The sequence below is a fragment of the Pseudomonas gingeri genome (assembly GCF_013385635.1).
GTDB classification, from domain to species: domain Bacteria; phylum Pseudomonadota; class Gammaproteobacteria; order Pseudomonadales; family Pseudomonadaceae; genus Aquipseudomonas; species Aquipseudomonas gingeri_A.
On the sequence record NZ_JACAPR010000001.1, the window covers coordinates 110639 to 165639 of the forward strand.

Genomic DNA, 55001 nt, shown 5'->3' on the forward strand with positions numbered 1-55001 from the left:
ACCTGGGCCTTGGCGGCCAGTACGGCGGCGTTGCTGGTGTCGTAGCGTGCCTGCTGCTGGTCGAGCAGTTGGCCGCTGGCGAACCCGCGCTGGGACAGTTCGCGAAAGCGCTTGAGCTCCTGGCCGGCCAGCAGCAGTTCGCTCTGGCGCAGTTGCACGTTGGCCTGGGCCGCGGCGAAGGTTTCCCGGGCCCGCAGCACTTCGGCCTCGGCCTGGACCCGCTGGGCTTCGAGGGTTCGGGTGTCGATGCGCGCCAGCAGTTGGCCCTTGGCAACCTTGTCGCCCTCGTTGACCAGAACTTCGGCCAGCCGACCGGGGATCTTGCTGGCAATCTGTACTTCGGTCGCTTCGAGGCGACCGTTGCCCATGCTCAGGCCTTCGGGCAGGCGGTCATGGACGGATTTCCAGTAGCCGAAGCCGCCGGCGGCCAACAGCACCACCAGCAGGGAACCGGCGAAAAGGCGGGAGCGACGGTGATTCATCGACATTGCTGCATCCTGCATCAGTAGCGTCCTAGTCTGACCGGATCCGCGCGGTGGCGGCTTGATGTCGGTCAAATGAACGGCAAGCCTAACCTGATTGACGGGGCACTGGCAGAGAGAATGCCGTGACCGGGCAGTTCCGCTCGTTTCAGCGCAAGGCCAGGACGGCGGCCCACTGCTCCGGCGTGACCGGCATCACCGACAGCCGGCTGCCTTTCTGTACCAGCGGCATCTGTTCGAGCGCCGCCTGCTGTTTCAGATAGCCGAGACCGAGGACCTTGGCGAAGGTTTCCACGTGGCCGACCTGCAGCGCGCTCCAGGGATTCTTTTCAGCGCTGGCTTTCGGGTCGTGGTAATGGCTCTGCGAATCCAGCGCCGTCGGGTCCGGGTAGGCCGCCGCGACGATCTTGCCGATGCCGGCGATCCCCGGTTCCGGGCAACTGGAGTGATAGAAGAAGAACTGGTCGCCGACCGCCATCGACCGCAGGAAATTGCGTGCCTGATAGTTGCGTACGCCGTCCCAGCGGGTCTCGCCGAGTTTCGCCAGACCTTCGATCGAGAGTTCGTCCGGCTCGGACTTCATCAGCCAGTAGGCCATGGTTTTGCTCCTTGGGCAGTTTGTCGGGCAATTTCTTGCACAAACCGACAGTCGGTTGACGTCAGCGTTTGCGTAGCGGTTCACGTTATCGCAAAATGCCGGGATTTTAAGCTTGACGCTGCTGCACGGCCTATAAGAGAAACCGCTGCTGTCATCGTATGTGATTTGCCTAGGGGGGCAATCGATGAAACGCAAACCGGATTTACTATGGATTTTGGTTATTTTGTTCGGTTTGGGTGTGGTAACCACGGGTTACGCCCAGGGCCTGTGGTCCGGCAAGAAAGACGTTCCGGTCGAGATCGTCCAGCACCAGCAGCCTCAGCAGTCGACCCTGTTCAAGCGCTGATCCCGCCAAAAAGGCGTCGCCATCTTTGGTGATTCCCTAGCGTATCCAGCTTATTGCGCGATATACCAGGCACGGTCGCTGACCGTTCCCTGCAGCGGCACGTCCCAACTGGCCTGGTCCAGCCTCCCGACTTTCTGACATTCATGGGCCAGTCCCAGCAGGATCGGTTTGCGCCAGCTCTGGCGGCGGGACTGATAGGCCAGGCTGCGATCGTAGAAACCGCCGCCCATGCCCAATCGCCCGCCCAGCGCATCGAAACCGACCAGCGGCAACAGCACCAGGTCGAGTGCCCAGACCTTGCGCTGTGCGGACGGATTGATCCGTGGTTCGAGGATGCGGAAGCGGTTGGGGTGGAGCTTTTCACCCGGGCGAATGCGCTGGAACACCATCTTGGTCCGTGGCCAGGCACTCAATACCGGCAGGTAGGTGTGCTTGCCGCGTCGCTGGGCTTCACGCAGCAGCAGGCGCGGATCGATTTCACCGTCGGTGGGCAGGTACAGGGAGACATGGCGAGCGCGACGGAACAGCGGGTGTTGCGCCAGTTGCCGATACAGGCCGCGTGCGGCCTGGCGTTGTTCGTCGGGCGTCAGGGCGCGACGGGCCTTGCGCAGCAGTCGTCGAAGTTGCGGGCGGGAAAGCGGCGCAGGTTCGGTCATGGGATCGGGCTGTGGGCAATGGAGTGGCCGGGGCGGCTGCCCGTGAAAGCCAATGTCGGCATTGACCGACATTGGCCCGGAACTCAGGCTCCCCGAATGAACCGCTGTCGACTTAGCCCTTGAACCCGAAAGTTCAAGGTGGAAGGTGCAGTAGGCGTTAAGGCTTTCCGTCTAGCGGACATGCACACCGGCCCAACGTGCAAATTCCAGGGTAGTGCAAATCGGCTCAGGGACATCGTCAACTGGCAAGCACCCCAGGGAGTGATGCCAGTATACCTGAAAGCGTCCGTGGGAATCAGCCTTTGGTGGTGTCCGAATCAGACGACAGCACCAGATCCACCCGATCCAGCAGGTCGCGCACCTGTTCGCGCGTCGAGCCGCTGGCCTGCACGTCAGGGCGTTCCTGCTTGTGCAGCAGGTCATGGGTAATGTTCAGCGCGGCCATCACGGCGATGCGGTCGGCACCGATGACTTTGCCGCTGCTGCGGATTTCGCGCATCTTGCCGTCCAGGTAACGGGCGGCGCTGACCAGGTTGCTGCGTTCTTCCTGGGGGCAGATGATCGAATACTCTTTGTCGAGGATCTGCACGGTAACGTTATTGCTTGAACTCATGAGTCTTGCTCCAGGGCCTTGAGGCGCGAAATCATCGATTCGACCTTACGCCGGGCGATTTCGTTCTTTTCAATAAGGTGTGCGCGCTCCTCGCGCCAGGTCTTTTCCTGAGCTAATAGGAGTCCGTTTTGGCTTTTAAGTTGCTCGACCCGGGTAATCAGCAGTTCGAGTCTGGCCATCAGCGCGTGCAGGTCGGTGTCTTCCATTCGTTATCTACTTTGGTGTCCACTGAATATGACGAGCGGTATGCAGGTCGTCGCTGGAGCGCTTGGCAAACGAGTTGTCCGCCTTGATGGTCTTGGCGTGTTCCCGAATGCTAGGATACAAGGCCTTCATTCTAGACATTGCGCCGTTCGGCGCCTAGCCGCCCATGCCTATTCAGAATTCCCCGTACAACGCCTTTGCCACCCTGCTGAGCACCAGCGGTCATCCGGTCTCTCCCGCCGAACTGCACGGGCTGTTGCTCGGCCGCAGTTGTGCCGGTGCCGGCTTCGAAGCCGACAGCTGGCTGGTGGATGCCGCCGAACTGCTCGAAGGCGAACCGCAGGACAACGTGCGCAACGCCCTGGTCGGCTTGCAGGAGATGGTCAAGGGCGAGCTTACCAGCGACGACATGACCGTTGTCCTGCTGTTGCCGAGCGACGATGCGCCGCTCACCGAGCGGGCGATTGCCCTGGGCCAGTGGTGCCAGGGTTTCCTCGCCGGTTTCGGCCTGACCTACCGCGCCAACGCCCTGAGCATCGAGGCCACCGAGGTGCTGCAGGACCTCGCGGCCATCGCTCAGGTCCAGGACGCGCTGGAAGAGTCCGACGACGGCGAGAACGACTACATGGAAGTCATGGAGTACCTGCGCGTCGCACCGCTGCTGCTGTTCACCGAGGTCAACAAAGCGGTTGAGCCGGCTGCCAAGCCTTCGTTGCACTGAGCCAGGACAGGGAGCTCCATCTGCCCATGATTCATATCCCCAAAGCGGAATACGCCCGGCGCCGCAAGGCGTTGATGGCGCAGATGGAACCCAACAGCATCGCGATCCTGCCGGCCGCCGCCGTGGCGATCCGCAATCGCGATGTCGAGTATGTCTACCGCCAGGACAGCGATTTCCAGTACCTCAGCGGTTTCCCCGAGCCCCAGGCGGTGATCGTGCTGATCCCCGGCCGGGCCCACGGCGAATACGTGCTGTTCTGCCGCGAGCGCAATGTCGAGCGTGAACTCTGGGACGGCCTGCGCGCCGGCCAGGAGGGCGCGATCCGCGATTTCGGCGCGGACGACGCGTTCCCCATCAATGATATCGACGACATCCTGCCGGGCCTGATCGAAGGGCGCGACCGGGTCTATTCGGCGATGGGCAGCAACCCGGAGTTTGACCGCCACCTGATGGACTGGATCAATGTGATCCGCTCCAAGGCGCACCTCGGCGCGCAGCCGCCGAACGAATTCGTTGCCCTGGATCATCTGCTGCACGACATGCGCCTGTATAAATCGGCGGCGGAAGTGAAGGTGATGCGCGAGGCCGCGGCGATTTCCGCCCGCGCCCATGTGCGCGCCATGCAGGCCAGCCGTGCCGGCCTGCACGAGTTCAGCCTGGAAGCCGAGCTGGACTACGAGTTCCGCAAGGGCGGGGCGAAGATGCCGGCCTACGGCTCCATCGTCGCCGCCGGACGCAACAGCTGCATCCTGCACTACCAGCAGAATGACGCATTGCTCAAGGATGGCGACCTGGTGCTGATCGACGCCGGTTGCGAGATCGACTGCTATGCCAGCGACATCACCCGTACCTGGCCGGTCAGCGGCAAGTTCTCGCCCGAACAGAAGGCGATCTATGAGCTGGTGCTGGCTGCCCAGGAAGCGGCGTTCGCCGAGATCGCGCCGAACAAGCACTGGAACCAGGCGCACGAGGCCACGGTGCGGGTGATTACCAGCGGGCTGGTGGCGCTGGGACTGTTGCACGGCGATGTCGACGAGCTGATCGACGGCGAGGCCTACAAGGCCTTCTACATGCACCGCGCCGGCCACTGGCTGGGGATGGATGTGCATGATGTCGGCGAGTACAAGGTCGGCGGCGAATGGCGCGTGCTGGAAGTTGGCATGGCGCTGACGGTGGAGCCGGGGATCTACATTTCCCCGGACAACCAGGACGTGGCGAAGAAATGGCGCGGCATTGGCGTGCGCATCGAGGACGACGTGGTGGTGACCAAGCAAGGTTGTGAAATCCTGACCGGCGGCGTGCCCAAGACCGTTGCCGAGATCGAGGCCCTGATGGCTGCGGCCCGGACCGAAGCGGCATGAGCCGGGTCAATCTGGCGATCATCGGCGGCGGCCTGGTCGGTGCCAGCCTGGCGCTGGCGTTGCAGGCCGGGGCCAGGGCACGGGGCTGGAAGATCGTGCTGATCGAGCCCTTCGCCCCCGGCGACAGTTACCAGCCGAGCTACGACGCCCGCTCCTCGGCGCTGTCCTTCGGCGCTCGGCAGATCTACGAACGCCTTGGCCTGTGGCAAGCGATTGCCCGGCGGGCCGAGCCGATCAAGCAGATTCACGTGTCCGATCGCGGACGTTTCTCCACGGCGCGGCTGTCGGCCATCGAAGAAGGGGTTCCGGCCCTGGGCTACGTGGTCGAGAACGCCTGGCTCGGCCAGTGCCTGTGGCAGGGGCTGGACCAGGACGTGGTCAGTTGGCGTTGCCCGGCCGAGGTCACTCGCCTGCAACCGCTGGAAGACGGTTACCGCCTGACCCTCAACGATGAAACCCTGCTCGATTGCGATCTGGCGGTGCTGGCCGATGGCGGTCGCTCCGGCCTGCGCGAGCAACTGGGTATCGGTGTGCGCAAGCGGCCATACAACCAGAGCGCGCTGATCGCCAATATTTCGCCGAGCGAGGCCCATCATGGCATGGCCTTCGAGCGGTTTACCGATGAAGGGCCGATGGCATTGCTGCCATTGCCGGACAATCGCTGTGCGCTGGTCTGGACCCGGCTCGGGATGGACGCCCAACGGCTGGCGGAACTGGATGAACGCAGCTTCCTCAGTGAACTGCAGGGCGTGTTCGGTTATCGCCTCGGCACCTTGAAGCAGGTCGGCGCACGGCACCTGTATCCGCTGACGCTGGTGGAGGCCGAGGAACAGGTACGCCCGCACCTGGCGGTACTGGGCAACGCGGCCCACAGCCTGCACCCGATTGCCGGGCAGGGCTTCAACCTGTCCCTGCGCGATGCCCAGGCGCTGGCGGATGCCCTGCTGGCCAGTGAGACGGCGCCGGGTGATTTCGCCACCTTGCGCGGCTACCAGGAGCGCCAGCGGCTGGACCAGACGCTGACCGTCGGCTTCTCCGACCAGGTCACCCGGCTGTTCGGTACGGCCCGGCCGCTGGTGGCCCTGGGGCGTAACCTCGGCCTGCTCGGCCTCGACCTGCTGCCGCCGGCCAAGCGCTGGTTTGCCCGCCAGGCCATGGGCCTGGGTACCCGTTCCGATGTCTAGAACCCCGAGCCCTGTAGGAGCCGGCTTGCCGGCGATGAACGATAACGCGTTGCAACAGATGCACCGCGCCGTCTGCCATCGCCGGCAAGCCGGCTCCTACAAGGTTTGCCTAACGTTGACTAAGGCTTAAAGCATGGAAATGCGCGCAGATGTGCTGATTGTCGGGGCCGGGATGGTCGGCAGTGCCCTGGCCCTGGCCCTGAAAGACAGCGGGCTGGAGGTGCTGTTGCTCGACGGCAGCCCGATGAGCGTCAAGCCGTTCGACCCGCGGGCCGCGTTCGAGCCCCGGGTGAGCGCCTTGTCGGCCGCCAGCCAGCGCATCCTCGAACGCCTTGGCGTGTGGTCGGGCATTGCCGGCCGGCGCGCCAGCCCCTACCGCGACATGCAGGTCTGGGACGGCAGCGGCACCGGACAGATCCACTTCTCGGCGGCCAGCGTGCATGCCGATGTGCTCGGGCATATCGTCGAGAACCGGGTGGTCCAGGACGCCTTGCTCGACCGCTTGCACGATTGCGACATGGGCCTGCTGGCCAATGCGCGGCTGGAGCAGATGCGCCGCTCCGGTGATGACTGGCTGCTGACCCTGGCCGGCGGGCGCAAGCTGCGCTCGCCGCTGGTGATCGCCGCCGACGGCGCGAACTCGGCGGTGCGCCGCCTGACCGGCTGCGCGACCCGCGAGTGGGATTACCTGCACCACGCCATCGTCACCAGCGTGCGCAGCTCGAAGCCGCACCAGATGACCGCCTGGCAGCGCTTTACCGATGACGGCCCGCTGGCCTTCCTGCCGCTGGAACGCGATGGCGGCCAGGACTGGTGTTCGATTGTCTGGTCGACCACGCCGGGTGAAGCCGAGCGCCTGATGGCACTGGACGAGGCGACTTTCTGCCGCGAGCTGGAGCGGGCCTTCGAAGGTCGACTCGGCACGGTACTGTCCGTCGACCCACGCCTGTGCGTGCCGCTGCGCCAGCGCCATGCCAAGCGTTATGTCGCCGAAGGGCTGGCGCTGATCGGCGACGCGGCCCATACCATTCACCCATTGGCCGGGCAGGGCGTGAACCTGGGGTTCCTCGATGCGGCGGTACTGGCCGAGGTGCTGTTGCACGCGGTCGAGCGTGGCGAGCGGCTGGCGGATGTACAGGTGCTCAGTCGCTTCGAGCGTCGGCGCATGCCCCACAACCTTGGCCTGATGGCGGCGATGGAGGGTTTCGAACGACTGTTCCAGGCCGATCGCCTGCCGCTGCGCTGGCTGCGCAACACCGGCCTGAAGATGGTCAACCAGATGCCGGAGGCCAAGTCCCTGTTTGTCCGCCAGGCGCTAGGCCTGAGTGGCGACCTGCCGGAGCTGGCCAGGGCCTGACAGTGCGCGGCAACATCTGGTAACGCCTCCGCGCCGACTTCGGTTGAGGTGCCAAATGTGAGTCACTATCATTTCGCGTTCATTTCGAATTCGAGAGATCGCTCCCATGTCGGCACCGAAGCGTCTACTGACGGCCCTGGCCCTAACCTTCGTGGCGGGCGCGGCCCATGCCGCCGACGAAGTGGTAGTGTACTCCTCGCGTATCGATGAGCTGATCAAGCCGGTGTTCGATGCCTACACCCAGAAGACCGGGGTGAAGGTGAAGTTCATCACCGACAAGGAAGCGCCGCTGATGCAGCGGATCAAGGCCGAGGGCGAGAACGCCACCGCCGACCTGCTGCTGACCGTCGATGCCGGCAACCTCTGGCAGGCCGAGCAGATGGGCATCCTGCAGCCGTTCACCTCCAAGGTGATCGACGCCAATATCCCGCTGCAATATCGCTCGTCGGCCCACCAATGGACCGGCCTGAGCCTGCGGGCACGGACCCTGGCCTATTCCACCGAGCGGGTGCAACCCGCCGACCTGACCACCTACGAGGCCCTGGCCGACAAGCAGTGGGAAGGTCGCCTGTGCCTGCGCACGGCGAAGAAGGTCTACAACCAGTCGCTGACCGCCACCCTGATCGAAACCCATGGTGCCGCCAGGACCGAGCAGATCCTCAAGGGCTGGGTGAACAACCTGTCCACCGACGTCTTCTCGGATGACATCGCGGTGCTCGAGGCGATCAACGCCGGGCAGTGCGACGTCGGCATCGTCAATACCTACTACTACGGTCGCCTGCACAAGCAGAACCCGAACCTGGCGGTGAAACTGTTCTGGCCGAACCAGGGCGACCGAGGCGTGCATGTGAACCTGTCGGGGATCGGCCTGACCCGGCATGCACCGCACCCGGAAGCGGCCAAGGCGCTGGTGGAATGGATGACCACACCTGAAGCCCAGCGGATCTTTGCCGACGTGAACCAGGAGTTCCCGGCCAACCCGGCGGTGCCGCCGTCGGCGGAAGTGGCGAGCTGGGGCAAGTTCGTGCCCGATGCCCTGCCGGTGGAAATCGCCGGCAAGCGCCAGGCCGAGGCAATCCGCCTGATGGACCGCGTCGGCTGGAACTGACAGGGGCGCCACACAAAGCCCGGTCGCGACACAAAACCCTGTGGGAGCCGGCTTGCCGGCGATAGTATCGATGCGTTCTCCTGCCCGACCCTGTCGCCTGGATCGCCAGCAAGCCGGCCCCCACAGGGGGCCGGCGTGTAAACACCTGTTCTGAGAGCTCCCTTGGCCCATCCCGCCCAACGCCGCTGGTATCCCCTGGTTCTCGCCGTCGCCGCCCTGGTGCTGTTGCCGCTGAGCGTGCTGTTGCTGTCCTGGCAGTCGATCGACCTGCAGATCTGGTCCCACCTCTGGGAAACCCAGATGCCCCGCCTGCTGGGCAATACCCTGACCCTGGTGGTCGGCGTCGGCGTCGGCGTCACCCTGCTTGGCGTCAGTCTCGCCTGGCTCACCAGCCTCTGCGAGTTTCCCGGCCGTCGCTGGCTCGATTGGGCGTTGATGCTGCCCTTTGCCATTCCGGCCTATGTCCTGGCGTTTGTCTTCGTCGGCCTGCTGGACTTCGCCGGCCCGGTGCAAAGCCTGTTGCGCGAAGTCTTCGGCAGCGGCTTGCGGCTGCCACGGGTACGTTCCACCGGCGGCGTGATCCTGGTGCTGGTGCTGGTCTTCTATCCCTATGTCTACCTGCTGGCGCGCAACGCGTTCCTGGCCCAGGGCAAGGGCTTGATGGAGGCGGCCCGGGTCCTCGGCCAATCGCCCTGGCAGGCGTTCTGGCGCGTGGCCCTGCCCATGGCGCGTCCGGCCATCGGTGCCGGCGTGGCGTTGGCACTGATGGAAACCCTGGCGGATTTCGGCGCGGTCTCGGTGTTCAACTTCGACACCTTCACCACCGCGATCTACAAGACCTGGTACGGCTTCTTCAGCCTCTCCAGCGCGGCCCAGTTGGCCAGCCTGTTGTTGCTCGCGGTGATGCTGGTGCTCTACGGCGAGCGGCGGGCCCGGGGCGCCAGTCGTGCCGGCAACGAACGGCCACGGGGCAAGGCGTTGTATCACCTGCACGGGGTCAAGGCCTGGGCCGCCAGCGGCTGGTGCCTGCTGGTGTTCGCCTGCGCCTTTGTCATCCCATTGCTGCAACTGCTGGTGTGGTTCTGGCAACGCGGTCGCTTCGACCTCGATGAGCGCTACACCGGGCTGATCCTGCACACGCTGTACCTGGGCGGCATGGCCGCGCTGATCACCGTCGCCGTGGCGCTGGTGCTGGCGTTCGCGCGGCGCCTGGCTCCGACCCGGGCCATCCGCGCCGGAGTCAGCCTGGCGAACCTCGGCTATGCGCTGCCCGGCTCGGTGCTGGCGGTGTCGATCATGCTCGCCTTCAGCTACCTGGACCGGGAACTGGTGATCCCGCTGTCGAGCTGGCTCGGCGGTGCCGGCAAGCCGTTGCTGCTGGGCAGCCTGTCTGCCTTGTTGCTGGCGTACCTGGTGCGTTTTATCGCAGTGGCCTATGGGCCGCTGGAAAACAGCCTGGCACGGATTCGCCCGTCGTTGCCGGAAGCTGCTCGCAGCCTGGGTGTCAGTGGGCCACGACTGTTTTTCAAAGTGTATCTGCCGTTGCTGCTGCCGGGCACCTTGAGCGCGGCCTTGCTGGTGTTTGTCGACGTGCTCAAGGAAATGCCCGCGACCCTGCTGATGCGCCCGTTCGGCTGGGACACGCTGGCGGTGCGGATCTTCGAGATGACCAGTGAAGGCGAGTGGGCGCGGGCATCACTGCCGGCGCTGACCCTGGTGCTGGTCGGCCTGTTGCCGGTGATTGGCCTGATCCGTCGCTCGGCTCGGCAAATCGGTTAGGTGCCAGGTCGGTCCCTTGCGGCTACAATGCGCGGCATTCGGTGCGGTCCGTCTGACAGACCGGGTGCTGGAACATGGCTCAAGGCCCCATCCATAAAGGGCTCAAGCCAATCCGACGCCTGTCCGCACCTTCGCCACGCCCGGAAGGAGAAACCCATGGGACAGCGTACGCCTCTGTATGACCTGCACCTCGCCCTTGGCGCGAAGATGGTCGATTTTGGCGGTTGGGATATGCCTCTGCATTATGGCTCGCAAGTCGAGGAGCACCATCAGGTGCGGCGCGATTGCGGGGTCTTCGATGTTTCGCACATGACCGTGATCGATATCGCCGGCAGCCAGGCCAAGTCCTGGCTGCAGTATCTGCTGGCCAATGATGTCGAGCGTCTCGACAGCCCCGGCCGCGCCTTGTACAGCGCCATGCTCGACGAGCAGGGCGGGGTGATCGACGATATGATCGTCTATCGCACCGACGACGGTTATCGCCTGGTGGTCAACGCGGCCACCCGCGACCAGGACCTGGCGTGGATGAACGCCCGGATCGGCCAGTTCGACGTGCAATTGCTGGAGCGCCCAGAACTGGCGATGCTGGCGATCCAGGGGCCGCAGGCCCGGCACAAGATCAGCGAACTGGTGACCCAGTCCCGCGGCCAGTTGATCCAGCAACTCAAACCCTTCGAAGGCCGCAGTGACGGCGACTGGTTCATCGCCCGCACCGGCTATACCGGTGAAGATGGCCTGGAAATCGTGTTGCCGGCGCAGCAGGCGCCCGGTTTCTTCAACGACCTGGTCGGCGCCGGCATTTCCCCTATCGGCCTCGGTGCCCGCGATACCTTGCGGCTCGAAGCCGGGATGAACCTCTACGGTCAGGATATCCACCTGGATGTCTCGCCCCTGGCTGCCAATATGGCCTGGACCATTGCCTGGGAACCGGCGTCCCGTGACTTCATCGGGCGCGCCGCCCTCGAAGCGGAAAAGGCGAGTGGGCCGAAGCTCAAGCTGGTCGGCCTGGTGCTGGAAGAACGGGGTGTCTTGCGTGCCCACCAGGTGGTTCGTATCGCTGATATTGGCGAAGGAGAGATCACCAGTGGTAGTTTCTCTCCTACGCTAAGCAAGTCGATTGCGCTGGCGCGTGTTCCCTCGGCGACAGCTGATCGCGCCGAAGTGGAAATTCGCGGCAAATGGTACCCGGTTCGCGTGGTTAGGCCGACGTTCGTGCGTCATGGCAAAACCCTGGTCTGATTTTATCTGGCGAGCCCGCGTGGCGGGCCGCCGACACTTTTTTCGAGGACACTGAATATGAGCCAAATCCCTGCCGATCTGCGTTTTGCCGAAAGCCACGAATGGGCCCGCCTGGAAGCCGACGGTACGGTGACCGTGGGCATCAGCGACCACGCTCAGGAAGCCTTGGGCGATGTGGTGTTCGTTGAGCTGACGGAAGTCGGCAATGAGTTCAAGGCCGGTGATCAGGCGGGTGTGGTGGAGTCGGTGAAGGCCGCCTCCGATATCTACGCGCCGGTTTCCGGTGAAGTGATCGCGGTCAACGACGCCCTGTCCGGGGAGCCGGAGCTGTTGAACAGCGACCCTTACGGGGCGTGGATCTTCAAGCTCAAGCCGAACGACGAGGCTGACCTGGGCAAGCTGCTGGATGCGGCGGGCTACAAGGCCGCCATCGGCGAGTAATAGGTACACTGAATTGTGGGAGCCGGCTTGCCGGCGATGAGGTCCTCAAGCCTTGTACTGTCCTCAGGGACGCCATCGCCGGCAAGCCGGCTCCTACAGTTTTTCATGCGGTATCAGCGTTTCAATGCTGTCTTGACCGCCGCCACCGAGCGCTCGACATCGGCCCGGGTGATCATGTTGAACATCGGCAGCGAGACGATCAGGCGTCCGACGCGTTCGGCGACCGGGAACATGCCTTCCTTGAAACCGCGTTCGCGGTACAGGCTCAGCAAGTGGATCGCCGGATAGTGGTAGCCGATGCCGACGCCCTGCTGCTTCATGTCTTCCATGAAGGTCGCCCGTGCCGGCTGGCCATCGCTACGCTCCGGCAGGACCAGTTGGAACATGTGCCAGTTGCTGTGGGTGAAATCCTTCACCGGTAGCTGCGCACCGTACTGTTCCTCGAAATCGCTGCCGAACAGTTCGAAATAGTACTGGGCCATCTCCCGCCGATGAGCGGTGATGGCATCGATATGGGCGAACTGGCCCAGGCCGATGGCCGCGGCGACGTCGGTCATGTTGAACTTGCCGCCGAGCACATCCACGTCCAGACCATCGTGGCCGGTGCGGGTCACGCCCTGCAGGCGATACTTCTCCGCCAGGCGCGCTTCCTCGGCGTTGTTCAACACCAGGCAACCGCCTTCCGACGAGGTGATGTTCTTGTTCGCCTGGAAGCTGAACGAGACGAAGTCACCGAGGGCGCCGATCTTCTGCCCGCGCCACTCGGACCCGAGGGCCTGGGCGGCGTCTTCGACGATACGCAGGTTGTGTTTCTTGGCGATGGCGTAGAGGCGGTCCATGTCCACCGGCAGGCCGGACAGGTACACCGGGATGATCGCGCGGGTGCGTGGAGTGATCGCGGCCTCGACCTGGTCCAGGTCGATATTGCGGGTCACCGGGTCGATATCGGCGAACACCGGGGTGGCGCCGACTTCGATGATCACGTTGGCGGTGGCGACCCAGGAAATCGGCGTGGTGATGACTTCGTCACCCGGGCCGATGCCGGCGATGCGCAGGGCGATCTCCATGGTGCAGGTGCCGGAGTTGAACGTCCGCACCGGACGCCCGCCGAAGTATTCCGATAACTGGGCTTCAAAGGCCGCCACCTTGGGACCGCTGGTGATCCAGCCGGACCGCAGGACTTCGGCGACCGACGAAATGGTCGCTTCGTCGATGGTGGGTTTGGAGAAAGGCAGGAAAGGCAGTTGGCTCATGGGGTCGTGACGTCCGATGTGAAGGCCGGGAAATGGTCCGCAGGCGCTAAAGGATAGACAGCTATGCCGCGATGCTGTCGATGATACTGATTTGATGTGAAATTTCGGTTCTTTTTACTGTCCTGATGCTGAACGGACGCTTCGCGGCGGCTCGGGAAGCGGGCTGCTATGCTGCTTGCACAGTGGCCGAAACGACTTCTGCGCCAGTCGTCGTCTCGGTGATTCCCGTGTTGCCTCGACGCCGTGCGCCGCCAGGAGAGAGCCCGTCATGTCCTCATCGCCGTCCTTGAGCCAGTTGCGAGATCCCCAGGCGTTCCTGCGTCGTCACCTCGGGCCGGATGCCGCCGAACAGCAGGCGATGCTCGATGTCCTCGGGCTCAAGAGTCGCGTCGAACTGATCGAGCAGACGGTGCCGCCGGGCATTCGCCTGAACCGCGAGCTAGAGCTGCCCGCGGCACTGGACGAACAGGCGGCCCTGGACAAGCTGCGCGGTTACGCCGAGCAGAACCAGCTCTGGACCAGCCTGATCGGCATGGGCTACCACGGCACGCTGATACCGACGGTGATCCTGCGTAATGTCCTGGAGAACCCCGGTTGGTACACCGCCTATACCCCTTATCAACCGGAAATCGCCCAGGGTCGCCTGGAAGCCCTGCTCAATTTCCAGCAACTGACCATCGACCTGACTGGCCTGGAACTGGCCAATGCCTCGTTGCTCGACGAAGCCACCGCGGCGGCGGAAGCCATGGCCCTGGCCAAGCGGGTGGCGAAGTCGAAAAGCAACCTGTTCTTTGTCGATGAGCAGTGTCATCCGCAGACGATCTCCGTGGTGCGCACCCGTGCCGAAGGTTTCGGTTTCGAGTTGCTGGTCGGCCCTGTGGATAACCTGAGCCGGCACTCGGTATTCGGGGCCTTGCTGCAGTACCCCGACAGCCATGGCGAGATCCGCGACCTGCGACCGCTGATCGAGCAACTGCACGCCCAGCAGGCGTTGGCCTGCGTGGCGGCCGACCTGTTGAGCCTGCTGCTGCTGACCCCGCCCGGCGAGTTGGGCGCGGACGTGGTGTTCGGTTCATCCCAGCGTTTTGGTGTGCCGATGGGCTACGGTGGGCCGCACGCGGCGTATTTCGCTACCCGCGATGAGTACAAGCGGGCGATTCCCGGGCGGATCATCGGTGTGTCCCGGGATGCCCGGGGCAATATGGCGCTGCGCATGGCCCTGCAGACCCGCGAGCAACATATCCGTCGGGAAAAGGCCAACTCGAATATCTGCACGGCCCAGGTGCTGCTGGCCAATATCGCCGGTTTCTATGCGGTCTACCATGGGCCCGAGGGGCTCAGACGCATCGCCCAGCGGGTGCATCGACTGACCTGCATCCTCGCCAGCGGCCTTGAGCGCAAGGGCATCGCGCGGCTCAACCGACACTTTTTCGACACCCTGACCCTGGAGGTCGGCGGCAGCCAGACAGCCATCCTCGACAGTGCCCGGGCGGCCCGGATCAACCTGCGGATTCTCGGGCGCGGCCAACTGGGCCTGAGCCTGGACGAGACCTGCGACGAAACCACGGTGCTGCGTTTGCTGGATATCTTCCTCGGTGCCGATCATGGACTGGTGGTTGCCGAACTGGATGCGCAAGCCCTGGACAGCGGTATTCCGGATGAGCTGCAACGCCGCTCCGCCTACCTGACCCATCCGGTGTTCAATGCCCACCACAGCGAAACCGAGATGTTGCGTTACCTCAAGCAACTGGAGAACAAGGACCTGGCCCTCAACCAGTCGATGATCCCACTGGGCTCTTGCACGATGAAGCTCAATGCCAGCAGCGAGATGATCCCCATCACCTGGCCGGGTTTTGCCAACCTGCACCCGTTCGCCCCGCGCGAACAGGTCGAGGGCTACACGGCGATGATCGACGAGCTGGAACACTGGCTGTGCGCGATTACCGGTTTCGACGCCATCTGCATGCAGCCCAACTCCGGTGCCCAGGGTGAATATGCCGGGCTGCTGGCGATCCGCAAATATCACGAAAGCCGTCAGCAGGGCGGACGCCATATCTGCCTGATCCCGTCATCGGCCCACGGCACCAACCCGGCCTCGGCGCAGATGGCCGGCATGCAGGTGGTGATCGTCGAGTGCGACGAGGACGGTAATGTCGAACTCGAAGACCTCAAGGCCAAGGCCCTGGCCGCCGGCGACCAGCTGTCCTGCCTGATGGCGACCTATCCTTCGACCCACGGTGTGTATGAAGAAGGCATCAGCGAGATCTGTGAAGTTATCCACAGCCATGGCGGCCAGGTGTACATGGACGGGGCCAACCTCAATGCCCAGGTCGGCCTGGCGCGGCCGGCGGATATCGGTGCCGATGTTTCCCACATGAACCTGCACAAGACCTTCTGCATTCCCCATGGCGGCGGCGGGCCGGGCATGGGGCCGATCGGCGTGCGCGCGCACCTGGCGCCTTTTGTCGCCAACCATCCGGTGGTGCCCATCGACGGCCCGTTGCCGCAGAACGGCGCGGTCAGTGCCGCGCCCTGGGGCAGCGCGAGCATCCTGCCCATCAGTTGGATGTACATCGCGATGATGGGGCCGCAACTGGCCGACGCCAGCGAGGTGGCGATTCTCGCCGCGAACTACCTGGCACAGCAGCTCGGGGGTGCTTTTCCGGTGCTCTACAGCGGACGCAATGGCCGTGTCGCCCATGAATGCATTCTCGACCTGCGCCCGCTCAAGGCCCAGACCGGGATCAGCGAAGAGGATGTTGCCAAGCGGCTGATGGACTACGGTTTCCATGCCCCGACCATGTCATTCCCGGTGCCGGGGACGTTGATGGTCGAGCCCACCGAAAGCGAATCGAAGGCGGAGCTGGATCGTTTCGTCGAGGCCATGCTGCGCATCCGCGCGGAGATTGCCGAGGTGCAGAACGGCAACTGGTCCGCCGAAGACAACCCGCTCAAGCGCGCCCCGCATACGCTGGCGGATATCACCGGGGTCTGGGAGCGCCCCTACAGCATCGAACAGGCGGTGACCCCGACGGCGCACACCCGGGTACACAAATACTGGCCGACGGTGAACCGCGTGGACAATGTCTACGGCGACCGCAACCTGTTCTGCGCCTGCGTGCCGGTGGACGACTATCGCTGAGCGCCGTGTCGTTGGTGCAGAGCCGCAGCCCGCGCCGACAGGTCGCTATCGACCAGGCGTTTGCCGAGCGGGTACAGGTGCAGCAGTTCTTCTTCGACGATGCGATTGCTCATGCCCAGTTCCAGCTCCGGACAATCGAGGTCGAGCCAGTCGCCGTGTTGCAGGGGGGGCGGGTTGTCCCGGCGCTCCAGGCCATGAAACACGTAGTGCACCATACCGGGCTGGAGGAACTGCTCATGCTGTTCGAGAAAGGCCTGGGTGTATCGGCGCAGCGCCTGCCACTCCTTCAACTCGATCACGTATTCACGCGAGGAAATCTGCGCGTCCTGGCGCTCGATACGGGCGTTGATGGACAGCCGGCACTGCATTTCCCCGAGAATCATGGCCGGGGCAATCGCGCATTCGCGCAAGCTGGCCTGCTGGGCATCCGGTGAGTCGAGGTTGCCGAGAAGAGGGTCCTGTACTTCGTTGCCGAGGGTGAAGCCGACGAAACGCAGTTTGCCAAAAGGGTCGACCATATAGACACAGACGATCCCCGGTTCGCTGGCGATGCTCAGGGCATGATAGGGGATGTTCAGTGCTTCGCCATCGGTCTTGAGCAGGCTGCCATTGCCTTTGTAGAACCAGGCCTGGTTGCGCTTCGGGGTCGCCAGGCTGACCGCGCTGACCTGGGCCAGCAGGTTGTTGCCAGGCTTGAGCGGTGGCCGCAGGCTGATGTCGCGGGTGCTGGTGCTGGCCGGCAGGGACTTGAGGTGGTCGGCCCAGCCCAGGTGCCAGCGGCTGCAATGCTGCAGCGTTTCATATAACCCTCCCTGCTCGGGAAACAACCGGGCGTTGTGGCCCGTGCGGAAATCGAACAGCCCGATGCCACGGTGCTCGTGCTGGCAAAGGTCGAGCAACATCAAATAGTGTCCCATGATTCTCTACTCCTTCAGGGTCAGGCTCGCCGGCAACGCTTCCATGGGTTGCAGGGCGGGTTCGGGGGCGCGTTGCGCGAGGCTGTCGCGCAGGCACAGCGATAACAGCAGGCCGGAGACACTCCCGGCCAGGGCGACGTACAGAATGGATGGCAGGCCGAAATGCGTGGCGGCATAACCGGCGACGGCGGGGGATACGCCACCGCCGAGGATTTCACCGAAACCGACGACGATGCCGGTGGCCGTGGGCAATAGCGCCGCCGGTACCGACTCGCTGGTCAGCGGGCCGACGGTCATGCAGATCAGGCTGAAATTGAAGAACGACAGCAGGAACAACAACAGGAACAGCAGGCTGGTGATCGCCGGGCAGATGATCAACAGGCCCACCAGTGTCGCGCTGGTCATGAACGACACCATCACCACCGGCTTGCGCCCCAGCCGGTCCGACATCGCCGGAATGATCAACTGGCCGATAAAGCCACCCACGCCGATGGCGGAAATCACCACGGCCATGGACAGGGTTTCCAGGTGCAGGTAGTCCGTCAGGTAGCTGGGCAGCATGGCGCAGAGGACGAACTGGCAGGTGAGGATGCAGAACATGATCAGGATGTTCAGGCTGACATTGCCGCTTCTGAAGGCTGCCAGCCAGTTTGTCCGGAGGTTGCCGCGGGCTTGCCGCTGCCGATCGGCGAGCGGCGCCGGCCGATAGACCTTCCACAGGTAGGCCGCCAGCAGCAGGCCGGGCAGAGAAATGATCGCGAACACGGTGCGCCAGGAGTCGAACAGCTCCAGCAGGCTGGCCGCCAGCAGCGGCCCCAGGCACAGGCCGAGAATCGGAAACAGCGCCTGCTGGAAACCCAGGTTCTGCCCGCGTCGGTCAGGGTGCGAGACCTCATCGGTGACGATGATGCTGGTCGGCGTGAACGCGCCTTCGCAAAGCCCCATCAGCGCCCGCAGGAGTACCAGCCCGAACAATCCGCTGGCCAGGGCCGAAAGCCCCGACAGCAGGGACAGCACGGCAATCGACAGCACCAGGGCAGTCTTGCGGCCCAGGCGATCGATCACATAGCCCGCGCCGAGGGCGGAAAAACCCCAGGTGAAGGCCAGTGCGGCGGAGAGAAAACCGAGGTCCTGATAGTCCAGTTGCAGGTCGTGCATGATCACCGGAAACAGCGGCAGGATGATAAATCGATCCAGCCCGACCAGGCCGAAACTCAGGGACAGCAGCAGTACCATGCGTCGTTCGTAACGCCGCCTGGGCAGCGTCGTGTGATTGTCTGTGTTCATCGCTCATCTTCCGTGTGAAACCATGAACCAGGCGCAGTGCAGGACTGCGCCGTCTTCCGGGAGGTTCGAAGGGCGTGCGGGAAGTCTTGGCGTCCATCAGACGCTCAAGGCTTCCCGCACCGGCTCCCCGTTGCCCGAGCGAACACTCGGCCGGTCAGGCCGCCCATTCACCCACGGACATTTCGGCGGTGAAGCCCGGGCCGAACGCCGCCAGCATGCCGACATCGCCCGGATTCAGGCCGGCCTCGAACTGCCGCTTGAGTACGTCGAACACCACCACGCTGGCGATATTGCCGGCTTCGGAAAGGCTGGTGCGCGACTGCGAGACACGGTTCGAGGCGAGGTCCAGTTGCAGGACCAGTTCGTCGAGGATCTTGCGACCGCCGGTGTGGAAGATGAAGAAGTCGTTCTGCGCACAGTTCTGTTCGAACGTGTCGTAGTTGAGTTTCTCCATGATCGGCGCGACGTCCTTGATGGAGTTCATCACGGCTTTATCCAGGGTAAAGTGGAAGCCGGTGTCCTTTACATCGTATTTGATGTAGTGCTCGCTTTTCGGCAGGAAGAACGAGTTGGTCGAGTGGATCTTGAAACCCGCTGCCTGATCGTCCGCGCGCAATACACAGGCGGAAACGGCATCACCAAACAGTGCGGCGGAAATAAAAGCGTGCAACTTGGTGTCGTTGGGCTGATAACACAGCGAAGAGAACTCCAGGGACACGATCAATACATGATTGCGCGCATCCAGCTTGGCGAAATCGTTGGCCCGGTTGATGGCGGCGGCACCGGCGACACAGCCGAGCTGGGCGATCGGCAACTGCACGGTGGACGTCGGCAGGTCGAGGTCGTTGATCAGGTGCGCGGTCAGCGACGGCATCATGAAACCGGTGCAGGAGGTGACCACCACCATGCGAATGTCATTGACCGTCAGACCCGCGTTTTCAATGGCCTGGCGAGCAGCGGCGGAAGACATCTGGCGGGCTTCGCGTTCATAGACGATGCTGCGGTGGGTGAAGCCGGTGTGCACCGCCAGCTCGTCGATCGGCAGGATCAGGTGCCGCTCGTTGACCTCGGTGTTCTGGATCATGCGCTTGGCCACCGCCATGCGCGGATGGTCGGCGTGCAGGCCTTCCAGATGGTCGATCATCTGTTGCTGGGTAATCTTGTTTTTCGGGAACAGTACGTGGGGGAGACAAAGAGTCGACATGATGAATCCTCGGCTATATATAGGCCAATAATGAGTATGGGGAGTCATTCCCCGCTTTTAAGACGAAGGCAGTCCGTAGCCCCTGAAGCAACAGGGTCTTAAAGGCTTCTGCAATATATGTAGAGGCCGTTGTTATAAAGCTGACGCACAGTTCTTGTTTTGATATCGGGAGAGCGGGGTGTCAATAGTTAATTGACTCCCCGCAAGTTACTTATATATCCAGGACAAACTTGTAGGCGTATTGCCAGGCCAGGTTGCTTTCACGGACATGCTTGCGCACGACCATGCGTACCGGCGCGCCGGCCTTGAGTTGTTCCGGATGGGTGACGTCGACGATTTCCGAGGCGATGACCAGGCCATCGTCCAGGCGCACCATCGCCATGCAGCGCGGTACGGTTTCGCCGTAACCCATGGCCGCGAGGATCGGGTTCTCGGCGTGGGCCATGACTTCGATCTTGCCGTTGCGGGCACAGCGGTAGGGCTTGACGCTCAGCGAGTTGCAGGCGCCGCAGACCGTCCGGCGCGGGAAGAAAATTTCATTGCACTCTTCACATTGAGTGCCTTCCAGACGGTATTTGCCGCCATGTTCGCGCCATTCGCGAAGCATGCTGGCGGTGGTCATGCGGTGGATCTGTTCGGGGTACATGGACATGGTCCGGCTCCTTAGTCGTTGGAAAGAACGATCACTGAGTTGTGGGCGGCGTAACCCCCCAGGTTCTGCGACACGCCGATGCGTGCGCCTTTGACCTGGTTGTCGGATTCGCCGCGCAACTGGCGGAACAGCTCGGTGATATGCAGGATGCCGTCGCAGCCGGAGGCGTGGCCGCGGCCGATATTGCCGCCGTCGGTGTTCAGTGGCAGTTGGCCGTCGATGGCGATGCCGCCTTCGAGGACAAAGTCGCCGGCCTGACCCTTGCCGCAGATGCCCATGGATTCCATCTGGATCAAGCCGGCGCCGAGCAGGTCGTAGACCTGTGCCACGTCGATGTCCTTGGCCGTGATTCCGGCTTTCTTGTAGGCGATCTCCGCACAGGCGATCGAGTTGGCCGAGACCGCCATGCCGACATCCTTGGGCAGGCCGGGGTGGTGCAGGGTCGGATTGTGGAAGCGCGTGCCGAAGTAGTGGGACACACCGGTGTAGGCGCAACCCCGGACGAACACCGGTTTGTCGGTGTACTTGTGGGCCAGGTGTTCGGCGACCAGGATGGCGCAGCCGCTGGCCTCACCCCAGGCCAGCATCGAGCCGAAGGCTTCGCTGTTCTTCAACGCCTCCAGGGACGGAATCGGCAGGCCGTAGCGGGTGGCATTCGGGGTGTTCTGCGCATAGATGCGCATCTGCCGGCCGAAGGTCGCCAGCACATCGGCTTCACGTCCGGCGTAGCCGAACTTCTGGAAGTACTCCGCCGTCGCCAGGGCGAAGGCGTCGGTGTGGGAAATACCAAGGAAGTAGTCGTACTCGCATTCGGTACTGGAACCGATGTACTCGGCGTAGTTGAAGTGGTCGGTCATCTTCTCGAAGCCGCCGACCAGGACGATGTCGTATTCCCCGGAGGCGATCATCTGGTGACCCATCTGGAACGACACCGAACTGCTGGTGCAGTTGGCCGTGCTCATGAAGGTCGGTGCCGGGCTGATGCCCAGGGCGTCGGAGATCGTCGGCCCGAGGCCACCGTATTCCGAAATGCCCTCACCGTGATAACCGTAGGCCACACCCTGGATTTCCCGCGGGTGCATCCTGGCGTCCTTGATGGCTTTGTAGGCCGACTCGACGATCATTTCCTTGAACGTCTGCCGAACCCGCGAACTTCCCGGTTTCGGCGTGTAAGCGGCCGAAACGATTGCAACACGACGTGCGCACATGTTCATGCTCCTTGCGTAGACAGGCGAAATCAGAGGTAGGCGGTCAGGGCGTAATCGGCCCGCAAATACTTGAACTCGTATTTGATGGAGGTGCCGTAATCGACGTACAGCTTGTTTTCGAGCAGGTCGCGCAGCGGTTTGTTGTGCTTCTGATAGGCCTCGATGGCCGGCGTGACCGTCAGGGCGATGGCGTCGCTGCCGGCGCCGAAACCGTAGGACACCAGCAGGATTTTCTGCCCCGGACGCGCCTGGTCGAGCACATTGATCAGGCCGAGCAGGGGACTGGCGGCCCCGGCGTCGCCGACGTTGCCGGCGTAGATACCGGGCTCGACCTGCTTGGGCTCGAAGCCCAGGTGTTTGGCCAGCGAGTAGGGCGTGGACACCAGGTTCTGCTGGAACACCACGTAGTCGTAGTCCTTTGGACGGGTATGCAGTTTGTCCATCAGGCCTTCGGCCGCCCGGCGGGTCTGGTCTTCCAGGCCGATGCTGTTCTTGTCCGAGCCCAGGCCCATCCCGGAGCGGATGTAGCGGTCGCCTTGCGGACGGATGTTGTCGGCGACGTCCGCCGCGCAGGAGAAGCTGCCATCGAATTCGGCGATGACATTCTGCGTCCCCACCAGCAGGGCTGCCGCACCGGCACCGGCATAGGATTCCGTGAGGTCACCGGGGGCGGTGTTGCGGTTGATGGTATCGGCGCCAATCGCGAGGGCGCTGCCGGTCATGCCGGACGCGACCAGCGCCTGGCAGATCTGCAGGGCCGAAGTGCCTGACTTGCCGGCGAACTGCACGTCGGCGCAGTAGGCATCGTAGCCGCAACCGAGCATTTCGAGGATGACCGAGGCCGACGCGCGGGAGTCATAGGGGTTGGTGCAAGTGCCCAGGTACAGGGCTTCGACGCTGCTGCCGGGGACCTTGTCGAGTGCCCGCTGGGCAGCCAGGACCCCGAGGGTGATGACATCTTCATCCGGTTGCAGGACCGCTCGTTCGGTCACCCCGAGCTGGTTTTGCACCAGATGCAAATCGGTGTTCTTCCAGACGTTGATGACGTCTTCGACCTTCAGGCGGCAAACGGGGACGCCGGTGCCGTAGCTCACTATCCCTACTTTTTTCACGTTCATTTTCCTCTTGATTCCATTCTGTGTCAGAAAACCCTGGTGGCGTCTTGCCAGACGCCTTGAAACATACGGAAAACAGTTTGTAGAGCCCGGAGTCTTGGGAGCGCCGTTTTATCCAGTGATTTCAACTACTTGGCGTTTCCGACCGGCGGGTCTGAAAAAGTGCCAAATATTGCCTATTTACCTCTCAAGCTGTTATGATACGAAACGTATCGTTTGATTCATAAAACAAATGACTTGATTTCATAGGTGGAAAAAACAGCTGCCGACTGATGGGGGATGCCCTGAGCAGAAGGCTTTGTTTCCTGCACGCTAATGAAAAAATCGGAAAACAGATTGATCGAAGTCAGTCATTCATAGTTTCATCGAAATGAAACGAAACGGACCGTTTCATTTCATTTCGAGGGAATCCTATACCTTGCGTTGCTTTTGTCAAGCACCCTGCCTGGAGATTTCACCGTGGCTCGTACACCCTCTCGCAGCTCCATCGGTTCCCTACGAAGCCCCCACACCCACAAGGCCATCCTCAGTTCGACGATCGAAATTCTCAAGGAATGCGGTTATTCGGGACTCAGTATCGAGTCGGTCGCCCGACGGGCGGGTGCCAGCAAGCCGACGATCTACCGTTGGTGGAACAACAAGGCGGCGTTGATCGCCGAGGTTTACGAGAATGAAAGCGAGCAGGTGAGGAAGTTTCCTGATCTCGGATCTTTCAAGGCAGATCTCGACTTTTTGCTGCACAATCTCTGGAAAGTCTGGCGTGAGACGATTTGTGGCGAGGCTTTTCGCTGTGTCATCGCGGAGGCCCAGCTGGATCCGGTCACTCTGGTCCAGCTCAAGGACCAGTTCATGGAACGGCGACGGGAGATGCCGAAGAAGCTGGTGGAAAATGCCATCAGCAATGGTGAGTTGCCCAAGGACACCAATCGCGAATTGCTGCTCGATATGATCTTCGGCTTTTGCTGGTATCGCCTGCTGACCGAGCAACTGACGGCGGAACAGGATATCGGTGAATTCACGACGCTTCTGATAAACGGTGTGTGCCCGGCGGGGCAACGCTGAGGCTTCGAGGTCATTGCGCCCGATGGGCGCAATGACTTGCCAGGGGAACTCAGGCGGCGCTGAACTCCCGGTACAGGTCCGGCAGGAAGCTGGCCAGGTGGTTGAACTCGCACAGGTCGTGGACGGCGAATTCGTAGGCCAGGGTTTCCAGTTCCGCCTCGCCGAAGCCGTTGGCCTGCATCAGTTGCGCCGCACGTTCGGCACCGGGGAAGCGCGCCATCGACGGATGGCTGCCGACCCAGTAGCGGCTGGTCAGGTACAGGCCATCCGGGGTCTGCTTGAACAGGTGGACCATCAGTGACACCGGCACATCCGGTTGTTCGGCGAGGCTCATCAGCGCGCTGACGCTGCCGTCGATCTTCGCATCCCAGTACAGCTCGGTGCGCAGGCCCAGTTTCTCCGGTTCCTGGAAGTGGATATGCAGGTGCATCAGGCGATCGCCGACATATTCCGAGGCGCAGAAGGTGTTGCCGTACAAGCGCTGTTCGAAACTCAGGGACGTGTCCTTGAGCCGTTCATGGTTGACGCAGGGATTGCTGACATGGGCATAGGGAAACCACAGGGTGTAGCGCTCGGCCTCCAGCGGATGCCACATGAACCACCACTTGAACATTTCTGCGGTGCAGCCGGGAAAGAATTTGCGGCTCTGCACGTAGGCCATGGGTCCGGGAAGCAGGGCATAACCCGATTCTTCGCTGACGAAATCCGCTTCCAGCAGGCGATTGATGTCCTCGACGCTCGGGGTCAGGGTCTGTTCCGGGGCCAGCGGTCCTTGCTGGATCCCGCGCACGGCAGACAGCGGAACCTGCATGTGCCCGCTGAAGTATTTGGCGTAGGGCTTGTCCTTGATCGCCTCGCGATTGCGCAGGAACAGCTTTTGCATCGGCAGGGAGAAGTAGGTGAACGGGGTCATGACGCGCGCATCCATTGCGGTAATTTCCTTTGGCTAAACGGCTGTGGACCTGACAGCATCTGTCGGCAGCGTCCACGCCTGTCGAGGGGAGTGGTTGATTTGAAACTAAGCCGTGTATAAATAAAAGTCAAATTTGAATTTGATCTAGTGAGGAATCCCATGCCCGTGTCCGGTCCCAACCAGACCGCCTCTCAACGAGCCCAGCGCCAGGATGGCCAGGCGACCCGCCAGCAGATCCTGGAAACGGCGGGTCAGTTGTTCGCGCAGCTGGGATACGCCAATACAACCAGCAAGCAGGTCTGTGAAAACTCCAGGTCGAATGCCGCCTCGGTCAATTATCATTTCGAGAACAAGGACGGTTTGTACCGGGCCGTGCTGCTCGAAGCCCATGACCGCCTGCTGCGCATCGATACCCTGCTCAGCCTGAGCCAGAGCCCGGCGGCCCCCGAGGACAAGTTGCGGTTGATCATCACGGTGCTGGTGGAGCGCCTGCAGGATCATCGCGAAGCCTGGGCCCTCAAGGTCCTCAGTCGGGAATTGCTGTCGCCCTCGAGCGTGCTGCCTTCGGTGCTGGAGCAACAGGCGTATCCCAAAGCGAAGATCTTCCGCGGCATCCTTGGGCAGATCATGAACCTGCCGGACGATCACCCGACCACGTTGCGCTGTGCGCTGGGCGTGTTTGCACCGTGCCTGTTCCTGTTGCTGGCCCATGAGACCCTGAGCAGGAACGTGCTGCCGGGCCTGGATATCGCGCCCCAGGCGCTGATCGAACACATGATGACCTACGCCCTGGCGGGGCTGAAGGCGGTAGCGGCGCAATAGCGGTGCGGTAGAAACGAAAAACGCCGACAGACTGTCGGCGTTTCATCGTTCAATTCGAGGGACTGCCGATCATTCGTCGGCCAGTGCGTTCTTCGCCAGGATCGCGTTGGCCAGTTCCATGTCGCTCGCCTTCAGGTCCGGATTATCGGCGCGCACTTTCTGCATGGCTGCTTCGAGATAAGGGCCGCGAATATTGCCGTCGCTGGCAACAAAGCTGCCGGCATCATCCTGGGCGGCGACGATAAGCTTGTGGTCCTTGAAGGTCAGGTAGGTCGAGCCGGTGGTCGCACCGGAGGAAATGACGTTGCGCCAGAAACCGTCGGCCATGGCCGAGCCAACGGGAAGGGACAGTAACGCCAGGGTGGCGACAGCATACTTGAGACGCATGGTGGTGACTCCGCATGGGGGTATATGAACCGTTGGATCGCGGTTAGCGATGCGGAGTTCCATTGTCTTCATTCAAGAGGTTCGACCTGCAGGATCGTGCCGTTCTGGCCGACTACCCGGACCCGCGCGCCGACCTCGGCGTCGGGCCCGGTGACCATCCATACTCCATCGCCGACCTTGACCTTGCCGCGGCCGTTGCTGATCGCCGCGTGCACCACGAAGGTCTTGCCGATCAGTTCATGTCCACGCTCGTTGAGGCCCGGCTGGTCGCTGACGCTGGCAGAGCTGCGCTGGCGTTTCCACCAATACACCGCCGTCAGCACCGAGAGCAGGCCGAACAACAGGAATTGCACGGTCCACGGCAGGCCGGGGATGACGAAGGTCAGCACGCCGACCGCCGCGGCCGCGATACCGACCCACAGCAGGTAGCCGCCGGCACCGAACACCTCGAGAATCAGCAGGATCGTACCGAGGGCCAGCCAGTCCCAGAAGGACAGGTGTTGCAGGAATTCCCACATGGCGCTGCCTCAGGCCTTCTTGCCGTCGAAGGTGGCCTTGACGATTTCGCTGATGCCGCCGATCGAGCCGATGACCTGGCTGGCTTCGAGCGGCATCAGGATCACCTTGCTGTTGTTGGCCGAGGCCAGCTTGCCGAGGGCTTCGACGTATTTCTGCGCGACGAAGTAGTTGACCGCCTGCACGTTGCCGTTGGCGATCGCCTCGGACACCACCTGGGTCGCCCGGGCCTCGGCCTCGGCTTCCCGCTCGCGGGCTTCGGATTCGAGGAAGGCGGCCTGGCGATTACCCTCGGCTTCGAGGATCTGCGCCTGCTTCTTGCCTTCGGCGGTCAGGATCGCCGAGGCCCGCAGGCCTTCGGCCTCGAGGATCTGCGCACGCTTGACGCGCTCGGCCTTCATCTGCCCGGACATGGCCGCCATCAGGTCGGCCGGCGGGCTGATGTCCTTGATTTCGATCCGGGTGATCTTGATTCCCCACGGCGCGGTGGCTTCATCGACGGTGCGCAGCAGTTTTTCGTTGATGGTGTCGCGTTGGCCAAGCATGGCATCGAGCTCCATGGAGCCGAGCACGGTGCGGATGTTGGTCTGCAGCAGATTGCGGATGGCGTGTTCGAGGTTGTTCACCTCGTAGGCCGCCTGGGCCGTATTGACCACCTGGAAGAAACACACGGCGTCGATCTGCACGGTGGCGTTGTCGGACGTGATGACTTCCTGGGGCGGGATATCCAGCACGCTTTCCATCACGTTGATCTTGCGCCCGATACGGTCCATGACCGGGACGATGATATTCAGGCCGGGCTTGAGGGTGGTGGTGTAGCGGCCGAAGCGCTCCACCGTCCACTGATAACCCTGGGGCACGACCTTGAAACCCATGAAGACGATGGCAATGGCCAGGCCGACGAAAAGCAGAAGCACGCTACCGATTTGCATGACGGTTCCCTGTGTTCAAGTGTTTATCGAAAGGTATGGTTCCTTAAGTGTAACGGGCTACTGCTGGATAAGAGGTGTTTACTTTGTGATCAGGCATGTCTTGATCAGGTCCGCCTGTGAAGCGGACCCGCACGCTCATTTCTGTTCGCTCTGGGGCGTCACCCGCAGCACTTCCTCGATGGTGGTCAGCCCCGCCGCGACCTTCTGCGCGCCGGACAGGCGCAAGCTGCGCATGCCTTCCATGAATGCCTGGCGGCGCACGGCCAGCAGGTCGGTATCGGCATGGATCAGCGCCTTCACGCTGTCGCTGAGCAACATGATCTCGTAGACCCCGGCGCGCCCGCGATAGCCGGTGTCGCGGCATTCCAGGCAGCCGATGGCCTGCTGGGCACCAGTGGGCATCGGCGCCTGCCAGGGCCGGGTCAGGGTCTGCCAGTCTTCTTCGGACAGGCTCTGCGGTGCCTTGCAGTGCGGGCACAGGGTACGTACCAGGCGCTGGGCCATGACCCCGAGCACCGTGGCCTTGATCAGGTAATGCGGTACGCCCAGCTCCAGCAGGCGGCTGATGGCGCTCGGCGCGTCGTTGGTGTGCAGGGTCGAGAGCACCAGGTGCCCGGTGAGTGCGGCCTGGATCGCCATCTCGGCGGTTTCCAGGTCGCGGATCTCGCCGATCATGATGATGTCCGGGTCCTGGCGCATCAGCGCGCGCACGCCGCTGGCGAAGGTCAGGTCGATATTGTGCTGGACCTGCATCTGGTTGAAGGACGGCTCGACCATCTCGATCGGGTCTTCGATGGTGCAGAGATTGACCTCCGGGGTCGCCAGCTTTTTCAACGTGGTGTACAGCGTGGTGGTCTTGCCCGAACCGGTGGGTCCGGTCACCAGGATGATGCCGTTGGGCTGGCGCGTCATGTCCTGCCAGCGGCGCAGGTCTTCGGCGGAGAAGCCGAGCTGGTCGAAATCCTTGAGCAGCACTTCAGGGTCGAAGATCCGCATCACCATCTTCTCGCCGAACGCGGTCGGCAGGGTCGACAGGCGCAATTCCACTTCGCCGCCGTCCGGGGTCTTGGTTTTGACCCGGCCGTCCTGGGGTTTGCGTTTTTCCGCGACATTCATCCGGCCCAGGCTCTTGAGGCGGCTGACAATCGCCATGGTCACCTGGGGCGGGAACTGGTAGACGTTGTGCAGTACGCCGTCGATGCGAAAACGCACCGTGCCCTGTTCGCGTCGCGGTTCGATATGGATATCGCTGGCCCGTTGCTGGAACGCGTACTGGAACAGCCAGTCGACGATGTTGACGATATGCGCGTCGTTGGCGTCCGGCTCCTGGTCGCTGGCGCCGAGGTTCAGCAGTTGTTCGAAGTTGCCCAGGTTATGACCTTTCTGATCGACCATGTTGGCGCCGCTGACCGATTTCGCCAGGCGGAAGAACTCCACGGTGTAGCGCTGGATATCCACCGGGTTGGCCACTACCCGCTTGATCGGCAGCTTGAGCACATGGCTCAGGTCGGCTTCCCAGGCCTTGACGTGGGGCTGGGCGCTGGCGATGGTCACGCCGTCGCGATCCACCGCGACGGCGAGGATCTTGTGGCGCTGGGCAAAGGCATAGGACATCAGCGGCATGATCGCGGCGACGTTGATCTTCAGCGGATCGATGCGCAGGTACGGCTGGCCGACCTGTTGCGCCAGCCACAGGGTCAGGTTTTCGAGGTCCAGCGGCTTGCCGGGGCGGCTCTGGTCGGGCAGGTGCTGGCTGGCAATGAATTCCAGCGGATGCAACTGGCTGTTCTGCGAGTTGCGCCGGGTGGTCAGGGCATGTTCGGCCGTGTCCTGACTGATAAAGCCCTGGGCGACGAGTTCGCGCAGCAGCTCGTTGAGATCCAGCCAGCGGTCCTGGGAGAGTGAGGCGACGGGCATGCGGGCTCCTATTCAGGCGGTCTTGCAACCATTGATTCAGACGTAGTCCCTGTCTGACCCTGGATTGCAAAGAATAGTCGCGAGGCTGCCTGACGTTTGGTCCGATACCAAGACAAAGATTGCGATTTTTTTCCGCGGGTGCCTGGCTTGCTGGCGAAGCGGGTCACAAGACCGCCAAAAGCTTCGAGTGTCATGATCGTTCCCACACTCCAGCGTGGGAATGCAGCCCGTGACGCTCTGCGTCACAGAAGCGGACGCAGAGCGTCCATAACGGCGTTACCACGCGGAGCGTGGGAACGATCGGGGTTTTTTCCGCGGGCGCGGCCGCATTGCAGTCACCGGCGCCCGCGGCGAGGGGTTACAGACGCAGCAAGGTCTTCCAGGCGCGGCTCTGGAACACCGTCAATGCCTGCTGGACCCGTGCCTCCAGCACTTCTTCGCTGATATCCAGTTCCGCCAGTTGCGCCAGCTTGTTCAGCTCGCCGAACAGGCGATCCAGGTCCGGCAGGTCCAGTACGCCACGGGCCAGGTGCAACCAGGCCTGGATTCGCTCGATACGCGGCAGTTGCTCGGCGAGGTCTTCCGGTTGCTGCTGGTAGCGGCCCAGTTGCAACGAGGTCGCTTCTTCGGCCAGCAGGCGTGGCAGCCAGTTCTGCAACTGCGCCGCCCCCTGGCGGTTGCCACGGGTGGTACGGTCGGCCGCCCAGCTCCGGGCCAGCAGCCAGCGCGAGGTGTTCAGGGAGAACAGGCCCCAGCGCACGTCTTCCAGTTCTTCGAGGAATTGTTCCGGCGCGGCCTTGCGCACATCTTCGTCTTCCGCGCCGGCGTTGAGCAACGGACGCCAGTCTTCCAGCAGGGCATCCAGGGCGCTGCGCAGTTCGCTGGTCGATTGCCGTGGCGCGGCCTGGCCGAGGCTGCCGACCAGGGCGCGCAATTCGATCAACTGCGCGACCCAGTCCTGCAACAGGCGCCAGTGGCCGTTGAAACGGTATTGTTCGGCCAGGCGCTGGCTGCTGCCGAGCAAATGCCAGCCCAGGGCGGCGAAGGCGTCATCCAGCGGCATTTCGGCGGTCAGTTGCGGAGCCGGCAGGCTCAGGGAGTAACTGTTGGCGTCGAACAGGCGATAGCCGCGCTCGGCCTTGCTGATGTCGCAGGGCATCAGTGCCAGCTTTTCGGCCAGTTCGGCGGCCAGTTCCAGCAGGGCGGCCGGTTCGCCTTCGCGCAATTCCAGCTCCAGCTCGCAGATTTCTTCCTGTCGCGCGCCGGCGATCACGAAGCCCAGGTCCAGCGCGGCTTCGATCACCACCTTGGACTTGCCGCGACCCCAGGCGATTTCCGCGCGTTCGCGGACGAAATCGGTGGTGAAGATCGGCTTCAGGGTTTTCTTGTCCAGCTCGGCCAGCGCTTCTGGCCAGCATTCGCCGTCGAGCTTCTTCACATCGAGCTTGGCCTTGGGCAGATGCCAGTCGTACTCGTTGCGTTCCGACAAGCCGGCAACGCTCTGGCCGCGGGTCTTGAGGGTCTGGATCACGTCTTCGCCGTCACGGCGCAGGCGCAGGGCGACCTTGGCCTTGGCCAGGTCGCGTTCGGGGGTGTCGAAATACTGATTGGTCAGCTCACGACGTTCCCAGCCACTTTTGTTGCGCTTTTTCAAAAGCGGGTGCTCGCGCAGGGCGGCGAGGGTTTCGCGGCTGACGCGGAGTTTGATTTCGGTTTCTTTCTGCATGGCCGGAAAATCCAGGATCGGGAGCGCAGCCGGGGAAAAGGGTGGCTGCCTAGGCCGTGCAGTGTACAGGACAAGCGGGCCGCACGCGTCGCGGCGGTTTATTCCAGGCGTTGGATGGCTCTATGATGGGCTTCGTCTTGGAGTCCGGGAGTCAGCGCAATGCCTTTGCCGTCGATGAAAGATCAATTCGCTGCCCTGATCGCAGTTCCGTCTGTCAGTTGTACCCAGCCCAACCTGGACCAGAGCAACCGGCCGGTGATCGACCTGCTGGCGGGATGGCTGAGCGACCTCGGCTTCAGCTGCGATATCCAGCCGGTCAGCCCCGGCAAGTTCAACCTGCTGGCCAGCTTCGGCAGCGGTCCCGGCGGCCTGGTGCTGGCCGGGCACAGTGACACCGTGCCGTTCGACGAGGCGCTGTGGCAGACCGACCCGCTGAAACTGACCGAGGCCGACGGGCGCTGGATCGGCCTGGGCAGTTGTGACATGAAGGGTTTCTTTGCCCTGGCCATCGAGGCCGTCAAGCCGCTGCTCGACCAGCCGTTCAAGCAGCCGCTGCTGATCCTGGCCACCTGCGACGAAGAAAGCTCGATGTCCGGCGCCCGCGCCCTGGCCGAGGCCGGGCGACCGCTGGGGCGCGCGGCGGTGATCGGCGAACCGACGGGGCTCAAGCCGATTCGCCTGCACAAAGGGGTGATGATGGAGCGCATCGATATCCTCGGGCGCAGTGGTCATTCGTCCGATCCGAGCCTGGGACACAGCGCCCTCGAAGCCATGCACGACGCGATCGGCGAACTCAAGGGCCTGCGTTGGCAGTGGCAGCGCGAGTACAACAACCCGCAGTTCAGCGTGCCCCAGCCGACCCTGAATTTCGGTTGCATCCATGGCGGCGACAACCCCAATCGCATCTGCGGGCAATGTTCCCTGGAGTTCGATCTGCGGCCGCTGCCCGGCATGGATCCGAGCGTGCTGCGCGCGGCGATCCGCGCCAAGCTCGAACCGCTGGCGGAACTGCATCAGGTCAGGATCGACTATGCGCCTCTGTTCCCCGAGGTGCCGCCTTTCGAACAGGTGGCGGATGCCGAGTTGGTGCGTATCGCCGAAAAACTCACCGGACACCGTGCACAAGCAGTGGCGTTCGGCACCGAAGCACCTTATCTTCAGCGCCTTGGCTGCGAGACCCTGGTGCTCGGCCCCGGCGATATCGCCTGTGCGCATCAGCCAGGGGAATACCTCGAAATGTCACGTTTGCAGCCTACCGTAGCGTTACTGCGTGAACTGATTGAACATTATTGCTTGAGCCCGGCCCCGACCTTGCGTTAAATGCCAGGCCAGAACCTCTATTACCGATAAGGAGAGCGCGCGTGTCGCCAAGCCTGTTCCGACGATAACCAACAGCCCGTTGTGCGTTTTCATGTTGCACCCACTTTTTATTGGCTGTTTTTTATACAGGTTCAGGTCATGCCCGAATACGTCAACTGGCTTCGCCATGCGTCTCCCTATATCAATGCCCACCGCGATTGCACTTTTGTCGTCATGCTGCCCGGCGACGGTGTCGAGCACCCCAACTTCGGCAATATCGTCCATGACCTGGTGCTGCTCCACAGCCTGGGCGTGCGTCTGGTGCTGGTCCACGGTTCGCGTCCGCAGATCGAAAGCCGTCTGGCGGCCCGTGGCCTGACCCCGCATTACCATCACGGCATGCGCATTACCGATGCCGCCACCCTGGAGTGCGTGATCGACGCGGTCGGCTATCTGCGGATCGCCATTGAAGCGCGCCTGTCCATGGACATGGCGGCCTCGCCGATGCAGGGCTCGCGGTTGCGGGTCGCCAGCGGCAACCTGGTGACGGCCCGGCCGATCGGTGTACTGGAAGGCGTCGACTATCACCACACCGGCGAAGTGCGCCGGGTCGACCGCAGGGGTATCAACCGTCTGCTGGACGAGCGCTCCATCGTGCTGTTGTCGCCGCTGGGTTACTCGCCGACCGGGGAAATCTTCAACCTGGCCTGCGAAGATGTCGCGACCCGAGCCGCCATCGACCTCGGGGCGGAAAAGCTCCTGCTGTTCGGCGCCGATCACGGCCTGATCGATGAACATGGCCGCCTGGTCCGCGAATTGCGCCCACAACAGGTGCCGGCGCACCTGCAGCGCCTGGGCAGCGATTACCAGGCCGAGTTGCTCGACGCGGCGGCCGAGGCCTGCCGTGGCGGCGTGGCCCGCAGTCATATCGTCAGTTATGCCGAAGACGGCGCGCTGCTGACCGAGCTGTTCACCCGTGATGGCGGCGGCACGCTGGTGGCCCAGGAGCAATTCGAGCTGGTGCGCGAGGCGGCGATCGAAGATGTTGGCGGCCTGCTCGACCTGATCAGCCCGCTGGAAGAACAGGGCATCCTGGTGCGGCGTTCGCGGGAAGTGCTGGAGCGCGAGATCGAGCAATTCAGCGTGGTCGAGCGCGAAGGGATGATCATCGCCTGTGCGGCGCTGTACCAGATTGCCGATTCGGATGCCGGTGAGCTGGCGTGCCTGGCGGTGAACCCGGAGTACCGTCATGGCGGGCGTGGCGATGAATTGCTCGAGCGCATCGAGACCCGGGCCCGGGCCCAGGGCCTGAAGACCCTGTTTGTCCTGACGACCCGTACCGCCCACTGGTTCCGTGAGCGCGGGTTTGTGCCGAGCAGCGTCGAGCGCCTGCCGAGCGCACGGGCATCGCTGTACAACTACCAGCGTAATTCGAAGATCTTCGAAAAGGCCCTGTGATCGTCAGGCGAGGGGCTGGCCCGCGAGGTTTTTGGTAGCCTCGTGGGCCTCTTCGCGGGCAAGCCCGCTCCCACAAGGATCCAAGTCCGGCCACCAATCGATGGCCGGCTGAAGTCCCCTGTGGGAGCCGGCTTGCCGGCGATGGCGTGCGGATGTGCGCCGCCAGGCTTGAGGGCCCCTTCGCGGGCAAGCCCGCTCCCACAAGGATCCAAGTCCGGCCACCAATCGATGGCCGGCTGAAGTCCCCTGTGGGAGCCGGCTTGCCGGCGATGGCGTGCGGATGTGCGCCGCCAGGCTTGAGGGCCTCTTCGCGGGCAAGCAGGCTCCTACAGTGAGAATGTCAAATCAGTTACTGATCGACAGGATGCTCGCCTGGTACGACCCGACAAACACGTCGAAATCGCCCACTTCGTTCTGCTCCAGCTCCAGTTGCTGGACCAGCGACTTGCGCGCGCTTTCTTCGAAAGCGGCCTGCTCTGCCTTGGGCAACGGCTGACTGCGGAAGTACTCGGCATGGGCCAGGCTCTGGCGCATGGAGAACTGCGCGAAGCTTTCCTTGTGCTGGACCATGCTCGCCAGCACCTGGGCCGACGGCGTCAGGGACGAATCGCGGACCTTCGCCAACTGCTCGTCCAGGGCCTTGCTGTGGCCTTCGCCGCCATGGCTCTGGTCGAGCAGTGCCGATATCGGGGCAATCCGTTCGAGCAATTCGGTAGCCCATTCCTTCATGTCCACCGCCTGGCCCTGGCGCTGCAATTGCAGGCCCGGACGCCGGCCTTCCTTGACCACGGTGAGGAAGTTCGAGGTAGCATTGCCGCATTCGTTGCTTTCGAACAGCGGACTGTCGTTCAGCGCGCAATACAGCAGGAACGCATCGAGGAAACGCGCCTCGGTCAGGTCGATGCCGGTGGGCAGGAACGGGTTGATGTCCAGGCAGCGCGCCTCGACATACTGCACGCCACGGGCCATCAGCGCCTGGATCGGCCGCTCGCCGGTGTAGGTCACGCGTTTCGGGCGGATGTTGGAGTAGTACTCGTTTTCGATCTGCAGGATGTTGGTGTTGAGCTGGACCCACTCACCGTCCTTGTGCGTGCCGATCTCGACATACGGCGCATAGGGTGTCGCCACCGCCTTGCGCAGGCTGTCGGTGTAGCTGCTCAGGTCGTTGTAGCACGGTGTCAGGCCGGCCTGGGCGTTGCTCTGGTAACCCAGGTCGCTCATGCGCAGGCTGGTGGCGTAGGGCAGGTACAGCGTGTCGGCGTCGAACTGTTCCAGCGAGTGCGAGCGACCGCGCAGGAAACCTGCGTCCAGGGCCGGTGAAGCACCGAACAGGTACATCAGCAGCCAGCTGTAGCGGCGGAAGTTGCGGATCAGCGCGATATAGGCCAGTGACTGGTAGTCGCGGTCCGTGCCGACAAAACCTTCGGCCTGCTTGAGCACCGGCCAGAGCTTTTCCGGCAACGAGAAGTTGTAGTGGATTCCGGCGATGCACTGCATGGTCTTGCCGTAGCGCAGGGCCAGGCCCTGGCGGTACACATACTTGAGCTTGCCGATATTCGAGGTGCCGTAGTAGGCGATCGGAATATCTTCCTCGGCCGGCAGCGGGCAGGGCATCGACGGGCTCCACAGGTACTCGTTGCCGAGTTTGCCGTAGGCAAAGCGATGGATCTTGTCCAGGCTGTCCAGGGTCTCGGCCGGGTCGGGCAGGGCGGGAGTGATGAACTCCAGCAGCGACTCGGAGTAGTCCGTGGTGATTTGCTCGTTGGTCAGTGCGGCACCCAGCTCTTCCGGATGCGGTGTCTGCGCCAGGCGGGCTTCGCCGGTGACGCGCAGGCATTCGCGCTCGATGCCGTGCAGGCACTCTTCGAGCAGGGAGAGGTGGGCGCGCTCGCCGAGCAGAGCCAGGCGGCGGTTGAGAAGTTCGCTCAAGTTGGATTCCTTCACGCGTCAGTCGCCCCAATATGGGGGTGGGCAAGACGGTCTACAAGGGTGAAGTTGAGAACTGGCGTTGTCGCCTGGTAAATGTCAGAAAACGCCGATACTTCGTCCCTGAGTCGAGCGCGCTGTCGACGGAAAATTCCGACACCGCATTCGCAGTGCCGAAATTAACCCAAATCGAGACGGGACAGCTAGAGAACAGCGAACGTGCCTTGTGCTTTCGCGACAAGTTTGTCGCCCTGACGCACTTCGGCCTCGACCACCAGGGTGCGACGGCCGGGGTGGATGACCGTGGCGACGCACAGTACATCGCCTTCGGCCACCGCCCGCATGTAGTTGATCTTGCACTCGATGGTCACGCTGCGCTGGTCGAAGCCATGGGTCGCCGAACAGGCCAGGCCCATGGTGATATCCACCAGGCTGAACAGCGCGCCGCCATGCAACACGTTGCCGCGATTGCGCAGTTGCGGAGTCAGCGACAGGGCCACCTCCGCAACGCCGCTGTCGAGGCGTTGCAGGCGGCAGCCGATCAGCTCGCTGAAGGCGCTCTGGGTAAGGCCGTCAGGAATTTCCATCAGCGTTTCTTCAGCTGCTTGGCGTTGGCGAACAGCGAGGCCATGGCATTGTTGCTCGGTGCCGGGGCCACGGTTTCCTTGCGCGGGGCGTTGTTCTGCGACTGGCGCGGGGCCGAGCCCGGACGCGAACCGCGGGCGCCGTCGATCTTCTCGCCAGGGGTGTCGCCCATGCGCATCGACAGGCCGACGCGTTTGCGCGGGATATCGACTTCCATGACTTTCACCTTGACCACGTCACCGGCCTTTACCGCTTCGCGCGGGTCCTTGATGAACTTCTCGGACAGCGCCGAAATGTGTACCAGGCCGTCCTGGTGGACGCCGATATCGACGAACGCACCGAAGTTGGTCACGTTGGTCACCACGCCTTCGAGGATCATCCCCAGTTCAAGGTCCTTGAGGTCTTCGACACCGTCCTGGAACTCGGCGGTCTTGAACTCGGGACGTGGGTCGCGACCCGGTTTCTCCAGTTCCTGGAGAATGTCGGTGACGGTCGGCAGGCCGAAGGTCTCGTCGGTGAACTTCTTCGGGTCCAGGCGCTTGAGGAAACCGGCATCGCCGATCAGCGAACGGATATCACGGTCGGTTTCGGCGGCGATGCGCTGTACCAGCGGATAGGCTTCCGGGTGCACCGCGGACGAGTCCAGCGGGTTGTCGCCGTTCATCACCCGGAGGAAACCGGCGGCCTGCTCGAAGGTTTTCTCGCCCAGGCGCGCGACTTTCTTCAGCGCGGCGCGGGTCTTGAAGGCGCCGTTCTCATCGCGATGGTTGACGATGTTCTGCGCCAGGGTCGCGTTCAGGCCGGAGATCCGTGCCAGCAGCGCCACCGAGGCGGTATTGACGTCGACGCCGACGGCGTTCACGCAGTCTTCCACCACCGCATCCAGGCCACGCGCCAGTTTCAGTTGCGACACGTCGTGCTGGTACTGGCCGACACCGATGGATTTCGGATCGATCTTCACCAGTTCGGCCAGCGGGTCCTGCAGGCGGCGGGCGATAGACACCGCGCCACGGATCGAGACATCGAGGTCGGGGAATTCCTTGGAAGCCAGTTCCGATGCCGAGTACACCGAGGCGCCGGCTTCGGAAACCATGACCTTGGTCATTTTCATGGCCGGGTATTTCTTGATCAGTTCGGCGGCCAGCTTGTCGGTTTCACGGCTGGCGGTGCCGTTGCCGATGGCGATCAGGTCCACCGCGTGCTTGGCGCACAGCGCGGCGAGGACGGCCAGGGTCTGGTCCCACTTGTTGTGCGGCACGTGCGGGTAGACCGTGGCGTGGTCCAGCAGCTTGCCGGTGGAGTCGACCACCGCGACCTTGCAGCCGGTACGCAGGCCCGGGTCGAGGCCCAGGGTTGCGCGCGGTCCGGCCGGAGCGGCCAGCAACAGGTCGTGCAGGTTATGGGCGAAGACGTTGATCGCCTCGGTTTCCGCGCCGTCGCGCAACTCGCCCAGCAGGTCGGTTTCCAGGTGGGTGTAGAGCTTGACCTTCCAGGTCCAGCGCACCACTTCGCCGAGCCATTTATCGGCGGCACGGTTCTGGTTCTGGATGCCGAACTGCTGACCGATCATGCCTTCGCACGGGTGCATGGTGCCGGGCAGTTCGTCGCCGACTTTCAGCGCCGAGCTGAGAATGCCTTCGTTGCGACCGCGGAAAATCGCCAGGGCGCGGTGCGACGGCATGCTTTTCAGCGGCTCGTCGTGTTCGAAGTAGTCGCGGAACTTGGCGCCGTCCTCTTCCTTGCCGGCGATCACGCGGGCACTGAGGGTGGCTTCCTGCTTGAGGTAGTTGCGCAGCTTGTCGAGCAGGCTGGCGTCTTCGGCGAAGCGCTCCATCAGGACGTACTTGGCGCCTTCGAGGGCCGCCTTGGTGTCGGCGACGCCTTTTTCCGCGTTGACGAAGCGCGCGGCTTCGCTTTCCGGGGGCAGCGACGGATCGTTGAACAGGCCGTCCGCCAGCTCGCCGAGGCCGGCTTCCAGGGCAATCTGGCCCTTGGTGCGGCGCTTCTGCTTATAAGGCAGGTACAAGTCTTCGAGGCGGGTCTTGGTGTCGGCGAGCTTGATGTCGCGAGCGAGTTCCGGGGTCAGCTTGCCCTGCTCCTCGATGCTGGCGAGGATGCTGATGCGCCGCTCGTCGAGTTCTCGCAGGTAGCGCAGGCGCTCTTCCAGGTGCCGCAGCTGGGTGTCATCCAGGCTGCCGGTCACTTCCTTACGGTAGCGCGCGATGAAAGGTACGGTAGAACCTTCATCCAGTAGAGCGACGGCCGCTTCGACCTGTTGTGGGCGTACGCCGAGTTCTTCGGCGATGCGGCTGTTGATGCTGTCCATAAAACCACCTGACAAAGTGTGAAATCAGGCACGCCGGGCCTTTGGGCCTGTCGGGCGAGCCTGGTTTGGGATCAAAAGGCGCACCTTGTGACCCGTGAAATCAGCACATTGCTGTGAGCCTTTGAAAAAAAGATGGCATCGAACAGCAATGATCAGACGTTGCCTGACGCAGAAGGCGGGGCATTATAACCAGCGTTCCGGGCTTGGGGGGATTGTGCGCGTGTAGGCATAAAACAGCGTTTGCTGGTAGTCGAGGAAAAATCTGCTAACAATGCACAGGATACGTATAACGGTCGCTGGCCCCATAATGCGCGCCGAGATCAAAGGAGCAACCCATGAGCAGCACTGCACAAACTGCTGAAGGCGAAAAAATTCTCATCGTGGATGACGATCCGGGGCTGAGCAGCCTGCTGGAACGTTTTTTCACCAGCAAGGGCTATCGTGCCCGCGCGGTGGCCAACACCGAGCAAATGGACCGTCTGCTGGCGCGTGAAGTGTTCAACCTGGTGGTCCTCGACCTGATGCTGCCTGGCGAAGACGGCCTGACGGCCTGCCGCCGCTTGCGTGCGGCGAACAACCAGGTGCCGATCATCATGCTGACCGCCAAGGGCGACGAGCTGAGCCGGATCAAGGGCCTGGAACTGGGCGCCGACGATTATCTGGCCAAGCCGTTCAACCCCGACGAGCTGATGGCCCGGGTCAAGGCCGTGCTGCGGCGTCAGGCGGCTCCGGTGCCGGGTGCTCCGGGCAGCGAAGACGAGAGCGTTACCTTCGGCGACTATGAACTGTCCCTCGCCACCCGCGAACTCAAGCGTGGCGACGAAGTGCACATGCTCACCACCGGCGAATTCGCCGTGCTCAAGGCCCTGGTGATGCATGCCCGCGAGCCGTTGACCCGCGACAAGCTGATGAACCTCGCCCGTGGTCGGGAATGGGATGCGCTGGAGCGTTCCATCGACGTGCAGATTTCCCGTCTGCGCCGCATGATCGAACCGGATCCGTCGAAGCCGCGCTATATCCAGACCGTCTGGGGCGTGGGTTACGTGTTCGTGCCGGATGGCGCTGCAACCAAGTGACCGGTGATTTGTAGGAGCGAGTTGCCCGGGTGCGCGAAAGCCGCCCGGGCGAGTCGCGATCCACAATTGTGCGAGCCCGTCTGCTCGCTCCTGCAAAGTATGTAGCGGCTGTCTATGAAAACCCCTCTCTGGTTTCCCCAAAGTTTCTTCTCGCGCACCCTTTGGCTGGTGCTCATCGTGGTGTTGTTCTCCAAGGCGCTGACCCTGGTCTACCTGCTGATGAACGAGGACGTCCTGGTGGATCGCCAGTACAGTCACGGCGTGGCGCTGACCCTGCGGGCCTACTGGGCCGCGGACGAGGACGACCGCGACAAGATCGCCGACGCCGCGGGCCTGATCCGCGTGGTCAGTGGTGGCGTGCCGGAAGGCGAGCAGCACTGGCCGTACAGTGAAATCTACCAACGCCAGATGCAGGCCGAGCTGGGCGCCGATACCGAGGTCCGCCTGCGCATGCATGCGCCGCCGGCCTTGTGGGTCCGGGCGCCGAGCCTGGGTGCGGGCTGGTTGAAGGTGCCGCTGTACCCGCATCCGTTGCGTGGGCAGAAGATCTGGAGTGTGCTCGGCTGGTTCCTGGCCATCGGCCTGTTGTCCACGGCGTCGGCCTGGATCTTCGTCAGCCAGCTCAACCAGCCCTTGAAGCGCCTGGTCTTTGCCGCCCGGCAACTGGGCCAGGGACGCAGCGTGCGCCTGCCCATCAGTGACACGCCGAGCGAAATGACCGAGGTGTACAGCGCCTTCAACCAGATGGCCGAGGACGTCGAGCAGGCGGGACGAGAACGGGAGCTGATGCTGGCCGGGGTTTCCCACGACCTGCGCACGCCGCTGACGCGCTTGCGCCTGTCCCTGGAGTTGATGGGTGACCACAGCGACCTCAGCGAGGACATGGTGCGGGATATCGAGGACATGGACGCCATTCTCGACCAGTTCCTCGCGTTCATCCGCGATGGCCGCGACGAGTCGGTGGAAGAAGTGGACCTCAGCGACCTCGTGCGCGAGGTGGTGATGCCCTACAACCAGAATGAAGAGCGGGTGCGCATGCGCCTGCAGCCGATCCAGCCGTTCCCCCTGCGGCGGGTATCGATGAAGCGGCTGCTGAACAACCTGATCGGCAACGCCCTCAACCATGCCGGAGAGGGGGTGGAAGTGGCGGCCTATGTGTCGGGAGACACCAGTGCGCCCTACGTGGTGTTGAGTGTCATGGACCGTGGTGCGGGTATCGATCCGGCCGAACTGGAAGGGATCTTCAACCCGTTCACCCGGGGCGACAAGGCCCGGGGCGGCAAGGGCACCGGCCTGGGGTTGGCGATCGTCAAGCGCATCGCCTCGATGCACGGCGGCAATGTCGAGTTGCGCAATCGCTCCGGCGGTGGCCTGGAAGCGCGGGTGCGCCTGCCATTGGGGTTGATGCTGCCGCGCGATGCGGTCTAGCAGGCCTTGGCCTGCCAGCCGTGCGGCGCGCGGCTGAGCGGACGGTCAGCCCTTGCCCTTGGTCCGGGTCATGTTCGGCCCGCCATTTTTCTCGATGTGCTCGATGATGATCCCGGCCACATCCTTGCTGGTGGTGACTTCGATCCCTTCCAGGCCCGGTGACGAGTTCACCTCCATCACCAGCGGCCCGTGATTGGAGCGCAGGATATCCACCCCGGCCACGCTCAACCCCATCACCTTGGCCGCACGTATCGCGGTCATACGTTCTTCCGGGGTGATCTTGATCAGGCTGGCGCTGCCGCCACGGTGCAGGTTGGAGCGGAATTCACCCGGCTTGGCCTGGCGCTTCATCGCCGCGATGACCTTGTCGCCGACCACGAAGCAGCGGATGTCCGCACCGCCGGCTTCCTTGATGTATTCCTGGACCATGATGTTCTGCTTCAGGCCCATGAACGCCTCGATCACCGACTCCGCCGCCGTCGCCGTCTCGCACAGCACCACGCCGATGCCCTGGGTGCCCTCCAGCACCTTGATCACCAGCGGGGCGCCGTTGACCATCTCGATCAGGTCGGGGATATCGTCCGGCGAGTGGGCGAAGCCGGTGACCGGCAGGCCGATCCCACGGCGCGACAGCAATTGCAGCGAGCGCAGCTTGTCCCGTGAGCGGGCGATCGCCACCGATTCGTTGAGGGGGAAGACCCCCATCATTTCGAACTGGCGCAACACCGCGCACCCATAGAAGGTCACCGACGCACCGATCCGCGGGATCACCGCGTCGAAGCCCTCCAGCGGCTTGCCACGATAGTGGATCTGCGGCTTGTGACTGGCAATGTTCATATAGGCGCGCAGGGTATCGACCACTACCATCTCATGGCCACGCTCGACGCCGGCCTCGACCAGGCGACGAGTGGAATACAGACGCGGGTTACGCGACAGCACAGCGATCTTCATGCAACACCTGTGGCAGAGGTAGTAGTGACCGGGAAAACCGGCTTGTCTTGAACGTATTTCTGGCCCGGATTGACCACCAGTTGGCCGTCGATCAGGGCTTTGGAACCGAGCAACAGGCGGTAACGCATGGCCTTGCGGCAGGCGAGGGTGAACTGCACCTGCCAGACCCGGTCGCCCAGGGCCAGGGTGGTGGCGATCACATACCGCACCTGGGCATGACCGTTGGAGCTTTTGATGGTCTTCATCGCCAGCAACGGGGCTTCGCAACGCCTATGGCGCAATTGCACCACGCTGCCCAGATGGGCGGTGAAACGCACCCACTTCGCCCCGTCGCGCTCAAATGGCTCGATCTCGGTGGCGTGCAGGCTGGAGGTACTGGCGCCGGTGTCGATCTTCGCCCGCAGGCCCGCGACTCCCAGATCCGGGAGCGCCACCCACTCGCGCAGACCCACAACAGTCAAATGGTCAAATGTCTTCAAAATGCTCAACCGGTGAGAAACCCGCTCGGGCCGCGAGGCGGCCATAATCGCGGTATTCACGCAGAATAATGGGTAAATGGCGACAGATATCTGTGCGACTTGTTTCAGGCCGTGAAATCGACCCGGTTACCCCGGCATTCTAGACGGGCCGGGGACATTCAGCTTCGACGGCAACGGTAGTACAGTTGAGCAATATTTCAGTTTGAGGAATCCCCGTGGCGCAGAAACCGGAAGCGGACGACAAGGTTCGACTCGACAAGTGGTTGTGGGCAGCGCGCTTCTACAAGACCCGTGCCCTGGCCAAGGAGGCGATCGAGAGCGGCAAGGTGCATTGTCGCGGCGAGCGCTGCAAACCGTCCAGGGAGCCGCATGTGGGCGACGAGTTGCTGATTCGCGCCGGCTTCGACGAGCGTACCGTGGTGGTGCAGGCGCTGTCGGTGGTCAGGCGCGGCGCACCGGAGGCGCAAGCGCTCTACACTGAGACCGAAGCCAGCGTCGTCCGGCGCGAAGCCGCCGCGGCCCAGCGCAAGGCCGGCGCCCTGGGACTGACCACCGATGGCAAGCCGAGCAAGAAGCAGCGGCGTGACCTGTTCAAGTTCCGCGGCAGCGGCGCCGACTGAGCACGGGTTAGAAGGCCGCATGTCCTTGACTGGCCGACATTCGCCCCCATGTTGCTTGGCTCGAACCCTGTTTGTTCATAAAATGCTCATATTCCCTGAGTCGAACACCTTTATTCCTACTTCCAGAATTGAACCTTATGTCAGATCTACCGGACACCGATTACACCCAACGCTTCATCTTCGATGACAGCGACACCCGTGGCGAACTGGTGTCTCTGGAGCGCAGCTACGCCGAAGTCCTGGCCAAGCACCCCTATCCCGAGCCGGTTGCGCAATTGCTCGGCGAACTGATGGCCGCCGCCGCGCTGCTGGTCGGCACCTTGAAGTTCGACGGCCTGCTGATTCTCCAGGCCCGTTCCGAAGGCGCGGTGCCGCTGCTGATGGTCGAGTGTTCCAGCGAGCGCGAAATCCGTGGTCTGGCGCGCTACGAAGCGGACCAGATCGCCCCTGACGCCAGCCTGGCCGACCTGATGCCCAATGGCGTCCTGGCCCTGACCGTCGACCCGATCCAGGGCCAGCGCTACCAGGGTATCGTCGATCTTGATGGCGCCACCTTGTCGGAATGCTTCACCAACTACTTCGTCATGTCCCAGCAGGTCGGCACCCGTTTCTGGCTCAACGCCGATGGCCAGCGTGCCCGTGGCCTGCTGTTGCAGCAATTGCCGGCCGACCGCCTCAAGGACGAAGAAGACCGAGCCGCCAGTTGGCAGCACATCACCGCCCTGGCCACCACCCTGAAAGCCGAAGAACTGCTCGGCCTCGACAACGAAACCGTGCTGCATCGTCTCTACCACGAAGAAGCGGTGCGCCTGTTCGACATCCAGCCGCTGAGCTTCCGCTGCAGTTGCTCGCGCGAGCGTTCGGGTAATGCCTTGGTCAGCCTGGGGCTGGAAGATGCCCAGGACCTGGTGGTCGAGCGTGGCGGCGTGGTGGAGATCGATTGCCAGTTCTGCAACCAGCGTTATCTGTTCGACGCGACCGACATTGCGCAATTGTTTGCCGGTGCCGGGGTCGACACCCCGTCAGATACTCGTCACTAAAACGCTTCAGCACAGGTAAATCTCCTGTCAAACGACAGAAAATGGGCGTTCTGACAGGAGGACCCTACTCTTTTTGGGCTTTTCTGGCATAATCCCGCCCACTTTTTTCGCGGTAGTAGTGCACGACTTTCTACTACAAAACGTTTGGAGCACTCGGCCACTGGCCGACGGGGAATCTCATGACGCAAGCAAACAATGCCGTGTACACCGATCTGAGTGTCGATGATCTGGTCAAGGAAGCCCTGGCTCGTGGTGAAGGCGAACTCGCCGATACCGGCGCGCTGGTCGTGCGGACCGGTCACCGCACCGGTCGTTCGCCGGTAGACCGTTTCATCGTAGAAGAGCCTTCCACCCAGGACGCCATTGCCTGGGGCCCGATCAACCGCAAGTTCCCGGCCGACAAGTTCGATGCCCTGTGGAACCGTGTCGAAGCCTTTATCGGCGAGCGCGAGCGTTTTGTTTCCCACGTGCACGTAGGTTCCGATCCTGCGCACTACCTGCCGGTCAAGATGACCACCGGTACTGCCTGGCACAACCTGTTCGGCCGTTGCCTGTTCATCAACCCTGAAGCCGGCCAGTACAACGCCGGTGGCAAGGACGAGTGGCAGATCCTCAACGTCCCGGGTTTCGAGTGCGTGCCAGAGCGTGACGGCACCAACTCCGACGGCACCGTGATCATCAACTTCGCGGCCAAGAAAGTCCTGATCGCCGGTATGCGTTACGCCGGTGAGATGAAAAAAGCCCTGTTCTCGGTGCAGAACTTCCTGCTGCCTGCTGCCGACGTGCTGCCTATGCATTGCGCGGCGAACATGGGCGAAGAAGGCGACGTGACCCTGTTCTTCGGTCTGTCGGGCACCGGCAAGACCACCCTGTCGGCTGACGAAAGCCGCTACCTGATCGGCGACGACGAACACGGCTGGGGCGTGGGCGTGGTGTTCAACATCGAAGGCGGTTGCTATGCCAAGTGCATTGACCTGTCCGAGAAGAACGAGCCGGTGATCTGGAAAGCCATCCAGCACGGTGCCGTGCTGGAAAACGTCGTGCTCGATGCCGACAAGAAAGCCGACTACGCCGACGACAGCCTGACCCAGAACAGCCGTGCGGCCTACCCGCGCGAACTGATCGAAAAACGCGCACCGAAAAACCTCGGTGGCGAGCCGAACGCCGTGATCTTCCTGACCTGCGACCTGACCGGAGTCCTGCCACCGGTGTCGATCCTCAGCGAAGAACAGGCCGCTTACCACTTCCTGTCCGGTTACACCGCTCTGGTGGGTTCGACTGAAATGGGTTCGGGCGCCGGCATCAAGTCGACCTTCTCCACCTGCTTCGGCGCACCGTTCTTCCCGCGTCCGGCTGGCGAATACGCTGAACTGCTGATCAAGCGTATCCGCGGTTTCGGTTCCAAGGTCTACCTGGTCAACACCGGCTGGACCGGCGGCGGCTACGGCGTTGGCAAGCGCTTCAACATCCCGACCACCCGTGGCGTGATTGCCGCCATCCAGAGCGGCGCGTTGATCGGTGCTGAAACCGAGCACCTCGACACCATCAACCTGGACGTGCCATTGGCCGTACCGGGCGTCGAAACCGGCCTGTTGAACCCACGCAACACCTGGGCCGACAAGGCAGCCTACGACGAAGCGGCGAAAGCGCTGGCGGGTCTGTTCATCGAGAACTTCAAGAAGTTCGACGTGAGCGACGCGATCAAGGCGGCGGGTCCGAAGCTGTAAGCATCGGTTGCCGGCTGTTTGAAAAGCCGCCCTTCGGGGCGGCTTTTTTATACCCGTTTTTCGACGAGGCGTTCCAGTTCGGCTGTGTTCCAGTGTTTCTGTCGGATGGCCTGATAGAGCATGCCGATGGTCAGGGCGACCTTGCGGCTGCGGACCTTGGTGCGACGTTTGGCGAAAACATCGAAACCTTCGGGTTCGAAATAGCGATAGGGATCGAAGTCGACGAGATCCAGGATGAATCGCTCTTCCAGTGCCTCCATCAACTCACTGGCGTCCTTGCCGTCGCAGCCCAGGTCGAGATTGATGGCTGTGTGCAGGCCAACGGACTTGTGCTCCGGCAAGCCGATCTCGTCGTCCAGCAATTCGATCAGTTGTTTCATCAGTTCAGTGTCTGGAAGGCTGCTGGCCAATATCATTGGGCAAGTGTCTCGGTGGAAGCCCGAAAGCACGAAGGCCCGCTAGACGAATCGGTGCGGGCCTTGGAAGTTGGGCAAATGTTCAACGCAGATGCGTTGCGGAAATTTTATCAATCGGCCTGACCCTGCACAACAAACCTGGCGGGTAATACCTCAGTGAACCCAGTCTTCGTATTCGAGCCCTGTAACACGGCTGAACTCACGTAGATTGTTGGTGATCAGCTTGCATCCCGTGGCTATGGCGTGGCCCGCGATGGCCGTGTCATTACCGCCAATGAGCGAGCCGATATCCGTCAGTTGGCGTCTCACTTCGACTGTCGCGTCCACGGCGTTCTGATCCCACGGCAGGATCGCATCCAGGCGCTTCACAAATTCATCGATCATTATTTTGTGTCTGGAGGAAGCTTTTTTGCCGATCTGTCCGTAGCGCATTTCTGAATAAGTGATCGCAGAAATTACGATCCGGTTATTTCGACCCACTTCTGCTGCCAATCGCTTCAATACAGATTCTGGGCGCTCACGCATGATGAACGAGCAAGTACAGGTATCGAGCATATAGGTGGTCACAGACTGAACCTGCCTTCATCGCCGATGATGTCCGGGCGTTCTTGTAGAAAGTCAGCATCAGCCGCAGGTAGCTCTGCCAGCGATTGCCAGCTGGGGCGCACAGGGCGCAGGGTGATCACATCGCCATTGCGCGTGATCTCCAGTTCTCCTACGCCTTCATAAGCCATGTCATTTGGCAGGCGTATCGCCTGATTTTTGCCGTTCTTGAAAATTGAGACTGTGCGCATGATATCGCCCCTGCATATGTCTGGCATATGCAGTGTAGCGTCGGTTCTTTGCATAGGCAAGGCATATGCCAGCTCGGGCATCGTCTGAATTATCACCGGGTTACCTCCAGAAGGGATTTCCTCCGGGCTATGAAAGTCAGCGTCAGAAGGTCGAATGCAATAATGACGGTGTTGACACCAGCTGTGGATCAGCTTTTACCTTCAATCTCGTAGCCAGACTCTCAAAATGGGCTGTGAACTCCTCAAGATCAGTAGGCCATTTCCTATTGCGAAATGGCCTGTTTGTCGTGATGTTACTGGGCGACTTGCCTGCTCAATGCCATCGTTCGCTGCTGAACCAACTGCAACAGGTCACAACCTTCGCGCACCAACAGGTAGGCGGCATTGGTGATATGGGGGAGGTCTTTGTCGCAGGTGGTGTTGAGGCTGACGCAGGTCATGGTCTCCAGCAGGTCGCTGGCGGCCTGGAGGCTTCGGCGGGGCAGCGCAAGGCGCGGCGTTTTGGTTGCTGAGGATGGTTCGCAGAACCCTTTGGCTCACATCAGCCTCGACTGTTCGATAGACAGGAGGCACTTGTCTGTTTTATACAGAATTTTGTATAGTCTGGCGTATGAAGCGAAACCATAAGCCCATTGCGTTCTGCGGCAGCTCTCTTGGTGACCTGCGCGCTTTTCCAGAAGATGCCCGCCGGGAGGCCGGGCACCAACTGGATCAGGTCCAGCAAGGCCGTGAGCCGGACGATTGGAAAGCCATGGCGAGCATCGGCGCTGGCGTTCGTGAGATACGTATCCGAGAAGCTTCTGGAGCTTTCCAAGTGATCTATGTTGCGAAGTTCGAAGACGCTATTTTCGTGTTGCACTGCTTCCAGAAGAAAACCCAGAAAACCAGCCGCTCCGACATCGTGCTGGCCACCCAACGACTGAAAGACTTGATAAAGGAGTCTGGCTCATGAGCCAACATTTCGAAAGCGTCTGGGATGCCATTGAGGACACTCCAGCCCAAGCCGAAAACATGAAGGTGCGTTCCGCTTTGATGATCGCTTTGAAGGGGCGCATCGAGGTGGAGGGTTTGTCGCAGGCGAAGGCTGCCAAACTGTTCGGGGTTACTCAACCGCGCATTTCCGATCTGCTTCGCGGCAAGATCACGCTGTTCAGCATCGATACGCTGATCAACATGCTGGCCACCGCCGGACTGCATGTAGAACTGCAAATCTCCCAGGCGGCCTAAACATCAGCGTTGACCGAACCTGGCAGCGACGAGGGCATGGAGGCGAACGATATCCGCCCCTGATCAGTCCGCCGGTTCATACGTCTGCATCGCCGTGCAATACCGCGCCTGCATCCCCTTGCTCTGCTCGTCCTTGTCGCGGTTCGAGCGTTTGCCCCATTCCGCGCACTGTTCCTTGAAAAATACCTCGGCGGCCTTGCGGCACTCGCGATGTTCCGTGGAGGTGGTCGGGAAGTTTGCGCAGACGCTGGCATTGTCGATGACGTTGTTGAAGATGCGCCATTTCGCGGCGTAGCGATTACGCCCGTCCCACTCGCGGATGAGTACGGTGGCGACTTCGCCCCGGCGCGTATGGGTGGCTTCGGGCGCCTTCAGGTCGGCCTTGTACTCGGCCAGGTAGCTGGCGGATACCAGTCCCTGGGCCTTGGGCGGCGGTGCCTGGATTTGCGCGGCGACGGGCTCCGCCGGCAGTGGCGCGAGGTTGGCGCTGGGTTCGGTCCGCAGTTGCAGCGGCTCTGCCGGTGCTTCGGGCTGGACGCCAGGCTCGGTCGTCAGCGGTTCGGCAGCAGGCTGTGGTATCGGTTCATTCTGTGGCGGGCGATGACTGCTGTTCCGGCTGTGCACCATGTAGCCAAGCATGCCCAACAGGATCAGCAGCAGTAGCCACAGACCGTAGGATCTGGGCCGAACCGGGCGTGGTGGCTTTTGCCGGGTCGGGTGCGATCCCAGAACCACGTCGAAATGCTCGGGGTGCAGGCGCTTGAAATGAATGACGCCGTCGTCTTCAGGGGGTTGTTGCATGGTTAGCCGCTGCCTTCCTTGGTGAGTCAGCGGGTTATCGGCGCTTTCTCATGGGCTTTGAGGAGAATTGCAGATTAAATCGCGAAATGGCCGATTGCCAGTAACGACCGCTCCACAAAAATGAAATTTCCTTCATGAAAGTCAGACGGTTTAGGCAAAAAATCGGTATGTTTCCCTGCAATTTTTAGGGCGTCATTCGACGTTCGAACGTGCACTTAAAGGGAGTTAAGTATGTCTCTGCTTCGCGTGGCCTCGGTGTTGTCGTTGTGTGCCGCGGCATGGACGGTCCAGGCCGAATCATTGCCCATCGAAGTGCTCAGTGCCGTGGTCAAGGACCAGAAGATCGCCGACGCCGAGGTGCTGTTGCAGCGCAACGGTGAGCAGAACGTGGTTGGCAAGACCAACGCTCAGGGCCAGGTCACCCTCTCGGCCAACTTCGCCGATGACGCCAGCAACCTGCTGATCATCAAGAAGGCCGGTTACTCCAACCTGGTGGTCAAGTGCCCCTGCAAGGATATGACCTACGCCATCAGTCCGGTGATGCAGAGCCTCGACGGCCTGCGCGTAGTGCTGACCTGGGGCAAGACCCCGGCGGACCTCGACTCCCACATGATTTTCCCCGGTAACAACATCTACTTCGAACAGCAGAAGGGCGACGATGCCGAGCTGGATGTGGATGACACCGACAGCTACGGTCCGGAAACCATCACCCTGCAGAAGAAGCACTACGGCGAAAGTTATGTGTACGCGGTGCATGACTTCACCAACGGTGGCAATCCGGCCTCGCGCCAGTTGTCCAACAGTCAGGCCAAGGTGTTTGTCTACATGGGCCAGTCGCTGGTGCGTACCTACTACGTGCCGGCCAATCGCAGTGGCAACCTGTGGACCGTGTTCCGCATGACCGGCAATGGCGACTTCCAGGACATCAATACCTTCAGCGGCGTGACCGTGGAAGCCAAGGATGTGCTGAACGAAGTTTCGCCATTGCTGGACGATAAGGTCGCGGTCGCCGAAGTGGCGGTCAGCTCCACGGCCCAGGCCGATGCGAAGGCGCTGAATGTCAAAGGCGAAGCAGCTTACAAGGCCGGCAATCTGGAGCAGGCGATAGCCTTCTTCCGCCAGGCTATCGATCTGAATAACAGCTTCGGTCAGGCCTACAGCAACCTCGGTCTGGCGTATCAGAAAGCGGGCAACACCGCCGAAGCCATCTGGGCCAACCGCAAAGCCGTTGCCCTGGCCTCCGGCAACTCGGCGAATACCGTGCGCGCCAGTTCCTACTACAACATTGCCCGTATCTACGAAGACGCCGGGCAGTTCTCCGACGCCCTGCGTCACTATGAACTGGCCAAGGAGCAGAAGGCCAACCCGGTGTATGACACGGCGATCGAGCGGGTCAAGAATCGCTGAATAGCGAACTGATCCAAACCCACAACGCGCCCTGTCTGGCGCGTTGTTCGTTTCCGGAGGTTGTGGGCCCGGGCGCCTCGTGGATGTGTATCCGGGTATTGGTCGCTATCGCGCAACCGCGGCCCGCTTTGCGCTAGGCTGGCGCGTTGTAGTGGTTTGTAATGCTTGCCTCGGCCCTTTTCTCGCCTGACCGCCTAGGGTTTGTTTTATCCACAGCGGTCAACGGAGTGACAGCTTATGCACGACACCCTCCAGCGGGTTTTTGGTTATCCACGGTTTCGCGACGGCCAGGAAGCGGCGATCAGCGCGGTGTTGGCCGGGCGTTCGGCGGCGGCGATCTTTCCCACCGGCTCCGGCAAGTCCCTGTGTTATCAACTGCCGGCGCTGCTTTTGCCGCACCTGACGTTGGTGGTGTCGCCACTGCTGGCGCTGATGCAGGACCAGTTGGCCTTTCTGCAACGCCACGGCATTGCAGCGGCGAGCATCGACTCGGTACAGAGTCGCGATGAGGCCAATGCGGTGATGGCCCGGGCGCGCTCCGGCGAATTGAAGATCCTGATGATTTCCGTGGAGCGCCTGAAGAACGAGCGTTTCCGCCATTTCCTCCAGCAGGTGCAGATTTCCCTGCTGGTGGTGGACGAGGCCCACTGTATCTCCGAATGGGGGCATAACTTCCGTCCGGATTACCTCAAGCTGCCGGACTATCAGCGCCAGTTCCGCATTCCCCAGGCCTTGTTGCTGACCGCCACCGCGACGCCGAAAGTGATCGCCGACATGCAGGCCAAGTTCGCCATTGCGCCGGGCGATGTGGTCACCACCGGTTTCTACCGGCCCAACCTGAACCTGCTGGTGGAGCCGGTCAGCGGCGCGGACAAGCGCCGTCGCCTGGTGGAGTGGCTGGGAGAGCGCAGCGGGCAACCGAGCATCGTCTACGTCACCCTGCAGAAAACCGCCGAGCAGATTGCCGAACACCTGAGCCAGCGCGGTATTGCGGCGAGCGCTTATCACGCCGGCCTGCCCCATGAGCAGCGCGAGGCGATCCAGAAGCAGTTCATGGCCGGGCAGTTGAACTGCATCGTCGCCACCATCGCCTTCGGCATGGGTATCGACAAGAGCGATATCCGCAACGTGGTGCACTTCGACCTGCCCAAGTCCATCGAGAACTACAGCCAGGAAATCGGTCGGGCCGGGCGCGACGGCCAGCCTTCCGATTGCCTGGTACTGGCCAACCGCGACAGCCTCAATGTCCTGGAGAACTTCGTCTACGGCGATACGCCGGAACTGGAGGGGATTCGACGGGTGCTGGATGAGTTGCAGGGCGCGGGCCCGGACGGCCAGTGGGAGTTTCTGCTCGGGCCCTTGGCGGACCAGAGCAATATTCGCCAGCTGCCACTCAAGACCCTGCTGGTCCAGCTGGAATTGCGTGGCTTGATCGCACCGCGTTATGCCTATTTTGCCGAGTACCGTTTCAAGTTCCTCGTGGAGCCGGAGGTGCTGCTGGCGAAGTTCGAGGGCGAGCGGCGCGATTTTGTCGCGGCGATCATCCAGACCTCCAGTCGTGCCCGGACCTGGGCCACGGTGAATTTCGACGCCTTGTACCAGCAGCACCAGGCCGAGCGCGGGCGGGTGGTGAAGGCCCTGGACTTCTTCCAGGAGCGGCGCTGGATCGAGTTGGAGAGCAAGCAGATGACCGAGGTCTACAGCCTGCTGGTCAGCGACTTCGATCCCCATGCCTTGAGCCTGGAGCTGTATGCCTGTTTCGCCCAGCATGAGGTCAGCGAGATTGCGCGGATTCACGCGATGCTGGCGTTGTTTGCGACCGAACAATGTCTGGGTTATCGGCTGGCCCGCTATTTCGGCGACGAGCAGGCGCCTGAGCGCTGTGGGCATTGTTCGGTGTGTCACGGGCAAGTGGCCCGGCTACCGGAGCCGCCGGCACTGACTGCGCTCGATCAGCGCGATTTCCCGGCGCTTTGCAGTGGATTTATCCACAGGCACCAGGAGCACAGCGGGCATGCACCGAGTGCCGAGTGCCTGACGCGCTTCCTGTGCGGTATCAGCGTGCCGTTGTTCACGAAGTTGAAGGCGAGGGCGCTACCGGGTTTTTCGGCGCTGGAGGCCTATCCCTATGCGGAAGTACGGGAGTGGGTCGCGGCCCGGTCCCATGCAGGGCAGGCACAAAGCGCCTAGGTGCTACAGAGGCAGAGTCTGCCTCGGACCTGTAAGAGCCGGCTTGCCGGCGATGGCGTCCGCAAAATCGATGCAAGGCTCACCGGCCTCATCGCTGGCAAGCCAGGCTCCTACAGGTTCGCGGTGTTTCAGGTGCCCTGATTTATCGTTGAGCTGCGTCTTATTCCGCGGCAGCCGGTCTGTCGCTGAGCACGGCGTACTCGTCACCTTCCAGGGTAAAACCGGCTACTTCGCGCATGCCCAGGCGCTCATGGGCGCGCAGTGAGGCGGCATTGTCCCGACGGATAAAAAGAATCGCTTCACGACCCGGGTAATGCTGTTGGAGCTGTGCATAAAGCCGGGGCAGCAAGCCCTGGCCTCTTTCCGTGCTGGCTATGCAGGCGGGGCCATAGACGTAGGCGTCAGGTGTACCCGGCCATGCGTGCAGCATGGCCTGGATCGATGGCGGGGCGGGATGCATGTCCTTTGCCGCGCTGAACAGCACGCCAACGATCCTGCCATCGCGGGAAGCGACCACTACGGGCGAGGCACCAAGGGCCATCTGCCTGACCTTGTCGAGTGGGAACTCCCCGGTCAGCGATCCGCCCTGGGAGGGCGAGTTGGCCTGGAGCAGTTGGGCGATGCCCTCGATGTCTGCGGCGGTAGCGAGGTTGACCTTGTACATGAGTAGTCTCCTGAGGGGAGGCGAGCCTACTGCACGGATGGCACCCGGACTTGCATATTGCGCCCGGATTATAGACCCGTTGCAGGCGTGACCATGTTGCAGTCAGTTTCCAGGCTGCGCCGGCGCCAGGTTCTGGCCCACGGCCAGCCCGGCGCGGATCGCCGCCAGGGCAGCCTGGTAGTACGCCTTGCCTTCGGTCGATTCGGCAAAGGTCGAGAACTCTTCCAGCTCCGGGTCGGACAGGTCGCGATAGACGTACAGCAAGGTGTTGTCCAGGTCGTTGCCGATTTGCTGCATCAGCCGCTCGCGCTGGCCGTTGAGCAGGCCCTGGGCCGATCCCGCGCCCAGCAGGCCGGGAATCATCGAACTCAGGCTGTCGGCCGCGACGCCGGCGATGGCGAGGCTGACTTCGGCGCCGGCTTCACGGGCCGGCAAGGCATTGGCCAGGTGGTTGATCAGCAGGCGACGCGTCGCGCTGGCTTCGATATGCGGCAGGCCCTGGGCATTCTTGGCCAACTGGTCGCGACGGGTGGCCAGCAGTTCGGCGGCGACGATCTTGCGGCCCAGCGGGGACTGGAAGAACGTCAGGGCCGGCTTTGGATTGTTCAGGTTCTGGCGCAACTGGGCCTCGGCCCGCTGGTCCATGGCCTGTGGCGCAAAGCGCTGGTTGCTGTTGTTGACCAGGGCCTGGTAGACGGCCGGCGGCAAACTGTTGCGATACTTCTGCTGGGCGGCGCTCAGGGCATCGTTGAAATGCGCGCGTTGTTCCGGCCAACCGGCGACCTTGTACAACTGGTCGTGGCTGTCTGCCCAGGCGGGCAAGGTGCAGAACATCAACAGCGAAAAAAGCAAACGGCGCATAGGGACTCCTGTCTACAGCCGACTATTCTCCCGACGAGCGCGGGACTTGTCGAGAATTCGTATTGTCATGCCAGGCGGCTCTGTCGGATTTCCAGGCGTATGGATACTATGCGCGCCATGCAAATACCCTCTGATCATCCGCTGCTGTTACGTATCGTCGACGACCTGGCCGAGCGCGGCTGGTCGCAGCAGCCTGTTTTCCTGCCTGCTGCTCTGACCCTGGAGTTGGCCGCCGAGTGCCGTAAACGTGCGGCCGAAGGCGAACTGGCACCGGCAGCGGTCGGCCGTGGACCGGCGCAGCAGGTGCGCGAAGGCATCCGCGGCGACCATATCCAGTGGCTGGAACCGGGCCAGGCAAAGTCTTGCGACCAGTATCTGGGGATGATGGACAGCCTGCGCGAAGCGCTGAATCGCGGGCTGTTCCTCGGTCTTGAGGATTTCGAGAGCCATTTTGCGCTATACCCGCCCGGGGCTTTCTATCTCAAACATGTGGATCGCTTTCGCGATGACGACCGGCGGATGGTATCGGCGGTGATCTACCTGAACGACGCCTGGTTGCCCGAGCAGGGTGGTCAGTTGCGCAT

54 protein-coding genes and 1 other RNA gene (2 of these 55 running past the window's edge) are annotated in these 55001 nt (G+C 62.4%); 25 read left to right on the forward strand and 30 right to left on the reverse strand.

The genetic code is table 11. The features are described from left to right. Both HX851_RS00520 and HX851_RS00525 read right to left on the reverse strand, forming a co-directional pair. Positions 1-488, reverse strand: partial view of an HlyD family secretion protein gene (locus HX851_RS00520; RefSeq protein ID WP_177058249.1) — the 5' portion only. It extends 478 nt beyond the left edge of the window; only the first 488 of its 966 coding nucleotides appear in the window; the start codon lies at positions 486-488; its stop codon lies off the left edge, out of view. A gap of 142 nt (positions 489-630) precedes the next feature. After that, positions 631-1080 (reverse strand): EVE domain-containing protein, encoded by a 450-nt coding sequence (locus HX851_RS00525; protein ID WP_177058248.1) that lies wholly within the window; start codon positions 1078-1080, stop codon positions 631-633. A gap of 184 nt (positions 1081-1264) precedes the next feature. Here HX851_RS00525 and HX851_RS00530 point away from each other — a divergent pair, with 184 nt between their 5' ends. After that, a complete protein-coding gene (locus tag HX851_RS00530; RefSeq protein WP_177058247.1) occupies positions 1265-1426 on the forward strand; it encodes a hypothetical protein in 162 nt (53 codons plus the stop codon). A 50-nt stretch (positions 1427-1476) separates the two neighbouring features. On the opposite strand, the gene HX851_RS00535 is transcribed toward HX851_RS00530, so the two are convergent. From HX851_RS00535 to HX851_RS00550, 4 genes are all read right to left on the reverse strand, one after another. Beyond that, positions 1477-2082, reverse strand: a complete 606-nt coding sequence (locus HX851_RS00535; protein WP_177058246.1) for a 5-formyltetrahydrofolate cyclo-ligase — start codon at positions 2080-2082, stop codon at positions 1477-1479. Positions 2083-2167: 85 nt separating this feature from the next. After that, a non-coding RNA gene (gene ssrS / locus HX851_RS00540) (6S RNA) lies at positions 2168-2346 on the reverse strand. Between the two features lie 31 nt (positions 2347-2377). Beyond that, complete coding sequence (locus HX851_RS00545; protein ID WP_177058245.1) at positions 2378-2695, reverse strand: cell division protein ZapA; 318 nt, start codon at positions 2693-2695, stop codon at positions 2378-2380. Next, on the reverse strand, positions 2692-2901 hold the full coding sequence (locus tag HX851_RS00550; RefSeq protein WP_017125437.1) for a TIGR02449 family protein: 210 nt from the start codon (positions 2899-2901) through the stop codon (positions 2692-2694). Before HX851_RS00550 ends, HX851_RS00545 begins: the two co-directional genes overlap by 4 nt. A 164-nt stretch (positions 2902-3065) precedes the next feature. On the opposite strand from HX851_RS00550, the gene HX851_RS00555 reads away from it, so the two are divergent. From HX851_RS00555 to gcvH, 8 genes are all read left to right on the forward strand, one after another. Continuing rightward, on the forward strand, positions 3066-3620 hold the full coding sequence (locus HX851_RS00555) for a YecA/YgfB family protein (protein ID WP_017125436.1): 555 nt from the start codon (positions 3066-3068) through the stop codon (positions 3618-3620). 26 nt (positions 3621-3646) lie between these two features. Then, complete coding sequence (pepP, locus tag HX851_RS00560; RefSeq protein WP_177064550.1) at positions 3647-4981, forward strand: Xaa-Pro aminopeptidase; 1335 nt, start codon at positions 3647-3649, stop codon at positions 4979-4981. Further along, on the forward strand, positions 4978-6165 hold the full coding sequence (gene ubiH / locus HX851_RS00565; protein WP_177064552.1) for a 2-octaprenyl-6-methoxyphenyl hydroxylase: 1188 nt from the start codon (positions 4978-4980) through the stop codon (positions 6163-6165). The genes pepP and ubiH overlap by 4 nt, the downstream gene beginning before the upstream one ends. Positions 6166-6304: 139 nt before the next feature. Beyond that, a complete protein-coding gene (locus tag HX851_RS00570) occupies positions 6305-7522 on the forward strand; it encodes a 2-octaprenyl-3-methyl-6-methoxy-1,4-benzoquinol hydroxylase (RefSeq protein ID WP_177064677.1) in 1218 nt (405 codons plus the stop codon). A gap of 106 nt (positions 7523-7628) precedes the next feature. Beyond that, positions 7629-8630 carry an extracellular solute-binding protein gene (locus HX851_RS00575; RefSeq protein WP_017125432.1) on the forward strand — a complete coding sequence of 334 codons (1002 nt, stop codon included), beginning with the start codon at positions 7629-7631 and terminating at the stop codon, positions 8628-8630. Positions 8631-8792: 162 nt separating this feature from the next. Further along, positions 8793-10409, forward strand: a complete 1617-nt coding sequence (locus HX851_RS00580; protein ID WP_177064554.1) for an ABC transporter permease — start codon at positions 8793-8795, stop codon at positions 10407-10409. Positions 10410-10565: 156 nt separating this feature from the next. After that, complete coding sequence (gene gcvT / locus HX851_RS00585; protein WP_177058239.1) at positions 10566-11648, forward strand: glycine cleavage system aminomethyltransferase GcvT; 1083 nt, start codon at positions 10566-10568, stop codon at positions 11646-11648. Between the two features lie 57 nt (positions 11649-11705). Next, positions 11706-12089 (forward strand): glycine cleavage system protein GcvH, encoded by a 384-nt coding sequence (gcvH, locus tag HX851_RS00590; RefSeq protein ID WP_177064556.1) that lies wholly within the window; start codon positions 11706-11708, stop codon positions 12087-12089. A gap of 113 nt (positions 12090-12202) precedes the next feature. Here gcvH and HX851_RS00595 read toward each other — a convergent pair whose 3' ends face one another. Next, on the reverse strand, positions 12203-13342 hold the full coding sequence (locus HX851_RS00595; protein ID WP_177064558.1) for a DegT/DnrJ/EryC1/StrS family aminotransferase: 1140 nt from the start codon (positions 13340-13342) through the stop codon (positions 12203-12205). A 268-nt stretch (positions 13343-13610) separates the two neighbouring features. On the opposite strand from HX851_RS00595, the gene gcvP reads away from it, so the two are divergent. Then, complete coding sequence (gene gcvP / locus HX851_RS00600) at positions 13611-16484, forward strand: aminomethyl-transferring glycine dehydrogenase (RefSeq protein WP_177064560.1); 2874 nt, start codon at positions 13611-13613, stop codon at positions 16482-16484. Here gcvP and HX851_RS00605 read toward each other — a convergent pair. From HX851_RS00605 to HX851_RS00630, 6 genes are all read right to left on the reverse strand, one after another. Continuing rightward, the gene (locus HX851_RS00605) at positions 16475-17401 is read right to left on the reverse strand and encodes a fumarylacetoacetate hydrolase (RefSeq protein ID WP_177064562.1); all 927 of its coding nucleotides are present in this window, start codon (positions 17399-17401) and stop codon (positions 16475-16477) included. The genes gcvP and HX851_RS00605 overlap by 10 nt on opposite strands. Positions 17402-17407: 6 nt before the next feature. Continuing rightward, complete coding sequence (locus tag HX851_RS00610; protein WP_177064564.1) at positions 17408-18688, reverse strand: MFS transporter; 1281 nt, start codon at positions 18686-18688, stop codon at positions 17408-17410. A gap of 154 nt (positions 18689-18842) precedes the next feature. After that, positions 18843-19892 (reverse strand): type III polyketide synthase, encoded by a 1050-nt coding sequence (locus tag HX851_RS00615; RefSeq protein WP_177058233.1) that lies wholly within the window; start codon positions 19890-19892, stop codon positions 18843-18845. A gap of 211 nt (positions 19893-20103) precedes the next feature. Beyond that, the gene (locus HX851_RS00620; RefSeq protein WP_177058232.1) at positions 20104-20544 is read right to left on the reverse strand and encodes a Zn-ribbon domain-containing OB-fold protein; all 441 of its coding nucleotides are present in this window, start codon (positions 20542-20544) and stop codon (positions 20104-20106) included. Between the two features lie 11 nt (positions 20545-20555). Continuing rightward, on the reverse strand, positions 20556-21752 hold the full coding sequence (locus HX851_RS00625; protein WP_042935088.1) for a thiolase family protein: 1197 nt from the start codon (positions 21750-21752) through the stop codon (positions 20556-20558). Between the two features lie 29 nt (positions 21753-21781). Beyond that, a complete protein-coding gene (locus HX851_RS00630; RefSeq protein WP_218170581.1) occupies positions 21782-22870 on the reverse strand; it encodes a hydroxymethylglutaryl-CoA synthase in 1089 nt (362 codons plus the stop codon). Positions 22871-23326: 456 nt separating this feature from the next. On the opposite strand from HX851_RS00630, the gene HX851_RS00635 reads away from it, so the two are divergent. Continuing rightward, complete coding sequence (locus tag HX851_RS00635; RefSeq protein WP_103033105.1) at positions 23327-23929, forward strand: TetR/AcrR family transcriptional regulator; 603 nt, start codon at positions 23327-23329, stop codon at positions 23927-23929. 49 nt (positions 23930-23978) lie between these two features. Here the strand turns inward: HX851_RS00635 and phlG are convergent, their stop codons facing one another. Continuing rightward, on the reverse strand, positions 23979-24857 hold the full coding sequence (gene phlG / locus HX851_RS00640; protein WP_177064566.1) for a 2,4-diacetylphloroglucinol hydrolase: 879 nt from the start codon (positions 24855-24857) through the stop codon (positions 23979-23981). Between the two features lie 144 nt (positions 24858-25001). Between phlG and HX851_RS00645 the strand changes: the two genes are divergently transcribed. Beyond that, positions 25002-25664, forward strand: coding sequence for a TetR/AcrR family transcriptional regulator (locus HX851_RS00645; RefSeq protein WP_177064568.1), 663 nt, complete (start codon positions 25002-25004; stop codon positions 25662-25664). Between the two features lie 69 nt (positions 25665-25733). Here the strand turns inward: HX851_RS00645 and HX851_RS00650 are convergent, their stop codons facing one another. From HX851_RS00650 to HX851_RS00670, 5 genes are all read right to left on the reverse strand, one after another. Next, a complete protein-coding gene (locus tag HX851_RS00650) occupies positions 25734-26051 on the reverse strand; it encodes a DUF2388 domain-containing protein (RefSeq protein ID WP_177064570.1) in 318 nt (105 codons plus the stop codon). 68 nt (positions 26052-26119) lie between these two features. Next, complete coding sequence (locus HX851_RS00655; RefSeq protein WP_177058227.1) at positions 26120-26569, reverse strand: NfeD family protein; 450 nt, start codon at positions 26567-26569, stop codon at positions 26120-26122. Between the two features lie 9 nt (positions 26570-26578). Beyond that, positions 26579-27499, reverse strand: coding sequence for an SPFH domain-containing protein (locus tag HX851_RS00660; RefSeq protein ID WP_177058226.1), 921 nt, complete (start codon positions 27497-27499; stop codon positions 26579-26581). Between the two features lie 135 nt (positions 27500-27634). After that, entirely contained in the window at positions 27635-29416 is a 1782-nt protein-coding gene (gene tfpB / locus HX851_RS00665) for a type IV pilus assembly ATPase TfpB (RefSeq protein WP_177064572.1), read from the reverse strand. 358 nt (positions 29417-29774) lie between these two features. Further along, positions 29775-31142 (reverse strand): CYTH domain-containing protein, encoded by a 1368-nt coding sequence (locus HX851_RS00670; RefSeq protein ID WP_177058224.1) that lies wholly within the window; start codon positions 31140-31142, stop codon positions 29775-29777. Between the two features lie 159 nt (positions 31143-31301). Here HX851_RS00670 and argE point away from each other — a divergent pair, with 159 nt between their 5' ends. Continuing rightward, on the forward strand, positions 31302-32462 hold the full coding sequence (gene argE / locus HX851_RS00675) for an acetylornithine deacetylase (RefSeq protein ID WP_177058223.1): 1161 nt from the start codon (positions 31302-31304) through the stop codon (positions 32460-32462). A gap of 138 nt (positions 32463-32600) precedes the next feature. Continuing rightward, positions 32601-33899, forward strand: coding sequence for an amino-acid N-acetyltransferase (gene argA / locus HX851_RS00680; RefSeq protein ID WP_017125408.1), 1299 nt, complete (start codon positions 32601-32603; stop codon positions 33897-33899). 345 nt (positions 33900-34244) lie between these two features. Here the strand turns inward: argA and gshA are convergent, their stop codons facing one another. From gshA to HX851_RS00695, 3 genes are all read right to left on the reverse strand, one after another. Next, entirely contained in the window at positions 34245-35828 is a 1584-nt protein-coding gene (gshA, locus tag HX851_RS00685; protein WP_177064574.1) for a glutamate--cysteine ligase, read from the reverse strand. 200 nt (positions 35829-36028) lie between these two features. Next, entirely contained in the window at positions 36029-36412 is a 384-nt protein-coding gene (locus HX851_RS00690) for a PaaI family thioesterase (RefSeq protein WP_177064576.1), read from the reverse strand. Next, entirely contained in the window at positions 36412-38736 is a 2325-nt protein-coding gene (locus tag HX851_RS00695; protein WP_177064578.1) for a Tex family protein, read from the reverse strand. The genes HX851_RS00690 and HX851_RS00695 overlap by 1 nt, the downstream gene beginning before the upstream one ends. A 335-nt stretch (positions 38737-39071) precedes the next feature. Here HX851_RS00695 and ompR point away from each other — a divergent pair, with 335 nt between their 5' ends. Further along, complete coding sequence (ompR, locus tag HX851_RS00700) at positions 39072-39812, forward strand: osmolarity response regulator transcription factor OmpR (protein ID WP_017125404.1); 741 nt, start codon at positions 39072-39074, stop codon at positions 39810-39812. Between the two features lie 114 nt (positions 39813-39926). Next, positions 39927-41240 carry an ATP-binding protein gene (locus HX851_RS00705; protein ID WP_177055827.1) on the forward strand — a complete coding sequence of 438 codons (1314 nt, stop codon included), beginning with the start codon at positions 39927-39929 and terminating at the stop codon, positions 41238-41240. Positions 41241-41285: 45 nt separating this feature from the next. Here the strand turns inward: HX851_RS00705 and rimK are convergent, their stop codons facing one another. Next, a complete protein-coding gene (gene rimK, locus HX851_RS00710) occupies positions 41286-42191 on the reverse strand; it encodes a 30S ribosomal protein S6--L-glutamate ligase (protein ID WP_177055829.1) in 906 nt (301 codons plus the stop codon). After that, entirely contained in the window at positions 42188-42670 is a 483-nt protein-coding gene (gene rimB, locus HX851_RS00715; protein WP_177055830.1) for a retropepsin-like aspartic endopeptidase RimB, read from the reverse strand. The genes rimK and rimB overlap by 4 nt, the downstream gene beginning before the upstream one ends. 215 nt (positions 42671-42885) lie before the next feature. On the opposite strand from rimB, the gene HX851_RS00720 reads away from it, so the two are divergent. The 3 genes from HX851_RS00720 (at position 42886) to HX851_RS00730 (ending at position 46057) form a co-directional block, all read left to right on the forward strand. Then, positions 42886-43290, forward strand: a complete 405-nt coding sequence (locus HX851_RS00720) for an RNA-binding S4 domain-containing protein (protein WP_177055832.1) — start codon at positions 42886-42888, stop codon at positions 43288-43290. Positions 43291-43427: 137 nt separating this feature from the next. Beyond that, positions 43428-44330 (forward strand): Hsp33 family molecular chaperone HslO, encoded by a 903-nt coding sequence (gene hslO / locus HX851_RS00725; RefSeq protein ID WP_177055834.1) that lies wholly within the window; start codon positions 43428-43430, stop codon positions 44328-44330. A gap of 179 nt (positions 44331-44509) precedes the next feature. Beyond that, entirely contained in the window at positions 44510-46057 is a 1548-nt protein-coding gene (locus HX851_RS00730) for a phosphoenolpyruvate carboxykinase (RefSeq protein ID WP_177055835.1), read from the forward strand. A 47-nt stretch (positions 46058-46104) separates the two neighbouring features. Here the strand turns inward: HX851_RS00730 and HX851_RS00735 are convergent, their stop codons facing one another. The 3 genes from HX851_RS00735 to vapB all read right to left on the reverse strand — a co-directional run bounded on the left by HX851_RS00735 (position 46105) and on the right by vapB (position 47267). After that, positions 46105-46473: a DUF1493 family protein gene (locus tag HX851_RS00735; RefSeq protein ID WP_017125397.1), complete on the reverse strand. Its 369-nt coding sequence runs from the start codon at positions 46471-46473 to the stop codon at positions 46105-46107. A 153-nt stretch (positions 46474-46626) separates the two neighbouring features. Further along, the gene (locus HX851_RS00740; protein ID WP_177064580.1) at positions 46627-47040 is read right to left on the reverse strand and encodes a type II toxin-antitoxin system VapC family toxin; all 414 of its coding nucleotides are present in this window, start codon (positions 47038-47040) and stop codon (positions 46627-46629) included. After that, the gene (vapB, locus tag HX851_RS00745; protein WP_042935145.1) at positions 47037-47267 is read right to left on the reverse strand and encodes a type II toxin-antitoxin system VapB family antitoxin; all 231 of its coding nucleotides are present in this window, start codon (positions 47265-47267) and stop codon (positions 47037-47039) included. Before vapB ends, HX851_RS00740 begins: the two co-directional genes overlap by 4 nt. A gap of 65 nt (positions 47268-47332) precedes the next feature. Between vapB and HX851_RS33455 the strand changes: the two genes are divergently transcribed. From HX851_RS33455 to HX851_RS00760, 3 genes are all read left to right on the forward strand, one after another. Then, positions 47333-47779 carry a hypothetical protein gene (locus HX851_RS33455; protein WP_177065028.1) on the forward strand — a complete coding sequence of 149 codons (447 nt, stop codon included), beginning with the start codon at positions 47333-47335 and terminating at the stop codon, positions 47777-47779. Between the two features lie 98 nt (positions 47780-47877). Further along, a complete protein-coding gene (locus HX851_RS00755) occupies positions 47878-48219 on the forward strand; it encodes a type II toxin-antitoxin system RelE/ParE family toxin (RefSeq protein WP_177064584.1) in 342 nt (113 codons plus the stop codon). Next, complete coding sequence (locus HX851_RS00760; RefSeq protein WP_177064586.1) at positions 48216-48494, forward strand: helix-turn-helix domain-containing protein; 279 nt, start codon at positions 48216-48218, stop codon at positions 48492-48494. Before HX851_RS00755 ends, HX851_RS00760 begins: the two co-directional genes overlap by 4 nt. A 63-nt stretch (positions 48495-48557) precedes the next feature. Here the strand turns inward: HX851_RS00760 and HX851_RS00765 are convergent, their stop codons facing one another. Then, positions 48558-49295, reverse strand: coding sequence for a hypothetical protein (locus HX851_RS00765; protein ID WP_177064588.1), 738 nt, complete (start codon positions 49293-49295; stop codon positions 48558-48560). 231 nt (positions 49296-49526) lie between these two features. Here HX851_RS00765 and HX851_RS00770 point away from each other — a divergent pair, with 231 nt between their 5' ends. Both HX851_RS00770 and HX851_RS00775 read left to right on the forward strand, forming a co-directional pair. Continuing rightward, complete coding sequence (locus HX851_RS00770; protein ID WP_177064590.1) at positions 49527-50702, forward strand: tetratricopeptide repeat protein; 1176 nt, start codon at positions 49527-49529, stop codon at positions 50700-50702. A gap of 237 nt (positions 50703-50939) precedes the next feature. Further along, positions 50940-52892: a RecQ family ATP-dependent DNA helicase gene (locus tag HX851_RS00775; protein WP_177064592.1), complete on the forward strand. Its 1953-nt coding sequence runs from the start codon at positions 50940-50942 to the stop codon at positions 52890-52892. A gap of 160 nt (positions 52893-53052) precedes the next feature. Here the strand turns inward: HX851_RS00775 and HX851_RS00780 are convergent, their stop codons facing one another. Further along, the gene (locus tag HX851_RS00780; RefSeq protein WP_177055845.1) at positions 53053-53556 is read right to left on the reverse strand and encodes a GNAT family N-acetyltransferase; all 504 of its coding nucleotides are present in this window, start codon (positions 53554-53556) and stop codon (positions 53053-53055) included. A 102-nt stretch (positions 53557-53658) separates the two neighbouring features. Next, complete coding sequence (locus HX851_RS00785) at positions 53659-54417, reverse strand: DUF2059 domain-containing protein (RefSeq protein ID WP_177064594.1); 759 nt, start codon at positions 54415-54417, stop codon at positions 53659-53661. Positions 54418-54525: 108 nt separating this feature from the next. Here HX851_RS00785 and HX851_RS00790 point away from each other — a divergent pair, with 108 nt between their 5' ends. Then, positions 54526-55001, forward strand: partial view of a 2OG-Fe(II) oxygenase gene (locus tag HX851_RS00790; protein ID WP_177056074.1) — the 5' portion only. 157 nt of this gene lie beyond the right edge of the window; the window shows 476 of its 633 coding nt (coding positions 1-476); the start codon lies at positions 54526-54528; its stop codon lies beyond the right edge, outside the window.

What these genes read in the sequence shown, in the direction of transcription:
- HX851_RS00660 (WP_177058226.1), bottom strand. Translation starts at nt 27,499, where the DNA reads ATGCAAATCGGTAGCGTGCTTCTGCTTTTCGTCGGCCTGGCCATTGCC.
- HX851_RS00690 (WP_177064576.1), bottom strand. Translation starts at nt 36,412, where the DNA reads ATGGAAATTCCTGACGGCCTTACCCAGAGCGCCTTCAGCGAGCTGATC.
- HX851_RS00730 (WP_177055835.1), top strand. Translation starts at nt 44,510, where the DNA reads ATGACGCAAGCAAACAATGCCGTGTACACCGATCTGAGTGTCGATGAT.
- HX851_RS00780 (WP_177055845.1), bottom strand. Translation starts at nt 53,556, where the DNA reads ATGTACAAGGTCAACCTCGCTACCGCCGCAGACATCGAGGGCATCGCC.
- HX851_RS00615 (WP_177058233.1), bottom strand. Translation starts at nt 19,892, where the DNA reads ATGTCGACTCTTTGTCTCCCCCACGTACTGTTCCCGAAAAACAAGATT.
- HX851_RS00555 (WP_017125436.1), top strand. Translation starts at nt 3,066, where the DNA reads ATGCCTATTCAGAATTCCCCGTACAACGCCTTTGCCACCCTGCTGAGC.
- pepP (WP_177064550.1), top strand. Translation starts at nt 3,647, where the DNA reads ATGATTCATATCCCCAAAGCGGAATACGCCCGGCGCCGCAAGGCGTTG.
- HX851_RS33455 (WP_177065028.1), top strand. Translation starts at nt 47,333, where the DNA reads ATGCCAGCTCGGGCATCGTCTGAATTATCACCGGGTTACCTCCAGAAG.
- HX851_RS00765 (WP_177064588.1), bottom strand. Translation starts at nt 49,295, where the DNA reads ATGCAACAACCCCCTGAAGACGACGGCGTCATTCATTTCAAGCGCCTG.
- HX851_RS00525 (WP_177058248.1), bottom strand. Translation starts at nt 1,080, where the DNA reads ATGGCCTACTGGCTGATGAAGTCCGAGCCGGACGAACTCTCGATCGAA.
- vapB (WP_042935145.1), bottom strand. Translation starts at nt 47,267, where the DNA reads ATGCGCACAGTCTCAATTTTCAAGAACGGCAAAAATCAGGCGATACGC.
- argA (WP_017125408.1), top strand. Translation starts at nt 32,601, where the DNA reads ATGCCCGAATACGTCAACTGGCTTCGCCATGCGTCTCCCTATATCAAT.
- HX851_RS00655 (WP_177058227.1), bottom strand. Translation starts at nt 26,569, where the DNA reads ATGTGGGAATTCCTGCAACACCTGTCCTTCTGGGACTGGCTGGCCCTC.
- gcvH (WP_177064556.1), top strand. Translation starts at nt 11,706, where the DNA reads ATGAGCCAAATCCCTGCCGATCTGCGTTTTGCCGAAAGCCACGAATGG.
- HX851_RS00650 (WP_177064570.1), bottom strand. Translation starts at nt 26,051, where the DNA reads ATGCGTCTCAAGTATGCTGTCGCCACCCTGGCGTTACTGTCCCTTCCC.
- HX851_RS00575 (WP_017125432.1), top strand. Translation starts at nt 7,629, where the DNA reads ATGTCGGCACCGAAGCGTCTACTGACGGCCCTGGCCCTAACCTTCGTG.
- HX851_RS00645 (WP_177064568.1), top strand. Translation starts at nt 25,002, where the DNA reads ATGCCCGTGTCCGGTCCCAACCAGACCGCCTCTCAACGAGCCCAGCGC.
- HX851_RS00770 (WP_177064590.1), top strand. Translation starts at nt 49,527, where the DNA reads ATGTCTCTGCTTCGCGTGGCCTCGGTGTTGTCGTTGTGTGCCGCGGCA.
- tfpB (WP_177064572.1), bottom strand. Translation starts at nt 29,416, where the DNA reads ATGCCCGTCGCCTCACTCTCCCAGGACCGCTGGCTGGATCTCAACGAG.
- HX851_RS00670 (WP_177058224.1), bottom strand. Translation starts at nt 31,142, where the DNA reads ATGCAGAAAGAAACCGAAATCAAACTCCGCGTCAGCCGCGAAACCCTC.
- HX851_RS00755 (WP_177064584.1), top strand. Translation starts at nt 47,878, where the DNA reads ATGAAGCGAAACCATAAGCCCATTGCGTTCTGCGGCAGCTCTCTTGGT.
- HX851_RS00605 (WP_177064562.1), bottom strand. Translation starts at nt 17,401, where the DNA reads ATGGGACACTATTTGATGTTGCTCGACCTTTGCCAGCACGAGCACCGT.
- HX851_RS00695 (WP_177064578.1), bottom strand. Translation starts at nt 38,736, where the DNA reads ATGGACAGCATCAACAGCCGCATCGCCGAAGAACTCGGCGTACGCCCA.
- HX851_RS00595 (WP_177064558.1), bottom strand. Translation starts at nt 13,342, where the DNA reads ATGAGCCAACTGCCTTTCCTGCCTTTCTCCAAACCCACCATCGACGAA.
- HX851_RS00530 (WP_177058247.1), top strand. Translation starts at nt 1,265, where the DNA reads ATGAAACGCAAACCGGATTTACTATGGATTTTGGTTATTTTGTTCGGT.
- HX851_RS00610 (WP_177064564.1), bottom strand. Translation starts at nt 18,688, where the DNA reads ATGAACACAGACAATCACACGACGCTGCCCAGGCGGCGTTACGAACGA.
- HX851_RS00705 (WP_177055827.1), top strand. Translation starts at nt 39,927, where the DNA reads ATGAAAACCCCTCTCTGGTTTCCCCAAAGTTTCTTCTCGCGCACCCTT.
- HX851_RS00625 (WP_042935088.1), bottom strand. Translation starts at nt 21,752, where the DNA reads ATGTGCGCACGTCGTGTTGCAATCGTTTCGGCCGCTTACACGCCGAAA.
- gcvT (WP_177058239.1), top strand. Translation starts at nt 10,566, where the DNA reads ATGGGACAGCGTACGCCTCTGTATGACCTGCACCTCGCCCTTGGCGCG.
- HX851_RS00775 (WP_177064592.1), top strand. Translation starts at nt 50,940, where the DNA reads ATGCACGACACCCTCCAGCGGGTTTTTGGTTATCCACGGTTTCGCGAC.
- HX851_RS00630 (WP_218170581.1), bottom strand. Translation starts at nt 22,870, where the DNA reads ATGAACGTGAAAAAAGTAGGGATAGTGAGCTACGGCACCGGCGTCCCC.
- HX851_RS00545 (WP_177058245.1), bottom strand. Translation starts at nt 2,695, where the DNA reads ATGAGTTCAAGCAATAACGTTACCGTGCAGATCCTCGACAAAGAGTAT.
- HX851_RS00535 (WP_177058246.1), bottom strand. Translation starts at nt 2,082, where the DNA reads ATGACCGAACCTGCGCCGCTTTCCCGCCCGCAACTTCGACGACTGCTG.
- HX851_RS00620 (WP_177058232.1), bottom strand. Translation starts at nt 20,544, where the DNA reads ATGTCCATGTACCCCGAACAGATCCACCGCATGACCACCGCCAGCATG.
- hslO (WP_177055834.1), top strand. Translation starts at nt 43,428, where the DNA reads ATGTCAGATCTACCGGACACCGATTACACCCAACGCTTCATCTTCGAT.
- argE (WP_177058223.1), top strand. Translation starts at nt 31,302, where the DNA reads ATGCCTTTGCCGTCGATGAAAGATCAATTCGCTGCCCTGATCGCAGTT.
- ompR (WP_017125404.1), top strand. Translation starts at nt 39,072, where the DNA reads ATGAGCAGCACTGCACAAACTGCTGAAGGCGAAAAAATTCTCATCGTG.
- rimK (WP_177055829.1), bottom strand. Translation starts at nt 42,191, where the DNA reads ATGAAGATCGCTGTGCTGTCGCGTAACCCGCGTCTGTATTCCACTCGT.
- ubiH (WP_177064552.1), top strand. Translation starts at nt 4,978, where the DNA reads ATGAGCCGGGTCAATCTGGCGATCATCGGCGGCGGCCTGGTCGGTGCC.
- HX851_RS00735 (WP_017125397.1), bottom strand. Translation starts at nt 46,473, where the DNA reads ATGATATTGGCCAGCAGCCTTCCAGACACTGAACTGATGAAACAACTG.
- HX851_RS00550 (WP_017125437.1), bottom strand. Translation starts at nt 2,901, where the DNA reads ATGGAAGACACCGACCTGCACGCGCTGATGGCCAGACTCGAACTGCTG.
- phlG (WP_177064566.1), bottom strand. Translation starts at nt 24,857, where the DNA reads ATGGATGCGCGCGTCATGACCCCGTTCACCTACTTCTCCCTGCCGATG.
- HX851_RS00785 (WP_177064594.1), bottom strand. Translation starts at nt 54,417, where the DNA reads ATGCGCCGTTTGCTTTTTTCGCTGTTGATGTTCTGCACCTTGCCCGCC.
- gcvP (WP_177064560.1), top strand. Translation starts at nt 13,611, where the DNA reads ATGTCCTCATCGCCGTCCTTGAGCCAGTTGCGAGATCCCCAGGCGTTC.
- HX851_RS00760 (WP_177064586.1), top strand. Translation starts at nt 48,216, where the DNA reads ATGAGCCAACATTTCGAAAGCGTCTGGGATGCCATTGAGGACACTCCA.
- HX851_RS00570 (WP_177064677.1), top strand. Translation starts at nt 6,305, where the DNA reads ATGCGCGCAGATGTGCTGATTGTCGGGGCCGGGATGGTCGGCAGTGCC.